We start from the raw sequence: 57,671 nt of genomic DNA, 5'->3' as shown, positions 1-57,671 counted from the left end.
GCGCATCACGTGCGGCACCAAGGCGACCAACGCCTCCGTACCCTCGGCAGTGCTGATGCCACCCAGATCCAGAATCCACTCCGGCGGCCAGCCCAAGCCGGCGAGCAGCGTGCGGACGGTGGCCTTGGCATCGGCGTCGTCACCGGACAGGAACGCCGTTGGCGGCACCGACAAGCGGTGCGGATCGGTCATCACGGAGTGGAACATCGTGTTCAGCGTCTTCACGACCTGAGTGCGGGGAAGGGCTTCCTGCAGCCTCTCCGCGTGGGGCTGGGCGTCCGGCCGGTGCACCGCCGCATTCGACACGTCGACGAGGATCTTGCCGGACAAGGGTTCGCGCAGCGCGGTGAGCCGTTCCAGGGTGCCGTCCCCGGGCGTGGCATTGATGACGATCGCCGCTTGCCGCGCAGTCGTTTCGTGGTCGGCGAAACCGAGCTCCGGCCCGGCCCACTCCCCCGGCCGGGCCCCGGTGCGGGTGCCGACGACGACGTGATGCCCGGCTCCGGCGAGTCCGGCAGCCAGCGTGGTACCGACCCGTCCGGAGCCGAGAATTCCGATGGTGTGCATAGGTTTCCTTGTCATATCAGGGTGGTCAGGCAACAGTGGCAAGGACTTCGACGGCGGCGCGATGCAGAGCCGGTGCGGCGGCGAGGAAATCCCGGCTCGCGACGCTCCACGGGGCACCCTGGATGTCGGTCACGGTCCCGCCCGCCTCGGCCACCAGCAGCGCACCCGCCACCAATCCCGAGCGCACCTCGCTGTACTGCCAGAACGCATCCATCCGCCCGGCCGCGACGTGGATCAGCTGCAGCGTCGCGGGTACTGAAACCCAGGTGACGAGGGCATTGTCCAGCATCGCGGTGAGCGACCGGCCCATCCGGGCGAAGGTCTGCGTGCTCTCGCCGGGCTTCGCCTGCCCGGTGCCGACCAGCGCGCCGTCCAGCCGGGCTTTCGCCGACGGATGCAGCCGGACCCCGTCGAGGTGGGCGCCGCCGCCGCGGACCGCGGTGTAGGTCTCACCGGTCAGCGGCACGTGCACCGCGGTGAGCACCGGCTGGTTGTCCCGGACCAGGGTGGCGCTGACAGCCCAGCCGGGCAAGCCGTGGATGTGGTTGATGTTCCCCTCGACCGGGTCGGTGACCCACCATTCGCCGTCCGGGAGCGCACCGCCTTCCAGTTCGTCCTCGACCCACCCGGCGCCCGGGCGGGCCCGCTCCAGCGCAGGGCGCAGGTACGCCAGCGAGGCCGAGTCGTTGGCGTAGATGGCAGCGACGACCTCGTCGAGGCTGTCCGGCCGGGCACCCGGGCGGAAGCGATCGAGCAGGTGGGTACCGGCGGCTTTCACCGCGGCGACGACCGTCGGTAGCAAGACTTCTGACATGAGGTCCACGCTAGGAACATCGACGCATAACTTCAACTGCATGTCAGGCACGGATAAGATGACTCCCATGCACTTGGATCTGAATCTCCTGACGTCGCTCGACGCCTTACTGGAGGAAGGCAGCGTCGCGGGTGCGGCCGACCGCCTGCACCTCACCGCACCGGCGATGAGCCGGGCACTGAGCCGGATCCGGCGCGTCACCGGGGACCAGATCCTGGTCCGCACCGGCCGGACGATGACCCCCACGCCGCACGCGCTGGCCATCCGCGGCAAGGTCCACGCGCTCGTGCAGCAGGCGCATGCGGTCCTCGCCCCCGACGTCGACCTCGACCTGACCACCCTCGAACGGACCTTCACCCTGCGCTGGCACGACGCCGTCACGGCCGGCGCCGGCCCGGCAGTCCTCGCCGCCGTCCGGGACCAGGCCCCCGGCGTGCGGCTGCGGTTCCTGGCCGAATCCGAAGCGGACGACAACGACCTGCGCCACGGGCGAGTCGACCTCGAACTCGGCGCCGACGAGCCCGCCCTGCCGGATATCCAGGCCGAAACGGCCGCGCAGGACCGGCTCGTGGTCGCACTCCGGCCGCACCACCCGCTGGCCCGCGGCCCGCTCACCCTCAAGCGCTACATCGCAGCCGACCACCTCACGGTCTCCCGCCGCGGCCGCCTACGCGACCCGATCGACGACGCACTCCACGAACGCGGCACCACCCGCCGGGTCATCGCCGCCGTCCCCACCCTCGCCGCCGCACTGCAGTTCGCCCGCCGCAACGACGTTCTCGTTGCCATGCCGGAGCGGATGGGTGCGGCGCTGGTCCGGGAGACCGGCCTCGGAACCCGCGCCCTGCCCCTGCCAGTGCCGCCGGTCCCGCTGATCCTCGCGTGGCATCGGCGTTACGACACCGACCGGGCACACACCTGGCTCCGGACCGTGGTCCGCCACGCACTCACCCCGGACGGCGAGCACTGACCTGCCTCTGCTGCCGCGGTCAGGGCGCCGCTGGCGAGCATCGGCCGTGGCCCGCTGAATGCGCAGCGCCACCCATAGCTGCCCCCGAGAAACAACGCCCAGGCGCCGAACACGCCGAGCATTGCCGCCGCGACTGCGGTTGCCCCACTCACGACGGCGTTGTACCGCTGAATCCGAGCAGACGGCGTCCCGCGGTTGACGCATGCGTCGATGAGGGACGCAGCCACGTCCAGCAAAGGAGGAGAAGACCAGCAGCGCGACGACCGTCGGCACCGCGGCGGAGCCGAATGCCAGTACCCCAGCCCAGACGGTCAAGCGCGCCTGTTCGCCCGTCTCACCGCTGAGACGGCAGGCCACGACCGTCCACTCAGGTCATAACCGGCGGCCGAACATCATTGCCGCACAACATTTCTCCACCGGAATCACCAACGCGGCAACCACCCGGAACACCGCCACCACGGACTTGAGCAGAATCCTTACCGATCCCTGACGAGTCCCGGTAAGCCACTCCACCGAAACTTAGTCGATTGACTAATTCTAACGACCGGTTTAAGGTACCACGAGCCTGTGACCCGAGTCACGTGATGCCGTCCCCATCGAAGGAGGCCGCAGTGAGCACGAGTACCGAGCGGTTGAGTGGCAACCTGAGCACGTTCAAGATCGTCATGATGGTCGTCGCGGCCGCCGCGCCGCTGGGGGCGGTCGTCGGGATCATCCCGATCGCGATGGCGATCGGGAGCGGTTCCTCGATGCCCGCAGTGTTCGTCCTCACCGGGGTTTTGCTGCTGTGCTTCGCCGTCGGTTACGCGGCGATGGCCCGGCGGATGTCGGCCGCCGGTGGTTTCTACACCTACGTCGCACAAGGGCTCGGCCGTCCTGCCGCGCTGGCCGCCGCCGTCGTCGCGATCGGCGCGTACCTGGCGCTGACGCTGCTTCTCGTGGCCAGCGTCGGGAACTTCGGCACCATCGTCGCCACGCTGCTCATCGGGCACGAGATTCCGTGGTGGGTGTTCGCGGGGGTGGCGCTGGCGTGCGTCGCGGTGATGGGGGTCCGGGAGATCACCATTGCCGGCAACGTGCTGGCGGTGATGCTCGGCGTCGAACTGCTGGCGATTCTCGTCCTCGTCGTCGCGATCATCGTGCACCGCGGCGCCGGCGCTTTCCCCGCGCAGGCAATGAATCCGGCGCACTTGTTCACGCCGGGTTCGTTCGGCCTCGGATTCATGTTCGCCCTCACGACGTTCATCGGCTTCGAATCCGCCGCGATCTACTCCGAGGAGTCACAGGATTCGCGGCGGTCGGTCCCGCGGGCGACGTACATCGCCGTCCTCGTCATCGCCGGTTTCTATGCGCTCACGACCTGGGTCGTCGTGGGCGCCGTCGGGACCGGCAACGTCGAAGCCGTCGCGAGCAAGAAGCTGAGCGGCCTGGTTTTCGGGCTGAGCAACGAGTTCGCGACCGGGCTGCTCACCAAGATCATGTACGTCGCCACCCTCACGAGCCTGTTCTCCGCGCTGCTCGCCCTCCACAACGCCACCAGCCGGTACCTCTTCTCGATCAGCCGCGAGGGGGCGCTGCTGCCGGTGTCGCTCGGCCGCACGCATCCCAAGCACGACACCCCCGCGCGGGCGAGTCTCACCGTCACCGCCGTGTGCGTACTGGTTTCGCTGGTGTTCGCCGTGATCGGAGCCGACCCCTACCTGAACATGCTCACGATCATGACCGGCATCGGCACGCTCGGCATCGTGGTCCTGCAAGCGCTCGCCGCCGCGGCGATCATCGCGTACTTCTGGCGGACGGCGAGGTCCGGCGCGGGCGTGCTGATCGGGTCGGCGATCGGCCTGATCGCCTTCGTCGCGGCCGCGGTGCTGATCGTGCAGAACTTCAAAACCCTCTCCGGCGCGACGTCCGACTGGATCAACGTCCTCCCCTACGCCCTGCTCGGCGCGGCGGTAATCGGCGGCCTCCGTGGCTGGTGGCTCCGCTCGCGCCGCCCGGAGAAATACGCGCGAATCGGCACGTACGGCGAATTCGGCGAATGACCGTTCCCCTCAACGAGCAGGAACGGCGAGGGTGGTGAAGTAATCGGCGAGCAGGCCGAGGGACGCCTCGGCCGCTTCCGTGTCGCGATCGGCCAGCCAGCCGAGGACGAGCCCGTCTATCGCCGAGGTCAGCGTGCGGACCAGGACGGCCCGCGGCACCGTCCACCCGACCCCGGCCACCTCCTCCATCACGAGGACGGATCGCTCGGTTTCGGCGTAGTACTGCTCGTACTGCCAGGCCGCGAGCGCCGCGAGTTCGGGATCGCGCAGGACGTGCGTCGTGAACTCGTACGCCACGAGCTGCCGTTCGGGATGCGCCTTCGCCTTGGCCCACGCACTCCGCATGCCGTTGCGGAACGACTCCCCGATGTCCTTGGTCACTTTTCTCGCGTCGATCGAGGCCTCGATCATGTCGCCGATGGTGATCCGGATCAGCTCCTGCAGCAGCTCCTTCTTCGACCCGAACGAGTAGTGGAACACACTCTGGTGGACCCCGGCCTCGGCGCAGATCGCGCGGGTCGTCGCCGCCGCGATGCCGTCGCGGGCCATCACCTGGAACGCGGCCTCGATCAGGTCCCGCCGCCGCTGTTCCACGGGTACTCGTGCCACTTGCTCTCCTCGTTCCGGGCTCCGCCGTCCGGTCCGTCCGGACCGGTCCGGGACAGTCTAGGTCATTCGAATCGGGCGTTTGCCTAAGTCGGCTGACTGTGACAGTGTGGAGGCATCCCGCTCCGCCGGCAAGCGGGCCACCTCATCCGGAAAACCACCCAGGGGGTACCTGCGCATGACAGCCACCACCGAACGCCCCGAGCGGGTCTGCATCGTCGGGGCCGGTCCGTCCGGGCTGGTCGCCGCGCGGCAGCTGCGGGCCGCCGGCATTCCCTTCGACCACTACGAGAAACACTCGGACGTGGGCGGCATCTGGGATCCCGCCAACGAAGGCAGCCCGATCTACCGCACGGCGCACTTCATCAGCTCGCGCCACCGCAGCGGCTTCTACGGGCATCCGATGCCCGGCACCTACCCGGACTACCCGTCGTGGTCCCAGATCTGCGCGTACATCCGGCAGTTCGCCACCGCGGAAAAGCTGTCCGATCACATCACTTTCGGCACCGCCGTCGAACAGGCCGACCTCCAGCCGGACGGCACCTGGCAGGTCACCGCAGGCGGGACGCGGAAGCACTACCGCGCACTCGTGGTCGCACCCGGCGTCACCTGGCACCCCAGCAAGCCCGAACTCGCCGGGCAGGACACGTTCACCGGCGAGATCCGGCATTCGTCGGAGTACTTCGACAGTGCGTCCTTCCGCGGCAAGAAGGTGCTCATCGTCGGGGCCGGGAACTCGGGGGTCGACATCGCCTGCGACGCCGCGACGACCGCGGACAAGGCGTTCCTCAGCGTCCGGCGCGGTTACCGGTTCCTGCCCAAGCACATCTTCGGGGTCCCGCTCGACGTCTTCTCGCGCTCCGGCGGGAAACTGCCCGCCGGGGTCAGCCTCCCCGGCGACCTGAACCAGCTGCTGGACGCGCTCGTCGGCGACGTGACGAGGTTCGGGCTCCCGGCGCCCGACCACGACGCGCTCTCGTCCCACCCGATCGTCAACGACCAGATCATCCATCACTTCAACCACGGCGACATCACCGCGAAACCGGACGTCGACCGGCTCGACGGCTCGGACGTCGTGTTCGCCGACGGCACCCGCGAGGAAATCGACCTGCTGCTCCTCGCGACCGGCTACGACTACAAGATCCCGTTCGTCGACGAAGCCTTGTTCGAGTGGAAAAGCGGGCATCCGCAGCTGTATCTGAACATTTTCAACCGCTCCGTCGATTCGCTGTACGTGCTCGGTTTCATCGAGTTCGCGGACGCGGCGTACCAGCGCTTCGAGGAGATGGCGCAGCTCATCGCGATGGATTTGACGTTGCAGGGCGGGGACAAAGCCACTTTCGCGGAGATGAAACGCAGCCATGACCCGGATCTGACGGGCGGAAAGCAGTACCTCGACTCGCCCCGCCACGCCAGCTACGTGAACACGTTTGCCTATCAAGACGCGTTGCGGGAGATCCGGGAGAAATTCGGCGTACCCGAGCTGACGGAGGTGGCCCGATGACCACGCAGCCACTCGCCGGAAGCGTCGCGCTCGTCACCGGAGCGGGACGGGCACGGGGAATCGGCCGGGCCATCGCCCTGTGCCTGGCCCGCGCCGGTGCCGACGTGGCCGTGTCCGATCTCGCGCGTCCGGCGCCACACCTGGACCTCGCCGGGGTCGGAGTCGGCGACAATCCCGATGAGCTGGAGGCGACGGCCGAACTGGTCCGAAAGATCGGGCGCCGCAGTGTGGCCGTGCCGATGGACATCTCCGACGCGGCCGGCGTGGGCGCAGGCGTTGCCTCCGTCGCCGAAAGTCTGGGCCCGGTCACGATTCTCGTGAACAATGCGGGTACCGCGGTCGGCACCGCTCCCTTCGACGAGGTCGACGACGCCGCTTGGGAAACCTCGTTGCGCGTCAACGTTCTCGGCCCGATCGGCGTGATCCGCGCGGTCCTGCCCGGCATGCGCGCCGCTCGTACCGGCGCGATCGTGAACGTCGCTTCGACCCTCGGCCTCGCCGCACTTCCCGAGTACGGCGCATATGTCGTCTCCAAGCACGCCGTCGTCGGGCTGACCCGGCTGCTCTCGCAGGAGCTGGCGCCGTCGGGGATCCGGGTCAACGCGGTGGCTCCCGGCTACGTCGTCACCGACATGGGCCTGGCCGAACAAGCCATGGTGGCCCAGTCTTCCGGGGTCACGATCGACGAGGCCGCCGAGTCGATCGCCGGGTCGATCCCGATCGGCCGTCTCGGCGTACCCGACGATGTCGCCGAAGCGGTGACGTGGCTGGCCGGTCCCGCCTCGACGTTCATCAACGGTGCGGTGCTGCCGGTGCACGGCGGTCAGGTACCCGGGTTCAGCTGACCCGCTTCCGGAAGGCAGGCAACGAAACATGAGCTGGTTCGAGGTCGCGCAGCGCGAGCCGGGCACGCCCGCGCTCGTCGACGGGACGCAGTCGATCACCTTCGGCGAGCTCCGGTCGGTCGTCGCCCGGATCGCGGCGAGCTGGGACGAGGCCGGGGTGCCCCGCGGCGGCAGCGTCGCCGTGGTGCTGCCGAACTGCTCGGAGCTGCTGGCGATCGAGCTCGCCGCGCTCAGCACCGAGCGCTACTTCGTGCCGGTCAACCGCCATCTCACGGCTCCGGAAATCGCTTACATTCTCGGGAATTGCGGTCCGTCGCTGGTGGTCACGAATGACGAGCTGCTCCCGGTGGTCGAGGCAGCGGCGGCCGGGATCCGGGTCTTCACCACCGGACCTGGCTTCGAGCGGGCGTGGGCGCATCTGCCGGACGCCGATCCGCGGGACCGGCGCGCCGGTTCGGTCACGTACTACAGCTCCGGGACGACCGGCCGTCCCAAAGGCGTCCACCGCGCGCTGAGTGGTGCGACGCCGGAGCAGGACGTCGAGCTGTCGCGCGCGACCTGGCCGTTGCTGGGGCTCACGCCGGGTCCGGGAATCCACGTGGCCGTCGCGCCGCTGTACCACCCGGCTCCGAACAGCATGGTCCTCGGCGCGCTGGCCCGCGGGGTCACCGTCACGTTCGCGCCCGGCGGCCGCTTCGACGCGAGCAGGTTCTTGCGGTTCGCGGGCGAGTCCGGCATGACGGAGTCGTTCCTGGTCCCGACGATGTTCGTGCGGCTGCTGCAGCTGCCCGGCGAGGAGCGGGCCGCGTTCGACCCCGGGCGGTTGCGGGCGGTTGTGCATGCCGGGGCGCCGTGCCCGCCGCCGGTCAAACATCGGATGATCGAGTGGTGGGGCCCGGTGCTCGAAGAGTTCTACGGCTCCACCGAAAGCGCCGTGACCACCACGGTGCACAGCCGGGAGTGGCTCGAGGCGCCGGGAACCGTCGGCCGCGCGCGGCCCGGGTACACGATCGAGATCCGGGACGCGGCCGGCGCGCCGGTGCCGGCCGGGGCGGAAGGGCTGATCCACATCTCGGGCAGCCCGCCGTTCGAGTACCTCGGCGATCCCGGCAAGACCCGGGACAGCCGGTCCGGCGATGCGCTCGTGCTCGGCGACGTCGGGCGCCTGGACGAGCAGGGCCGGTTGTTCGTCCTCGACCGGCGGACCGACCTGATCCTGAGCGGGGGCGTCAACGTGTACCCGGCCGAGGTCGAGTCCGCGTTGCTCGGCCACCCGCTGGTCGTCGACCTCGCGGTGGTCGGGCTGCCGGACGACGAGTGGGGACAGCGGGTGGTCGCCGTCGTGCAACCGGCCGCCGGGGCGGATCGGGCGGCGCTGCCCGGCGAGCTGGCGGCGTACACCGAGGCCCGGCTGGCGAAGTTCAAGCGGCCACGGGAGTACCGCGTGGTGGCCGAGATCCCGCGGATGGCGACCGGGAAGGTCAACCGCTCGGCGCTCCGTGCGCAGGTGCTCCGCGAATTGGCCTAGCGTGCTGGTCATGAGTGCGGAGAAGCTGTTCCCGGTCAACGGTGCCGAGCTGTGCGTCGAGACCTTCGGCGATCCGGCGCACCCGGCGATTCTGTTCATCGACGGCGCGTCCGCGTCGATGCTGTGGTGGGAAACCGGGCTGTGCCGGCGGATTGCGGACGGCGGGCGGTTCGTGATCCGCTACGACAACCGCGACACCGGCCGGTCCACCAGCTATCCGCCGGGCCGCCCCGGTTACGCCTACCCCGACCTCGCCCGCGACGCACTCGGCATCCTCGATGCGCTCGGAGTCGGCCGCGCACACGTCGTGTGCCGGTCGATGGCCGGTGGGATCGGGCTGATCCTCGGCGCCGAGCACCCCGGCCGGGTCGCGTCGCTCACCTTCGTCTCCACCACCACCGGCGAAGCCGGGCTCCCGCCCTCGGCCGACCTCGCCGTGCCCGCCGAGCCGGACTTCACGAACCACGCCGCGGTGGTGGACTACTTCGTCGCGGCGGTACAGGCGTACTCGGGCGGCTCGCCGTACTTCGACGAGGCCGCCACCCGGGCGCTCGTCGAACAGGACGTCGCCCGCGCCCGTGACATCGCGGCCACGCTCACCAACCACTACGCGATGAGCTTCGACGGCCCGTCCCACGACTTCCGCGACCTCACCGCGCCGACCCTCGTCGTGCACGGCGACCACGACCCGGCTCTCCCGCTCCCCCACGGCAAAGCCCTGCGCGACGCGATCCCGGGTGCGGAGCTGCTGGTCCTCGAAGGCGCCGGGCACGATCTGCCGAAGCCGCTGTGGGACGTGTTCGTCCCGGCGCTGCTTCGGCACACCGGGCGCTGATCAGCCGAGCACGCGGCCGAGGAACCCGCGCAGATACCCGGCGACCACGTCCAGGTGGCTCTCCAGGAGAAAATGGCCGCCGTTGATCAGGTGTACCTCGGCGTCTTCGGCGTCCCGTGCGAACGCCTCCGCTCCGGCCGGGCCGAAGATCTCGTCGTTGCGGCCCCACACCGCGAGCACCGGGACCTCCCTGGTGCGCAGGAACTCGTGCAGCTGCGGGTAAAGCGGGCGGTTGGTGCGGTAGTCGCGGAACAGGGCGAGCTGGATCCGGTCGTTGCCCTCGCGGGAGACGAGCGCGAAGTCGTGCTCCCAGGTGTCCGGGCTGACCACGCTCGGGTCGGGCACGCCGTGCAGGTACTGCCAGCGGATGGCGTCGATCCCCAGCGCGGCGCGGACCGCCGGCTCGGTTTCGGGGCCGGGATTGTCGCCGTACGCCCAGACGTCGGTCCAGAACGACTCGACGAAACCGTCCTCGTACCCGTTGCCGTTCTGCGTGACGACGGCGGAAATCCGCTCGGGGTGCTTGAGCGCGAGCCGCCAGCCGATCGGGGCGCCGTAGTCCTGCACGTAGATCGCGTAGCGGTCGAGGCCCAGCTGGTCGAGGAGACCGGCGGTGAGGTCGGCGAGGGCGTCGAAGGTGTAGGTGAAGTCCGCGGGGGCGGCGGACCGGCCGAAGCCGAGGTGGTCGGGCGCGATGACGTGGTAGTCGCCCGCCAGCAGCGGGATGAGCTCGCGGAACATGAACGAGCTGGTCGGGTACCCGTGCAGGAGGACGATGGCGGGCGCGCCGGACGGCCCGGCCTCGCGGTAGAAGATCTCGTGCCCGTCGACCGTCGCGGTCCGGTGGTGCACCGAGCCCATGTCTAACCCCTTTGCGTTGTCGATGCGGTTAGGTGTGCTCGCCATGGAAGCACGGACGAGCTAACCTGTCAAAGAGTTCGATGTGGTTAGGGGATCCGATGGACAAGCTGCTGGCCCTGCTCAACAGCAGGCCGATCGTCGACGGCGAGGAGCAGGACGCACTCGCCATCCCAGCTGACGGACGCCGCTGGGCGCGTGACCGCGGCGGCGACGGCAGCCTCGCGGAACTGACCCTGCTGCGCGAAACGCGGGACGTCCTGCGGGCCGTGGTGTGCGGCGATCGCCCGGCCACCGCGGTACGGCCGCTGCTCGACGGGGTGCAGCAGGTCCCGGAGGTCACTTCGGACGGTCTGCAGTGGACAGTCTGGACGCTGCCACATGCCCGGCTGGCCGTGGAGATCGTGCTGGCGTGGGCCGCGGTCGAGAAGGAGCTACCCGGCCGGTTGCGTCCGTGCGCGAACGACGAGTGCCGGTTGTTCCTGCTCGACCGCAGCCGCGCCAACCGCGCCCGCTGGTGCTCGATGGCGGTGTGCGGTAACCGGGCCAAGGCCCGTCGGCATTACGAGCGGACCCGGTGAGCCGGACGCTCATTCCGGGTGTCCGATGTGGACAGTTCAGGACGGCTCCGGCCGACGGCTGCGGAGGATGCCCCAGCCGACCAGCGCCGCGGACAGCACGGTGAGGGCCACCCCGGCGTAGGTGAAGGCGAGGATCGGCGGTGCGGTCAGGGCGCCGGGGGCGATGGCGGCCAGGATGGTGCCGCTCAGTGCGATGCCGATGCCGGTGGTGACCTCTCCGGCGGTGTCGATGAGGGCGGCACCGATCGTGGTCCGGTTCTCCGGCAGGCCGCGCATCACGTTGTTGCCCGCGACGACCCCGACCACGCGCATCCCCGCGGCGACGAGGGCCAACGCGAGGGCGATCCCGGCGTACCCGAAGGGGCCGAGTGCGGAGTAGACGGCAAGTCCGCACACGACGGCGGTTGCGCTCAGCCATGCGGCTTTCGTCAGGCCGACACGGGTGATCAGCGGGGTGATGACCGCGCCGCCCGCGATCAGGACGACGACCTGCGGCAGCATGCCGAGCGCCGCCTCCGCCGGGCTCCAGCCGAGGCCGAACTGCAGGTGCAGGGTGACGAGGTAGCCGAGCCCGGCGGTCGCGAGCGTGGCGGCGGCCTTGAGCGCGAGTCCGCTGGACACGAGGGGGCGGGCGATGAGGTGCAGGTCCAGCAGCGGGTACCGGGCAGTCCGCTGGCGGACGACGAACCCGGCTCCGGCGATCAGCGCGGCGGCAATGGTGAGCCAGGGCAGAACCGCCGCGGCGCCCGCCTCGACGAAGAACGTGGGAGCAAGCAGGGCGAGGACGATCGTTGCGGTACCGAGCGCTGCGCCGATGCCGTCGATGGGGTCACGGTGGAGGCCGCCGGGGTCGTCAGCGGGGATACCGGCGCGGATCCCGACGAACGCGAGCGCCGCAATCGGCACGTTGACCAGCAGGAGTACCTGCCACGGCGCGATGGCGAGCACGAGACCACCCGCCGTAGGACCGACCGCAAGGCCGACGATCCCGACGGTGGAGATGAGGGTGGTCGCACGGACGCGCAGCCGGTCGCCGGGAAAGAGCCGGAACGCAAGCGCAAGCGACCCAGGAGTGGTCATCGCCGCAGCGACGCCCATCAACGCCCGCACGGCAATGAGCTGCCACGCCGCGGTGACGGCCACCGTGGCCAGGCTCGCAAGCCCGAGCAGCACGAGCCCGGTAAGCATGACCTTGCGGCGGCCGACCCGGTCGGCGAGCGCCCCGAACGCAAGCATGAGCCCACCGAACACGACGGAATACGCACCGGTGACCCATTGGAGGGTGGTCGCGGAGGCCGCGAACTGGCGTCCGATGGTGGGAAGGGCGACGTTGAGGATGGAGTTGTCGAGCATCTCGACGAGAAAGACAGCGGAGAGCCCGGTGAGCGCGGGCCACACGGCGCGGAGGGAGCGCGGGTTGTTGGGGGAATCGCCGCCCGGTGAATGCGGGACGGCGGAATGGCCACCCTCCTGGGGCCAAACGGGAGAGCCGCCACCCGGCGGATGGACGATGACGGAATCGCCACCCGACGGGGGAACCACGGGAGAGTCACCGCCCGGCGGACCCGGGATGGCGGACCCGCCGCCGCGCAGGGGCGGAACGGCGGAACCACCCGCCAGCGGAGCCGGAGAATCGCCGCCGGGTAGAGGTGGGACGGGAGAAGCGTCGTCCGGGCTGGGCGGAACGGGGGAACTCTCACTGGATTTGCGATCGATGCGGGGACCCACAGTGCACTCCTTCGAGGTGAAGGAGTGACGGATCGTGCGATGCCGTGTGTACGCGTGCCCGGGGGGCACGTTTCTACCCCGATACCCCGGACCTTACCCCGCCACCGGGTCAGTCAGCCAGCGGGTTGTGCGCGGGCCCACCTGAAGTTGCACCGTCTTGGTCTCCGTGAACTCGCCGATGGCGTGCCGGCCCAGTTCGCGGCCCAGGCCGCTTGCGCCGAAGCCGCCGAAGGGGAGTTCCGGGTAGCCGTCCATCCAGCGGTTGACCCAGATTGTTCCGGCGCGGAGGGTCCGGGACGCGGTCAGCGCGGCGTTCACGTCCGACGTCCAGATTCCTGCCGACAGGCCGTACACCGTGTCGTTCGCGATGGAGACTGCTTCGTCCAAACTGGAGAAAGTCAGCATCGACAAGACCGGGCCGAAGATTTCCTCTCGGGCGATCGACATTTCCCGGCGTACGTCGGTGAAGACCGTGGGGTGGTAGAACCGGCCGGTGGGGGTCGGGAGGCGGCTGCCGCCAAGGGCCAGGCTCGCGCCGGCGGCGGTGCCTTCCGCGACGTAGCGTTCGATGGTGTCCAGTTGTTCCTGGCTGGTGATCGCGCCGATCCGGGTGGCCGGGTCCAGGGGATCGCCGACGGGGACCTCCTTCGATCGCCGTATCACCGCGGCTTGGAAATCTGCCGCAATGCGCCGGTCGACGAGGACCCGGCTGCCGCTGTTACAGCATTCCCCCGCATTGAAGTAGACGCCGAACACGACTGCATCCAGAGCCGCGTCCAGGTCGGCGTCGGCGCAGACGATTTGCGGGTTTTTGCCGCCCAGTTCCAGTTCGGCCTTCTTGAGCCGCTGCCCGGCTGCACTGGCGACTGCGCGCCCGACCTCGGTCGAGCCGGTGAACGAAACCATGTCGACGGCGTCGTGGCAGGTCATCGCGGAGCCGATGCCACCGGCGCCGGTCACCACGTTCACGACGCCGTCCGGCAGCCCGGCTTCCCGCAGGAGCCCGGCCAGCGCCACGGTGGTTCCGGGCGTCAGCTCGCTCGGCTTCACGATCGCGGTACAGCCGACCGCCAGGGCGAACGGCAGTTTCTGGCTCACGATCAGCAGCGGGAAGTTCCACGGCGTGATCATCGCGACCACCCCGACCGGCTCGCGCAGCACCATCGCGAGCACGTCCTCCCCCAGCGTGTTGTGCGCGTCGCCGTGGGCGTGCCGGGCCAACGCCGCGGCGTAGTCCCACAATTCCGCGGCGGTCGCGACCTCGCCGAGCGCCTGGTCGATCGGCTTCCCGCTCTCCAGCACCTCGAGCCGGGCCAGTGCCGCGGCATCCCGGCGGATCAGCGCGGCGACCCGCAGCAGCACGCGGGAACGGTCGACCGCCGCCAGTTTCGGCCACGGGCCCTCGTCGAAGGCTCGCCGCGCCGCGCGGGCCGCACGGTCGACGTCGTCGGCATCCGCGCGCGGATAACTCGTCACGACCGTGTCGTGCGCCGGGCTCGTGCGCGAGAAGCGATCCCCGGCAAGAGCTTCTACGTCCTCGCCGTCAATGACCATCCGGTGATGGCTGGGAATTGTCATGACAATACCTCTCGATGCTGATCAATGTCCGGTGAAAACGGGATCGCGGCGTTCCCGGAACGCCGCGACTCCCTCGGCGAGATCGCTGGTCGCCGAGCTCAGTGCCCCGGCAAGGGGTTCCAGCACCCGAGCCGGAGCGCCCGCGGCCGCAGCGTCGATGAGCTGTTTCGCCACCTGAACGGCAATGGGCGCGCCACCGGTCAGCCGGGTCACCAGCTCGTCGACAGCGGCATCCAGCGAACCGGAAACCGCAGTGGCCAGGCCCCAGGCGACGGCGGTGTCAGCGTCCACCAGCCTGCGCGAAAGGATGATCTCCTTGGCCCGCGCCGGTCCGACCAGCTGGGTGAGCCGCTCCGTACCACCCCAACCCGGGACCGTACCCAGCCCTACCTCGGGCAGTCCGAGCGTCACTTCCGGGGCGAGCAAACGGAAATCGCACGCCAGCGCCAGCTCCAGCCCTCCCCCGAAGGCATTGCCGTGCACCACCGCTACGGTCGGCTGCGGCAGCGCGGCCAGTGCGTCGAAAACCCGGTGCCCGCGCGCGGTCCAGTCCCGCCACATGAGTTCCGGCGACAACCCGGCGAATCGCGTGATATCCGCCCCGGCACAGAACGCCTTGTCCCCCGCACCGCGAATCACCGCGACCCGAGCGTCCGACGACGCAATTTCCGCCAGCACCAAACCCAATGAGTCGAGCATTTCCGGAGTCAGCGCATTACGTTTCTCCGGACGGTCGAGCAGAATCTCGGCGACCAAACCTGCCCAACGCAGGATAACGGTCATCGCGCAGGCCCCGCAAGCAGGTGGTGCGCACCCTTCTCCCCGATCATGATCGACGTCGCCTGTGTGTTCCCGCTGATCAAGGTAGGCATGATCGAAGCATCGACGACCCGCAGCCCGTCCAATCCGTGCACGCGCAGTTCGCCGTCCACCACCGCCATCTCGTCGGTCCCCATTTTGCAGGAACCGACCGGATGGTAATCGGTCTTGGCCCATTCGCGGATATACGTACGCAGCTCATCATCGGTCTGCACCTGCGCGCCGGGCAGGTGCTCCTGCCTCACATAAGGCGCGAAAGCCTCCGACTGCAACAGTTTCCGGCCCCAGCGGAAGCCGGCCATCGAAACCTGCCAGTCGTACGGATCGGCCAGGTAGTTCGGGTTGATCGCCGGCGCCCGGCCGGGATCGGAAGAATGCAGCCGGACCTCCCCGATGCTGCGGGGCCGGAGATTGCACGTGTTGATGGTGAGGCCGTGCCCCTTCACCCGGCGGCGGCCGTGGTCGATGACGAACGCGGGCAGGCAGTGGATCTGGATGTCCGGCGACACCACCTCGTCACTGCTGCGCACGAACGCCCCGGCCTCGCACACGCAGGCGGTGACCGGACCGGTTTTCGTGAGCAGATACTGAAGACCGTACCGCAATGCACGATCGGGCCGGTCGGATTCGTTGTAGCTCACCGGAACCGTCTCGGCGGTGAGATAAACGTCCATGTGGTCCTGGAAGTTCTTGCCGACCCCGGGCAGATCGTGCACCACGTCGATCCCGAGTGGACGGAGCTCGTCGGCAGGCCCGATCCCGGACAGCAGCAGCAACCGCGGCGAGTTGACCGCGCCGCCGCTCAGCACAACCTCTCGATCGGCATAAGCCACCGCAGGCGTGTTCTTGTGCAGATACCGGACCCCGACCGCTTTCCCCGAGGAAACCAGCACCTTCGTCGCCAGCGCATGCGTGACAATGGTGAGATTCCCGTTGCGCCGCACTGGTTTCAGGTACGCCGTCGCCGAGCTTTCCCGCCGCACATTCCGCTGGGTCACGTCGTAATAGCCGACGCCGTCCTGCCGCGCCCCGTTGAAATCGTGGTTGAACGGCAGCCCGAGCTCCTGCGCGGCACGGACGAAAGCCTTGCTCAGCTCGTTGTGCTGCACCTGCTCGGTGACGTTCATCGGGCCGTCGGTGCCGTGGTAGGCGTCGGCGAGCCGTTCGTTGTGCTCGGCGCGCCGGAAGAACGGCAGGACCTCCTCGTACCCCCAGTCCTTGTTGCCGAGCTTCTTCCACGTCTCGTAGTCCTCGGCGTGCCCGCGGATGTAGATCATCGCATTGATCGACGTGCTCCCGCCGAGCGTGCGGCCCTGCGGGTACCACATCCGGCGGTCGTTCAGCTGCGGCTGCGGCACGGTTTCGAAGCCCCAGTTCACCGCCGGGCTGGTCAGTTTCGTGAACCCGACCGGAAGGTGGATCAGCGGCGACCAGTCGCGCCCGCCCGCCTCCAGCAGCAGCACGCGGGTGCCGGGGTCCTGCGCCAGCCGGTTCGCGACGACGCAGCCCGCCGCGCCCGCGCCCACCACGATGTAGTCGAATCGGTTGTCAGGCATGTACCTCAGTCCTTGCGGAAGATCGTCGGAAGCGGCTCGGGACGGAACAGGTGACTGTCCATTTCGCGCACGTCATCGGCGACGCGCAGCTTGCCCGCGGCCTGGTCCAGGACGTCGCGCTGCAGGTCGGCGCCCGGGGCGACCTCGATCACCGTCATGCCCTCGGGCCGCAGTTCGAGCACGCACCGCTCGGTGACGTACCGGACCTGCTGGCCGTTCGCGAGCGCGCGCGGCCCGGAGAACGTCACTGCACTCACGCGCTCGACCAGCTTCGGCACCGTACCGTCGCGGGCGATCACCAACCGGCCGTCCTCGGCGCTGATTTCCCGGCGCCCGGCGGTGAAATTGCCGCTGAACACAATGCTTTTCGCGTGCGACGTGATGTCGGCGAACCCGCCGACCCCGGCCGTCACGTGCCGTCGCCCCGGCAGGTGATGCACGTTGACACTGCCCTGCTCGTCGATTTCCAGGAACGACAGCAAGGCCTGGTCGAACCCGCCACCCTGCAGGAGGGTGAACTGGTCGATGCTCGGCATCAGCGCCTGCGGGTCGAGCGCGCAGCCGAACGCGAACCCGGTGAGCGGGGTGCCGCCGACCGCGCCCTGTTCGATCACCCAGGTGACCGCGTCCGCGTGGCCTTGTTCCACCAGAATCCGCGGCACCAGCGCGGAAATCCCGAACCCGAGGTTCACGATCTCGTCCGGCGCCAGCTCGGCCGCGGCCCGCCGGGCGATCACCTTCTCGACCCCCCACGGCGCCGGTCCGATCACGTCGAGCGGACGCCGGATCTGGCCGCTGATCGCCGGGTCGTACGCGGTCTGGGTGGTCTGCAGCTGGTCCTCGTGGATCACCAGCGCGTCGACGAGAATACCCGGTACCCGGACCTGCTGCGGCGGCAGCGACCCGCCCGCCGCGAGCCGCTTGACCTGCGCGATCACGATGCCGCCGTGGTTGTGCGCGGCGTAGGCCTGGTCGAGCGCACCCAGCGTCGACCCCTCGTCCTCGAAGGTCAGGTTGCCCCATTCGTCGGCCGTGGTGGCGCGGATGATCGCGACGTCCGGCCGCACCGCCGGGTAGAACAGCCATTCCTTGCCGTCGCGTTCCTCGACCTCGACCAGGTCGCCGGTGGTGCGGTCGTTCATCCGGCCGCCGTCGTGCCGCGGGTCGGCGAAAGTGTCCAGGCCGACCTCGGTCAGCACGCCGGGCTGGCCCGTCGCCCCGGCGCGGTGCATCTGGAAGAGCACGCCGGACGGGAGGTTGTACGCCTCGATCGCGTCCTGCTCGATCAGCTGCCAGATCAGCGGCGGTTCCGCCGAGGACGGCCCGCTCGGGTACGAACCGGCGATGATCCGGCGGAGAAGTCCCGGCACCGCAACGTGATCGACCCCCGCGACGCCGTACATGTCGCCCGCGGCAATGGGATGCACGGTGGTGAGATTGCGGGGTGACCCGGTTTCGGTGAACCGTTCGCCGATGCCCTTCAAGACGAAGTCCGGGCAGCCGAGCGCAGACGACGAGCTGACCGACACGACGGACTCGTCCGGGATCAGCGCTGCGGCGTCCAATGCGGACAGAACAGGTACTTTGCGCATGATGTCTCCTAGGTCAGGTCGACCGTCTGGCCGGTTTCGGCCGACCGCCGCACGGCCAGCGCCACTGACAGCGCGTCGATGCCGTCCGCCGCGGTGACGGAGGGTTCGTCCGCGGCGAAGGCGGTCAGGACGGTCTCGTACAGATCCGGCCGGTCCGGGATCTCGATCTCCCGAACCCCGGCGGAATCGCGGAGCACCACCCGCCCGACCGGATCCTGCGTCATCACGTCGGTGGCGACGATCGACCCTTCGGTGCCGTGGACTTCGAAGCCTGTGCTGGCGTAGCCGACGGTGAACGCGTCGTGCAGCTGCGCCAGAACGTCGCCTTCGTAACGCACCACCGACATCGCGGCGTCGTCGACCACGCTGTCCCACTCGCCCTGCCGCACCGAAAGCGCGGTGACCGCTTGCGGCGATCCCAGCAACGCGTTGACCACCGATGCGCTGTGACAGGTGATGTCGAGGACAACCCCGGCACCCGCGGTCGAATCCTGCAGCCGCCAGCCACGAAGCCGCTCCGGCAACGACACCGCGTGAAACACCCGCACTGCAAGGGGCCGCCCGACCGCTCCCCCGGCAACCAGCCGCCGGATCTCCCGATGCGTTGCCGCGCCGGGAAGATGATGGTTCACCGCGAAGGTCACGCCTGCCTTGACGCAAGCCGCGACCATCGACTCGGCATCCTCGATCGTCAGCGCGAGCGGCTTCTCACAGAGCACGTGTTTACCCGCCGCCGCAGCCGCAATCGCTTGTGGACAGTGCCGTTCATTGGTGGAGCTGAGGTAGACGGCGTCGATGTCGTCCCGGTTCAGGAAGGCGTCGAGATCGGTGGTGTGGTACGGGATTTCGTTGCGGTCGGCGTAATCCGCCGCATGCGCCGCCGACGAGCTGCACACCGCGGTCACCGGATGCCCGAGCCGCCGCATGGCGGGGATCATCCGGGTGGCGGCGATGTCACTCGCGCCGACGAGGCCCCAGCGCAGGGTGCTCATGTCGTACTCCGTTCGTTCGGGCCGAGCGTCGATTCCCGCGCATGCAGCCGCGGGGTGAGCAGGACGCTGCGGGACGGAAGAGCCGGGTCGTCGATCCGCGCCTGCAGCAGCAGGGCGGCGTCGAGGCCGGTCTGGGCAGGGAAAGTGGCGACCGAGGTGAGCGGCGGCTGGTGCTGCGCGGCCGCGGGAAGATCGTCGAAGCTCGCCACCGCGATGGTCCCGGCAGACCGCAACGCCGCCATCGCACCGAACGCGGTGACGTCGCTGTAGCAGACGACCGCGTCCGGTACCTGCCCCGCCGCGAGCAGGTGCTGCACGGCCGCCGCGCCGCCGTCACGGTCGGCGCTGGTGGCGATGGACAACGCCGGGTCCAGCTCGCGGCCGTGCGCCTCCAGCGCTTTCCGCAGCCCGTACTCCCGCTCGGCGCGGGCCGTCGAACCCGCCGGGCCGCCGAGGAAGGCGACGCGCTGGTACCCCTGCTCGGCCAGATGCGCGCCCACGAGCTCGGCCGCGCGGACGTTGTCCACCCCGACGTAATCCGCGTCGAACCCCTCGACATGCCTCGCGACAAGCACGTGCGGCGTCGCGGAAGCGGCCAGCGTGCGTTCGAGGGCGGCACGGTCGGTCTGGTACGCCGGGACGATCAGCAGGCCGTCGACGCGGTGCTCGATCATGCCTTCGAGCAGCCGGGCCTGCTGAGCGGCGTCGTCCCGGCTGTAGCCGAGCAGCAGGGTGTACCCCTGGTCGTACAGCGCGCCTTCGATCGCCATGGACAGCTCGGCGAAGTACGGATTGCGGACGTGGGTGGTCACAAGCCCGACGATCATCGTCCGGCTCGCGCGGAGTGCCGCCCGCCGGTCGTAGACGTATCCCATCCGGTGCATGGCCTCCCGCACGCGCTCCTTCGTCCCGTGCGACACCCGCCCGCTGTCCTGCAGCACCAGCGAGACCGTCGCCCGCGAAACACCGCAAGCCGCCGCGATGTCCTTGAGCCGGACGCGTGCCACTTCCCCTCCTATTGGTAGATCGATCTACCTGCGTAGCGTAGCCGACTCGGCCAGAAACGTCTGCATCCGGTGGACGGCCAGCTCGGGATCGCGCAGCAGCCCGGCCTGGTCAGCCAGCCGGAACACCTCGGTCAGGTGTGCTCGGCTCCGCCCGTGCTGGGCGCCGTTCACCATGCCGAAGTGGTCCTGGTGGCCGTTGAGCCAGGCCAGGAAGACGATTCCGGTCTTGTAGTGATACGTCGGGGCCGCGAACAGCTGCCGGGCGAGCGGCACGGTCGGCGCCAGCACCTTGCGATACGTGGCGGCGTCACCGTTGTCGAGAGCCTGCAAGGCATGCGACGCGGCCGGCGCGATCGCGGCGAACACGCCGAGCAAGGCATCGCTGTACCCGGTGCCGTCGCCCTCGATCAGCTCGCTGTAGTGGAAATCGTCGCCGGTGTACATCCGCACTCCGGCCGGCAGCCGTTGCCGCAGGGACCGTTCGCGGTCGGCGTCGAGGAGCGACAGCTTGATCCCGTCGATCCGCTTCGCGTGGCGGCTGATCAGGGACAACACCGTTTCGGCCGCGTCGTCCAGGTCGGCCGAGCCCCAGTATCCGGCGAGCTGCGGGTCGAACGCGTCGCCCAGCCAGTGCAGGATCACTGGACGGGACACCTCGGCCAGCAGGGAGTCGTACACCTCGGCGTAGTCGTCCGCGGACCGCGCCACTTGGGCGAGCGCCCGGCTGGCCATGAGGATCGGCGTGGCACCCGCGTCTTCCGCCACCGCGAGCTGTTCCCGGTACGCCGCCATCACCTGCGGGAGCGACGGGTCGGTCACCTGGTCGGTGCCGACACCGACAGCAATCCGGGCGCCGGCCGACCTGGCCTCGGCGGCCGAACGGCGGATCAACTCGGCCGCGGTGGGCCAGTCGAGACCCATTCCGCGTTGCGCGGTGTCCATGGCCTCGGCGACGCCGAAACCCCAGCGCCACAGCTCGTGCCGGAACGCGAGCGTGCGGTCCCAGTCCAGTTTCGGCGGAGCGCCGGGCGTGTTGTCCGCCGCCGCGTCCGGGACGACGTGCGCTGCGGCGTAAGCGATCCGCGATCGGAACGGGGCTGCGGGCGGCAAGAAGCAGCCCGGCGAACCGAGCCGGTACTCGCCGATCCCGTCCGGAAGATGGATCACCATACGCTCATCCCTCCGTCGACGGTCACGACCGAACCGGTGGCGAACGACGATTCCGCCGACGCCAGGAACAATGCCGCCGCAGCGACCTCCGCCGGTTGCCCGAGACGGCCGAGCGGCTGCCGCGCGGCGAGCCCGGCCCGGAAGGCTTCGACGTCGTCCACTTCAGCGGCGATTTTCGTGAAATACGGCGTGTCGATGGTTCCGGGGGCCACGCAGTTGAACCGGATACCGTCGGCCGCGTGGTCCACCGACATCGCTTTCGTGAGGCCGACCACCGCTGCTTTCGTTGCGCAGTAAGCCGCACGTTCCGCCATGCCGATCGTCCCGGCCACCGAAGCCATGTTCACCACGCTCCCGCCGCCGTTTTCCCGCATCACCGGAACTGCCGCGCGGGAGCCGAGGAATACGCTCGTGACATTGGTTTGCAGAATTGCCTGCCACTCGTCCAGCGAGGTTTTCTCCGCGGTGGCGCGGATTCCGTACCCCGCATTGTTGACCAGTACATCCCAGCGGCCCCACCGCTCAAGGACCGTTTCCCGGACCTCGTCCCAGGTTTCCGCACGGCCGACATCGCCGATGACCCCGGATTCGCCTGTCCGGTCGACCACCACGACCTGCGCCCCGGCCCGGGTGAACTCCTCGGCGATCGCCCGGCCGATCCCGGACCCGCCGCCGGTCACCACCGCGACCTTCCCCGCGAGCCTCATCCGGCACTCTCCGTCGCCCGGCTGGTTTCCGTCAGGAACTGCTCCTTGATCTCCTTCGGCCCGAACGGCCAGGTGCGTTCGAACCGAGCCCAGATCAGGAACGCGATCCCGCCCGCGGCGACCCACAGCAGCGACAGCAGGATCGCCTGGGTACCGGACTGGGTGTAGATGAAGACCCATCCGGCGAGCGCGACCACGCTGGGCACCGGGTACAGCCACTGCCGGTACGGGCGGTGCAGGCCGGGCTGGCGGCGGCGCAGCACGGTGAGGGCGACGACCTGCGAAATCGACTGCACGAGGACGAAGACCGCGGTGAGCATGGCGATCACGTCGGACAGGTCGAACAGCGAGCCGATCGCCGTGACGACGCCCATCGCGAGCAGGCCGACAGTCGGGAGCTTCAGCCGCGGGTGCAGCCGGCCGAACCAGGGCAGGAAAAGCTTGTCCCGCGCCGCTTCGTAGGGCACTCGCGAACCGCCGAGCAGACCGGCGAAAATGGCGCCGAATGCGGTGATCACGATCGCCACGGTGAGAATCTTCGCCGCGGTGGTCCCCCAGGCCAGCTGCAGGATCTGCGACGCCATCGAGGTCGACTTCGAGAGCTCTTCCCACGGCATCGCGCCGAGCACGCCGATCTGCAGCACCAGGTAGAACGACATGATCCCGACGATCGACGCCACGATGGACCGCGGGATCGTGCGGCCGGGATTGCGGATTTCCGCGCCGAGGTACGCACTCGTGTTGTACCCGAGGTAGTCGTAGATCGCGATCACGAGACCGGCGCCGAGGCCGGTCCAGAACGGGCCGCCGAAAAGCTCGAACGCACCCGGGGTGAAGGCGAACGCGTAGCTCGCGTGGAAGTCGGCGAAGGCCGCCACGATCACCGTGAGAACGGTGAACACCATGATCGCGAACAGCACCGTGGTGAACTTGCTGATCTGCCGGGTCCGGCGATACAGCGCGAAGACCACCAGCGCGACCACGCCGATCCCGACGAGGTGACCCACCGTCGTGGTGTTGCCGTCCGCGTCGACCAGGCCCGGTACCAGGAACCCGAGGTACTGCACGAGCCCGATCACGCCGGTCGCCATGATCAGCGGGATGAACAGCACCGCGCTCCAGGCGAAGAGGAACGGCATCAGCCGCCCGGTGCGGTACTGGAACGCCTCGCGCAGGTACAGGTAGGTGCCGCCGGCGCCGGGCATCGCCGCGCCGAGCTCGGCCCAGATCAGGCCGTCGGCGAGCACGATCAGCGCGCCGACCACCCAGCCGAACATCGCCTGCGGACCGCCCATCGCGGCGACCATCAGCGGGATCGTGAGGAACGGCCCGATGCCGCACATCTGGGTCATGTTGATGGCGGTGGCCTGCATCGGGCCGATCTGCCGCTCGAAACCCGGATGCAGGTCGGTCTTGCCGGTTCTGGAGGAAAATCCCATGACGACCTCTCAGCGGGTTGCAGGGGAGAGCGGGGAATGCATGCGGTCGAGCAGGTCCGTGACGCCGAACCGCTGGTGGGCCATCCGCAACGCGAGCGCGGCGATGGTGAGCGACGGGTTGTTCGCGCCGGACGCCGGGAAGACGGAGGAGTCCGCGACGTACAGGTTCTCCAGGTCGTGTGCCTTGCCGTGGGCGTCGACGACCGAGACCGCCGGGTCGGTGCCCATCCGGGCGGTACCGCAGTGGTGTGAGTTGGTCTCGAGGCCGAACTCCTGGTGGAACGCCACCGGGTACCCGGCCTTGGCCAGCATCTTCTTCACCGCGCGGATCAGCCGGGTGTGCGGCTCGTGGTTGTTCAGGGTCCGCCGGACCGCGATCCGGCCGGACGCATCGAGCGTGACGCGGTTCTCCGGGTCGGGCAGGTCTTCGGTCATCAGCCACCAGTCGACGCTGCGGCGGCCGAGCTGGTCGAGCACCGCGGCCGGGACGGCGCGCCGGGCCTGGTGCAGGATCTCGCCGGTGAGCTTGCCGAACGTGGCCGCGCTGCCCATCGGGTACTGCCAGTGCGCGCCGCCGAGGTAGAAATCGTTGACCCCGATGGTCTTCTGGAACACGGTCTGCCCCGGCCGGGCGGCCACGGCCATCACCGCGGACATGTGGTGCTGCATGTAGTTGCGGCCGAGCTGGTCCGACCCGTTCGCGAGGCCGTTTTCCCCGCTGCGCAACAGAATTGCGGTCGTGTTCGCGGCACCGGCGGCCACCACGAAGGTGTCCGCGCGCAGCTCGAACCGTTCGCCGTCGCGCTCGACCTCCGCGGCCACCACGCGCTTGCCGTCCGGCCCGGTCTTCAGCCGGAGGACCTTGGTGTGCGTGCTGATTTCGACGTTCCCGGACTCCAGCGCCGGCCGGATCGCGCACACCTCGGCGTCGCTCTTCGCCTGGACCAGGCACGGGAATCCGTCGCACGTCGCGCACCAGACGCATTTTCCGCCGGGCCGGTAGTCGATGCCCATCGGCAGGTGGAACGGGTGCAGGCCCTGTGCGCGCAGCCGGTCGCCGAGCCGGGCGACCGCGGCCTCGTGCGGCAGCGGCGGATACGGGAAATCCCGGGAATGCCGGGGTTCGGTGGGATCCTGTCCCACCTCGCCGTGCACGCGGTACAGCGATTCCGCCGCCGTGTAGTACGGCTCGAGCTCGCGGTAGCCGACCGGCCACGCCGGGGATTCGCCGCCGTGGTGGGTGAGCTCCCCGAAGTCCTCCTCGCGGAACCGGGTCAGCGCGGCGCCGTACATTTTCGTGTTGCCGCCGACGAAGTAGTGCATGCCCGGGGTGTACGCGCGCCCGGCACTGTCCACCCAGGACTCGGCAGGTTTGTACCGGCCGGAGAACACGGCTTTCGGTTCCCAGTTCTGCCGTTCGGCAGGCAGGTACCCACCGCGCTCGACCAGCAGCACCTTCGCGCCCGCGTCGCGCAGCGCGTAGGCGAGGGTGCCACCGCCCATCCCGGCCCCGATGACGATGATGTCCGCTTCCCGGGGCGGGCTCCCGCCGCGGGAAGCTGTGCCGTGGTCCGGCAGGCCGTTGCTCGTCATTGACTCAACCCTCGCCTGTCCAGTGATGTGTTTTCCGGATGATCGCGGCCTCGAAGCGGCCCGCCCGTTTTCCTTGGTACTACGTTGGTAGATCGATCTACCTGACGGGGAACCATACGCCCGCGCCACCCGGGTGTCAACGGCGGACGCCCGGCTACACTCGCGGGCAGACAGCGGAGACGGAGGGGCGCATGCCACGGGTGACCATCAACGACGTGGCGGCCGAAAGCAATGTCTCGCGCGCGACGGTTTCCCTGGTTCTCCGTGGCAGCACCAAGATTTCGGAGCCGACGAAGCAGCGGGTGCTGGACACGATGGTCCGGCTCGGTTACGTGTACAACCGGCAGGCCGCCAACCTCCGCACGCAGCGCACGATGACGGTCGGCCTGGTGCTCACCGGGGTGCGCGACCCGTGGTACGCCGACGTCACGATGGCCGTCGAGGAGCACGCGCACCGCGCCGGCTGCACGCTGCTCACCGGGTACAGCCGCGACATGCTGGACCGGCAGGACAAGCTGCTGTCGGCGATGGTCGAGCAGCGGGTCGACGGGGTCGTGCTGCTGCCGGCCACCGAAACCCCGGCCGACTCCCTCGCCCGCAGCCTCTCGGCGATCCCGCATGTGCTCATCGACCGTCGCGTCCCCGGGCTCACCGCCGACTGCGTGCTGGTCGACCACGAGAACGCGGCCCGCCAGGTCGCGGAGCACCTGGCCGGGCTGGGCGTGCGTTCGGTCGCCTTCCTCGGCGGGTTACCCGGCTGCACGGTCCGCGCCGCGCGCGAGGCGGGGCTGCGCGCGCCCGGGCTCACCCTGCGCCCGGACTGGTCGATCGCCACCGACGGCGAACACGCCGGGGGCACCCGGGCCGCCGAGGAACTGCTCGATCTGGGTGCGCTCCCGGACGCGATCGTCGCGTACAGCGATGTGGTCGCGCTCGGGGTGGTCAGCGCGCTGCGCCGCCGGGGCATCGAGCCCGGCCGCGGCGTCGCGCTGGCGAGCTTCGACGACATCAGCGAGGCCGCGCTCCAGCCGACCCCGCTCACCAGTGCCGCCACGTTCCCGGAGCGGCAGGGTGAGCTGGCCGTGGACCTGCTGCTCGAACGCATTGCGCAGCCCTCGGACAAGCCGCGGGAGGTGGTCTACCCGTCGGAGCTGCGCGTCCGGGAGTCCACTTCGGACTGGGCGGGACGCCGTTCGGGCCGCTGAGCCCAGCGGCCACCCCGCTCCCAGTACTCGCGGATTTCCTCCAGCTGGCGGCCTTTCACCTCGGGCGCCAGCTTCGCGATGAAGGCGAGCGCGATCACCGACATCACCAGGAAAAGCCCGAACGTCGCGGTGCCGCCCATCGCGGCCATCGCGTTGGGGAAGAAAATGCCGACGACGATGTTGCCGAAGAGGTCGGCGGCCATCAGCACGGACGCACCCACCGCGCGCAGCTGCGCAGGCAGGCTTTCCGCGGCGTAAACCCACACCAGCGCGCCGTAGCCGAACTGGAACCCGATGAGGAACAACGCCACGCCCACCGCACCGAGGAATTTCGCGTCACCGATGGTGAACGCGATCATCAGGACCGCGTTCGCCACGATCATCACGGTGATGCCGCTCATCAGCACCGGACGGCGGCCCCACCGGTCCACGACCAGGAACGCCACGCAGACCGCGGCCAGGCCGATCATCTGCAGCACGGCCGAACCGAGGAGCGCGCCTTGGGCGCTGCCGAAGCCGATGTCGGTGAGGATTGCCGGGCTGTAGTACACGATTGCGTTGATACCGGTCACCTGCACGAGCAGACCGAGGCCCACGGCAAAGATCCCGGCGCGCCGCATCGGCGGCTTGAGCAGCTGCTTGTACGTATCGGAGCCGACCGATTTCAGGTCTTCCTCGATCCGTCCGAGGTGGGTTTCGGGGTCATCGCCCGGTTCGACGGCACGCAGCACGCGGGCAGCGTCGCTCCGGCGGCCCTTCGCCAGGTACCAGTGCGGGGTGTCGGGCAGCGGCCGGAGCACGAAGACCGCGAGCACGCCGGGGATGGCCGCGAGGCCGAGGATCAGCCGCCAGTTCTCGCCCGGGGCGAGCGCGACGGACACCAGGTACGACACGACCAGACCGACCGCCCCGGCGATCTGGAAGCTGACCAGCGCGGACCCGCGGACGCGGGTGGTGGTGGACTCGGCGATGAACTGCGGTGCGGCGACCAGGGAAATGCCCACCACGAGGCCGAGCCCCATCCGGACCGCGGCAAGGGTCCACATGTCCACCGCAAACCCTTGCAGCGCGGAGAAAACCGCGAAGCCCACCGCAATGGCCATGATCGAACGCTTCCGCCCGATCCGGTTGGTCACCTTCCCGGCCACGATCGCGCCGGCGAACGTGCCGACCGGAACGGCGGTGACGATCACCGAGATGTCGAACGGCGTGAGGCCGAACTGCGCGGTGAGGAAGAGCGCCGCTCCGGCAATCGAGCCTTGGTCGTAGCCGTAGACGAAGCCGACCATCAGCGCACCGGCGACGATGCGCAGGGTGACCCGGGACAACCCGGACCGCGTTACGGCCGACGTCGTTGCAGGGACCCGTAACTGCTCGTTCATGTTCACTTCCCGTTGCTAGGAAACCGGTGTCCGGCCGGGCAGCGTGCCGAGGCGCAGGACTTCGAAAGCCTCGGCGGAGCGGCCTGCGCCGAGCGTGGCGCCGCGGTAGGAGCCGAGGCCGCGGATGAAGGCGTCGTACGGCATGGTGTCGAGCTGGGAACCGTGGTGGGACAAGGCTTCCAGCTGCAGGTCGAGGGCGTCGGTGGTGTCTTCGAGGTGCGTCGGGCGTTGAATGGGGGTCCAGACCTCGTACGCGAGCTGCAGGTCGATCGCCCACGGGGCGCCGGTCGACTCGGGCCACCACGGTCCCGCGGCGATCCCGGCGGCCTTCGTGACGAGCTGGTGCGTGACGATGTGGTCCGGATGGCCGTCGGTCGCGTGCGGGAGGTACGCGACGTCCGGCCGTTTCTCGCGGATGAGGTCGATGAGCGTGGTCAGGAGCGTGCGGGTCTCGGCGAGGCAGCCGTCGGTCTGGTCGAGGAAGACGAGATCGGTGACGCCGAGGTGCGCGGCCCCGGCGGTGGCTTCGGCTTTCCGCACCGCACCGAGTTCCGCGCGGCTCATCGCCTGTGAGCCCGCGTCGCCGTTGCACAAGTACACAAAGGACACTTCGGCGCCGGAACGCAGCCAGTTGACCACACTGCCGCCGCAGCCGATGATCTCGTCGTCGGGATGCGGCGCGAACACGGTAACCTGCATGGATTTCTCCCTCATTTCACGTGCCGGGCCAGGAATCGCAGCGTCTCGGCGAGTTCGCTGCGCCAGTACGTCCAGTCGTGCTCGCCGGGCGCTTCGTCGTACTCATGCGCTACCCCGGCGTCGCTGAGCTGCTGGTGGAGCGCGCGGACGGGGGTGATCAGGTCGTCCCCGGTCCCGCAGGCGATGCGGAACGGCGGGATTCCCTTCCTCGTCAGGATTTCGGCCAGAGGTTCGGCGGCCGGGGTGTGGCGGGCGTGGTCGCCGATGGGGGCGAAATCGGTGATCTGCCCCAGTTCGGTGAGCGGCGACATCCCCGACGCGGCAACGAACGTGCCGGGGTGGCGTCCGGCGAGGCGGAGGGCGCCCCAGCCACCCATGGACAACCCGGCGATCGCGATCCGGGAGCGGTCCACCGACGGGCACACCTCGGCGGCGAGGGCCGGGAGCTCGTCGACCACCCAGCTTTCGACGTCTTCGCCGGGTCGCGTGAGGTACCCGCTGCCGATGCCGAACCCGCCGTCCGACGGCATGGCGAAGGTCATCGGCGGGACTTCGCCGCTGGCCTGGAGCCGGTCGAGGATGCGGTGCGCGCTGCCGTTCCCGGTCCACGCCCAGTGGCTGCCGTAGACCCCGTGCAGCAGGATGACGAGCGGTCCCGGACCGGTGTGGTACAGGGTGACGTCCGTTCTCCGCTGCAACGCAGCGCTGTACCCGGTCGCGACTGTGAGGCCGTCGGCGAAATCCGCGGTTTCGAGGCTGAAGAACTTCACAGGACGACCACTCCCTTGGCAGTGCGGCGCCCGGCCAGGTCGGCCAGTGCTGCCGGTAACTCGATCAAGGAATACCGGTGCGTGACGAGTTCGTCCAGCAGCAGGAGGCCGCGGCGGTAAAGCTCGAACAGGCGCGGGAAATCCCGGCCCGGACGGCATTGGCCGTACAGCGGGGTGAGGTAGGTCTTGTCCCATTCGAAAAGCGACAGATCCGCCTCGACCACGCTTTCCACCCCGCTCACCGGTACCGCAGTCCCGCCGTTGCGCACGAAGCGGAGCGGTGACAGCCCGAGGTCGGGTACGCCCGAGCATTCGAAGGCGTAATCCGCGCCGCCGCCCAGCATTCGGGTGACTTCTTCGGCGGTGGCCGCGAGAAACCGGTCATCCTCCGGGGCAAGGACCGGGTCGGTCGCCCCCATCCGCACCGCCATTTCGAGCCGGGACGGCTCGATGTCCACCGCGACAATCCGGGCCGCACCCACGATTCGCGCGGCTTGCACCACATTCAGCCCGACCCCGCCGCACCCGAGCACGACCACCGTCGACCCGGCGCCGACCTTCGCGGCATTCACCACCGAACCGAACCCGGTCATCACCGCGCAGCCGAGCAGGCAGGCCGACGCTAACGGGATGTCCTCCGGCAGCTTCACCACGGCTTCCCGGCGCACGATCGCCACTTCGGCCATCGTGCCGAGCGAGAACGACCGGCCCACCGAGGCGCCCCGTTCGTCGCGGGTGGACCCGGGCCGCGCGTGCCCGGCCTGGTAGCCATACCGTTCGCACAGCGTCGCGGCTCCCCGCGAGCATTGCCTGCAGGTTCCGCATGCGATGGCCCAGGTCAGCAGCACCCGGTCCCCCACCGCGACATGCTCGACCGCCGCGCCCACCTCCCGGACGACACCGGCGCCTTCGTGCCCCATGACGTACGGGGTGTCGGCTACCGCCAACTCGTCGGCATCGGTGTGACACACCCCCGCCGCTCGCATTTCGACCACGATTTCGTCCGGCGCCGGGGATTCCACCTGCAGCTGCACGATGTCGAACTTGTCCGGGGCGAGTGCCACGGCCGAAAGTGCCCGCACGGCACGACCTCCTCAAAGATCCAGTACCAGCGTGTCGGTCTTGGCCCGGGAAACGCAGATCATCATGCAGTCCCCCGTTTCCCGTTCGATTTCGTCCAGGACGGAGTCGCGGTGCTCGGGGATTCCCTTGAGCACCGCCGTTTCGCAAGTACCGCACGTTCCCTCGCCGCAGGAGGAAAGCGCGCTGATTCCCGCGTCCCGGACTGCTTGCAGAATGGACGTTCCCGGCGGCACCTGAATGGTCTGACCGCTTTGGTCGAGCTGCACGGTGATCGGCCGGTCCGCCTCGGTCCGTTCCTCGGCCCGCGGGGTGAACCGCTCGACGTGCAGGTCTTTCTTGCCGAGCCGCCCGCACACTTCGGCCACGGCGTCGAGCATCGGCGCCGGACCACAGCAATAGATGCCGCATTCGACCGGGCTGAGAATTGCTTCGAGGTCCGGGAGGCCGTAAATGTCCTGCGGCAGATAGGTGACGTTTTCGCCGTACCGCGCCAACTCGTCGCGGAATGCCATCGCCGCCAAAGTGCGACCGCCGTAATACAGGTGCCATTTCGCGCCACTGTTCGCCGCGTAATGCACCATCGGCAGAATCGGCGTGATCCCGATTCCTCCGGCCAGGAAGACGTACTCGGGTGCCTGGTGCAGCCGGAAGTTGTTGCGTGGCCCCCGGATCCGGACGACATCCCCCGCGTTGAGTCGCTTGTGGACATACGCCGACCCGCCGCGCCCGGCCTCCTCCAGCAGGACCGCGAGCCGCCCGTCCCCACACAGGGAATACTGGCGGACGAGGTCGTTCTCCAGGATCAGGTCCACGTGCGCGCCCGGTTCCCACGGCGGCAGCGGCGCTCCGTCCAGCGGAGCCAGCGTCAGCTCCACGACGCCGTCCGCGATGGCGCGTTTGGCCGCGATCGACACGGCCAGGTCGGTGGTCATTGCGCACTCCGCGTGGTCAGCCGGACGGATTCGAACTCGTCGAGCACGCGGACCGGGCGTCCCGCGCCGGTGGTGATCTCGTCCCAGATCAGCACCGGTTCCTCCGCGAACTCCCAGCCCGGCCAGGCGCCGAGCAGGACGTCGAGGAAGACCTGCGATTCGTGCTCGGTGATTTTGGTACCCAGGCAGGAATGCCTGCCGAAGCCGAAGGCGAGGTTCGCTTTCGGCGCGCGCCGGATATCGATCCGCTCCGGCTCGTCCCACACCTCGTCGTCGAAGTTGGCGGACACGAAGCTCAGCAGCACGCGATGCGCGCCGTCGAGCTCGGGCGGCGGGATTTTCCCATCCGTGGTCCGCGACCGTTCCATCCTCGGCAACGGGCTCAGGTAACGTGCGAGCTCGGTCACCGCGGCCGCGCGCGCGTCGGGGTTTTCGGTGAGGTACGCGCGGTCCTCGGGGCTGTTCACGAGGTGCCAGACGAGGCCGGTGATCAGCTTCATCACCGTGTCTCGGCCGCCGGCGAGCAGGACCCCGGCAATGCCCATGAGGTCGTGCCTCGGCAGCCGCCGTCCGTCGATCCGCAGTGCCGCAAGGAAGTCCCAGGCATCGCGCGGTTCGGCCTCGGCGCCTTGGCGGCGGTCCGCTTCGTCGAGGACCCGGTGCAGGTAATCGTCCATGACGCGCGGCGAACGCTGGGTGTGCATGGTGTAGTCGCGGTTGCGTTCGGCTTCTTTCGTGGACTCCCACAGCGGGTCCCCGGCCAGGTACGCCCCGGCCATCCACACCGAAGGTCCCCACGAGATCCATTCGTCGAGGTCCTGCTGACGCCCGAAAAGCTCGGCGAGACAGCCCTGTACGAACGGAAACGCGAGATCCCGCCCCACTTCGATGCTGCCCTTCGCGACGGCGTCCGCCAGCAACCCGGTTGCCACCGCGCGGAAGTTGGGTCGTTTGGCACCGACCTGCTCGTCGGAGACCAGCGGCTGGATCGCCATCCGGAGGTCGGTGTGCCGCGGCGGATCGGCTTCGAGAGGCAGATGCCGGTACGTCCGGACGTCGGTGTCGCCGAGGAAGTCGCTGGAGTACGTGCGGTGGTCGCGGGCGGCGGCGCGGACCGCGTGGTACCCGCAGATTTCTTCCTTGCCGCGCCGTGCGGTTTCGGTCATTTCGGCTGCCTCCTCGACAGAGAGCCGGTCGGATTGAGGAAACTCAACCAGCCCCGGGGCCGCGCCACTACGTCGCTCAGCACCCGTTCTGGTACTCAGAGGGCCGAATTGTGGTGATCGTGGGGAAAATCGCGGATTCGGAGTACCATCGGGGGATGCAAGCGCTGCTGGAGGTGGTCCCGGAGCCGCCCACGTCGTCCTGGGCGTGCTACGTCCGGTCGCAGCCGAGCTTCGCGTTCGAATGGCATTACCACGAGGAACTGGAGCTCGTCCTCATCGAAGAGGGCTCCGGGCAGCGGTACGTCGGCAGCTCGGTGGAACGGTACGCACCGGGCGACCTGGTACTGGTCGGCTCCGACGTGCCACACACATGGCGGTCGGACTCCCCCGGCCCGCACCGCGCGATCGTGTGCCAGTTCAAGCGGGAGTTCCTGGGCACGTCGTTCTTCGAGACCGTCGAGTTCGCCCAGGTCAAAGCCATGCTCGACCGGTCAGCAGGCGGCCTGCGGTTCTGCGCGCAGGAGAACGCGGACGTCGCGGAACTGGTCGCCGCCCTGCCCGGCCACCCCCCGGTGCGGCGCACACTCGACCTGCTCACCGCACTCAGCCTGCTCGCGCCCCGCCCGGCCACCCGCCTCAGCACAGTCGTCGACCACCGCCGGCACGAGAAATCACGACACCGCATCCACGACGCGATCGACATCATCCATTGCAGGTACGGCGATTCCCTGTCCCTCGACGACGTCGCAGCCGAGACGGCAATGACGCCGGGCGCGCTCAGCCGATCGTTCCGCCGAACCACCGGACAGAGCTTCACCGCCTACGTAAACTTCAACCGGCGCTTCCGGGAACGCTTCGCCGCCAGCCCCCGCGAATACCGCGCTGCCTTCACCCGAGGAGCAACGGCTCACACAACCCCGTGAGCGCGGGAACAATCCCGACAGCCCAACACAGACACGGCGCACGCACAAACTTCAACCGGCGCTTCCGGGAACGCTAAACTTCAACCGGCGCTTCCGGGAACGCTTCGCCGCCAGCCCCCGCGAATACCGCGCTGCCTTCACCCGAGGAGCAACGGCTCACACAACCCCGTGAGCACCGGAACAATCCCGACAGCCCGACACAAATGCGGCGTCCGCGCGATGTTGTTCATCACACTCAAAGTCGCCTGCACCCGGATCCGCGCGGTGGTGGCGTCGAGGCCGGGATGGACTTCGCGGAGCAGGTGCACCCATTCGCTGATGTAGTCGTGCTGGGCCTGGCGGGTGGAGTGGCGGTGCGCATCGTCGAGGTGTCTCAGTTCCGTGATCATCAGGCCCACCAAGTGGTGGTGGTCCAGGGCGAAGGTGAGGTACGCGCGGATCAGCGCGCGCAAGGCGTCGGCCGGAGTTGGTGCGGTGTCGCAGATCGTGGCGATTCCGGCGAACAGCACTGCGACGCCCCGGTCGAATGCGGTGGTGAGGAGGTCTCGTTTGGCCGGGAAGTGCTTGTAGATGCTCTGGCCGCTGAGGCCCAGCGCGGCGCCGACGTCCTCCATGCTCACACCCGGGTAACCGTGGGTGGCGAACCTGCGCGTGGCTTCGGCGAGGAAGGCTTCGCGGCGGGAATGCGGGATCAGCCGAGGCCGTTCCTCGCGCGCGGCCGGCGTGATCGTGCCGGGGAGCGGTACACCGACCACGGTGGCGACCAGACCGGCCAGTTCCTCGTCGTACTGCGGGCGGGGCAGGTCGAGGCGGTGGAACGAGATGCTGGTGAGCACGGCGAGTGCGGAGGACGCCAGCAGGTCCGCAGTCGGCGCGGACAGGCCGGGGCGGACCGCCAGGACGTACCCGGTGAACAGGCGGCCGATCTCGCGGACCTCGTTGCGCAGGGTGGCCAGGTCGGCGGGCGCGAGGTTACGGGCTTCGCGTTGCCAGCACACGCCCACGTGGCGGTGTTCCAGGGCGAGGGAAGCCATCGCCCGGACTGCCGAGGGATCGTGGGGGTCCAGCCCGGCGAGCAGGTCGCGGACCGGGGCCAGGCTCGTGGCGATGACCTCGCGCAGCAGGTCCTGCTTGCCGGTGAAATGGCGGTACAGCGCGGACGGGCCGATCTCGACAGCCTTGGCGAAATCACTCATCCCGAGGTCGTCGTACCCGTGGCGGTACATCAGATCGGTGGCCGCGGCAACGATCAGCGCCCGCCGGTTACGCGGCCGGGCCCGCGTTGCGTGGTCCACGCCAACTCCCTTCGCCAGTGCACGAAGGTTACCCGACATTCACTTCGTGCACCTACACCCTTGACACTGTAGTTTTCGACGCCCACCCTGGTGGCCATCTCGTTTCCTGCTGTTCACAACATAGGGAGCCGACGTCGTGTGGCTGACTCAGGGACTGCATCGCGCCGTACAACAGACCCCCGGCACCGTGATGACCATCTGCGGGAAACGGACACGCACGGCCGCCGAGGTGGCCGACCGGGTCGCCCGGCTCGCCGGAGCCCTGCGTGACCTGGGCGTGCAGGACGGCGACCGGGTGGCCATGCTGGCCCTCAACTCGGACCGCTACCACGAGTACCTGCTCGCCGTGCCGTGGGCGGGCGGGGTGCTCAATCTGGTCAACATCCGCTGGAGCGCGGCCGAAATCGCGTACTCACTGGAGGATTCGGGCACCACGGTCCTGCTGGTCGACGACACCTTCGCCGCCATGGTCCCCACCTTGCGCGCGGCATACCCGAAGCTGACCACGGTGATCCACACCGGCGAGGGCCCGGCCCCCGAGGGCGCACTGTCCTATGAGGACTTGATCGCGGACGCGAGCCCGGCCGCCGACGCTCGCCGCGGCGGGGACGACCTCGTCGGCGTGTTCTACACCGGCGGCACCACCGGGTTCCCCAAGGGCGTGAAACTGAGTCACACCAACCTGATCGCGTCCACCCTGGGTACGGCAGCGAGCGGGTACGCGTGCGGCCCCGGCACCCGGCTGCTGCACGTGGCCCCGATGTTCCACCTCGCCGACCTGGCGATGTGGACGATGGTCACCACCCTCGGCGGCACCCACGTCTTCCTGCCCGCGTTCACCCCCGCCGGTACCGCCGCCGCGATCGCCGAGCACCGGATCACCAGCACGCTGCTGGTACCCACCATGATCCAGCTGCTGATCGACCAGCCCGGCCTGGCCGACTACGACCTGACCAGCCTCACGTCCGTGGTGTACGGCGCTTCGGGTATCCCGCAGCCCGTGCTCGAGCGCGCGATGGCCGCGCTGCCCGACACCAGCTTCACCCAGGCGTACGGCATGACCGAGCTCTCCCCCGTCGCCACACTGCTCAGCCCGGACGACCATCAGACACCGGAGCTGCTGCGCTCGGCAGGCCGTGCCGCCCCGCACGCCGAGGTCCGCATCGTCGACGTCGACGACACCGAACTACCGCGGGGCGAGGTCGGCGAAATCGCCGTGCGCGGAGCCCATGTGATGCTCGGCTATTGGGAAAAGCCCGAGGAGACCGCGGCCGCGATCCGCGACGGCTGGATGCACACGGGCGACGCCGGGTACATGGACGCTGCGGGTTACGTGTTCGTGGTCGACCGGATCAAGGACATGATCATCACCGGCGGCGAGAACGTGTACTCCGCCGAGGTCGAGAACGCACTCGCCCGCCATCCGGCAGTGGCGTCGTGTACGGTGATCGGCGTCCCGGACCCGGACTGGGGCGAGCGGGTGCACGCGGTCGTGGTGCTCACGCCGGACGCGCAGGTCACCGCCGACGAGCTGCGGGCCTACTGCAAGGAGTTCATCGCGGGCTACAAATCCCCGCGCAGCGTGGAGTTCGTCGACGCACTGCCGGTGTCGGGAGCCGGGAAGATCCTCAAACGCGAACTACGCCGGACCCGGCGAGCCCAGTAGGATCATCGCGCTTTCTGACCCGGCGGTGCATTGTCGGACGCCGCCCATCCGGCCAGCAAATGCATGGCTTCCCGCGACGGCGAGCCCGGTTCGGTGGTGTAGACGTACAGCGTGGTGTCCGGATCTCCGGGCAGGGTCAGGCTTTCGTAGTCCACCGTCAGTGGTCCGACCAGCGGGTGGCGCAGCCGTTTCGAACCGTGGGTGCGCTGGTGGACCCGGTGCTCCTCCCACCACTCGGCGAACTCCGGGCTGTGCGCACGCAGTTCGGCGACCAGCGCGACGGTCGCGCGGTCGTCCGGATCGCGGCCCACTTCGAACCGCAGGCTTTCGACGGCCGCCCGCGCCTGGTCTGGCCAGTCGGTGAACAGGGCGCGGGCGTCGTCGTCCAGGAACATCCAGCGGGCGTAGTTGCGCCGCGGCGCGGGGATCCGGTCGAAGTCGGCGAAGAGGGCCTTCGCCATCCGGTTGGCCGCGAGGATGTCGGTGCGGCGGCCGAGGATGAGCGCGGGCTCGCCGTCGAGGGCGTCGAGCAGCTGGTACAGCCCGGGCCGCACCCGCTGCACCCCGCGGGCCGGCCGTCGGGCCGGAGCTGCGGTGAGGCCGACGAGGTCTTCGAGGTGCACGCGACCCGCGGCGTCGAGGCCGAGCGCGCGGCCGATCGCCTCGACCACCGCCGCCGACGGCACGATGCGGCGGCCCTGTTCGAGACGCGCGTAGTAGTCCGTGGACACGCCCGCCAGCCGGGCGACCTCCTCCCGGCGCAGACCGGGTACCCGGCGGACCCGACCGTCCGGCGGCAGCCCGGCGCGCGCCGGATCGACCTGCGCCCGGGCACGCCGCAGGAAGTCGGCGAGTTCACGATTCAGACCGGTCACGGACCCCATCCTCCCCCAAGTCCCCCATCCGTGCCTGGGTCTGCGCGTCCTAGGTTGCGCAGGGCGCGAGATCCGGCCCGGGAACGGCTTCCCGTCGGGCAGGCTCACTGGGGTAATCACCGATTCCGGCAAAGGATCCGAGAAATGCGCAAAGTCCTGATCGTCATGTCCGCCGCGAGCGTCTGGGAGCGCACCGACGGTTCGGCTTACCCGACCGGGTACTGGGCCGAGGAGCTCGCCGCGCCGTACGAGAGGTTCGTCGCGGCCGGGTACACCGTGGACTTCGCCTCCCCCGGCGGCGTGCTGCAGCCGCTCGACCGGCACAGCGCCGACCCGGCCGTCGCGGGCGAGGACTGTGCCCGGCACGTCGCGAACGCCGAGAAGGCACTGCGGGAGTTCGGGCCGCTGCTCAAGCTCGGCGAGGTCGACATCGACGGCTACGCCGCCGTCGTCCTGCCCGGCGGGCACGGTCCGGTCGTCGACCTGCACGAGGACGCCGACCTCGGCCGCCTGCTCGCCAAGGCGGACGCGGCGGACAAGATCATCGGTGCCGTGTGCCACGGCCCGGCCGCTCTGCTGTCCACTGTGGACGAAGACGGGAAATGGCTGTTCGCCGGACGGAAGATGACGGCGTTCACCGACGAGGAGGAACAGCTTTTCGGTACCGCGGAAGGTGCGCCGTGGCTGCTCGCGTCCCGGCTGCGCGAGCTGGGCGCGAAGCATTCCGGCGGACCGGCGTACCAGGCCTACACCGTGCGCGACGGAAACCTGTTCACCGGCCAGAATCCGGCGTCGAGCGCCCCGATGGCCGACGCGATGATCGCCGCCCTCAGCTGACGGCCGGAAAGGAAGGCACCCCGTGGACAAGGGCCTGTTCATCGACGGGAAATGGCGGGCCGCGACCGGCGGCGCGACGTTCCCCGTGGAGAACCCGGCGACCGGCGAGCCGCTGGCCGAGGTGGCGTCCGCGACCCCGGCGGACGCGATGGCCGCCCTCGACACCGCCTCCCGGGCACAGGCGAGCTGGGCCGCCACTCCCCCGCGGCGCCGGGGCGAGATCCTGCGCCGGGCGCACGACCTGCTGATCGAGCGCGAGGACGAGTTCGCCCTGCTGATCACGCGGGAAATGGGCAAATCGCTCGCCGAATCCCGGGCCGAGGTCGGCTACGGCGCCGGGTACCTGCGGTGGTTCGGCGAGGAGGCGGTGCGGATCGACGGCAGCTGGAAGGTGAGCGAGGACGGAACGGCCCGCGTGCTGGTCACCCGGCAGCCCGTGGGGCCGTGCCTGCTCATCACGCCGTGGAACGCACCGCTGGCCATGCCGGCGCGCAAGATCGGCCCGGCCGTCGCGGCGGGCTGCACCATGGTCGTCAAACCGGCTCCGCAGGCGCCGCTGACCACCGCCGCGCTGGCCGGGGTGCTGGCCGAGGCGGGCCTGCCGGACGGGGTCCTCAACGTCATCCCGACGGCCGACGCGGCCGCGTGCACCGAGCCGCTGCTGCGAGACGGGCGGTTGCGCAAGTTGTGGTTCACCGGGTCGACCGCCGTCGGGCGGCTGCTGCTGGCGCAGGCGGCGGGCACCGTCCTGCGCACGTCGATGGAACTGGGCGGGAACGCGCCCTTCATCGTCTTTCCGGACGCCGACCTCGACGCCGCCGTCGAAGGCGCGATGACCGCGAAGCTCCGCAACATCGGCGAGGCCTGCATTGCGGCGAACCGCTTTCACGTCCACGCCGACGTCGCCGGGGAATTCAGCGCGAGGCTGTCCGCGCGGATGAGCGCGCTCACGGTCGGGCCGGGCACCGACCCCGCCACCGACCTGGGGCCGCTGATCGACGAACGCCAGCGCAGCAAGGTCGCCGGGCTGGTCGACGACGCGGTGGCCGCCGGGGCGCAGGTCCGCACCGGCGGCCGGGTCCCGGCGGGTCCGGGGTACTTCTACCCGCCGACGGTGCTCACCGGCGTCCCGGCGGGCGCGCGGATCGGCCGGGAGGAGATTTTCGGCCCGGTGGCGGCGATCCGGACGTTCGAGACCGAGGCCGAGGTGCTGCGCGAGGCCAACGACACCGAGTTCGGCCTGGTCGGCTACCTCTTCACGGGTGACCTCGGGCGCGCGCTGCGGATGAGCGAGCGGCTCGAAACCGGGATGGTCGGCCTGAACCGCGGGTACGTGTCCGACCCCAGTGCGCCGTTCGGCGGGATGAAGCAGTCCGGCATCGGCCGCGAGGGCGGCGACAGCGGGATCGACGAGTACCTGGAGCAGAAGTACATCGCCATCGACTTCGCCGAGGAATCCCGGTGAGCAGCACGGTTTTCGACTCGTTCCTGTTCCGCGATCTCTTCGGTACGCACGAGATGCGGGCGGTCTTCAGCGACGAGTCCTATGTGGACACCGTGGTGCGGGTGGAGGTCGCCCTCGCGCGGGCGGAGGCGCGGACCGGCGTCATCCCGCGCGAGGCGGCCGACGCCATCGCCAGGACGGGCGATCCCGCGCGGCTGGATCGTGAACGGCTCCGGCGGGACACCGGGAACGTCGGCTACCCGATCCTGCCGATCATCACCCAGCTCGCCGAGCACTGCGGCGACGCGGGCGGGTACCTGCACTGGGGCGCGACGACCCAGGACATCATGGACACGGCGACCATGCTGCAGGTCGCCGAGGGCCTCACCCTCATCGACGCTGCGCTCGACCGGCTCCGGGACCACCTGCGGACCTTGGCGCAGGAGCACGCCGGCACCGTCACCGCCGGGCGGACGCATCTCCAGCACGCCCTGCCGATCACCTTCGGCTACCGGGTCGCGGTGTGGCTGTCGGCGCTGGACCGGCACGCCGACCGGCTGGCGTCCGTCCGCGAGCGCAACCTGATGGTGCAGTTCGGCGGCGCGGCGGGGACCCTGGCGTCGCTCGGCGAGGACGGCCTGCGGGTGCGAGCCGCACTGGCCGCGGAGCTCGGCCTGCGCGATCCCGGGATCACCTGGCACGTGACCCGCGACGGGTTCACCGAGATCGTCGCGCTGCTGGCCGCGATCGGTGCGTCGGTGGGCAAGATCGGCCTCGACATCGCGGCGATGTCCTCGACCGAAACCGGCGAGCTGGCCGAGCCGTTCGTCCCCGGCCGCGGTGCCAGTTCCACCATGCCGCAGAAACGCAACCCGATCTCCAGCGAGCTGATGATTGCGGCGGCAAACCTGTTGCGGGACAAGGTATCCGCGATGCTGGGTGCGATGCTGCAGGACTTCGAACGCGCCACCGGGCCGTGGCACGTCGAATGGGCGGTGCTCCCGGAGGCGTTCCTGCTGCTGTCGTCGTCGCTCGCGCAGGCCGGGGACACCATTGCCGGGCTGCAGGTCGACGCCGGGCGGATGCGCGCCAACCTCGACCTCACCGGCGGGCTGATCTCCGCGGAGGCCGTGATGATGGCGCTCGCCCCGGCGCTCGGTCACCGGCAGGCGCACGAACTCGTGTACGCCGCCTGCGCGCGGGTCCGCGAATCCGGTGCCGACCTGGCGGCGGAACTGTGCCGCAACCCGGACGTCACGGCCCTGCTCGGCGCGGACCAGGTCCGCCGGTTGTGCGATCCGGGCGGGTACCTGGGCAGCAGTGCCGAGATGGTCCGGTCGGTCACCGGCAGGTACTGACGACACCAGTACAACTGCCGCCTCGCCCCTTCGCCGCGAAAGCCGGAACCTGAAAACACCGGTTATCGCGCGTAAGGAGCAGAATGCCAGGACAACCACCGCTGCGGGAATTCCTCGAATCGTTCCACCGGGCGGCGTTCAGCGGCCATCCCGGCGGGATCACGCCGGTCATCGACGAAATCTCCGCGGCGTTCGCGGATTTCCGGATCGAGGTGCACGACATCGTGGACGGACGCTCCGCGGGCGGCAACGGCCTGGTCGCCGTCCACGGGGCAATGTGCGGGAAACACGTCGGCGATTTCTGGCTCGGCGAAGCGACAGAACGACAGGAGCGCACCTCGTGAAAGCACTGCAGATCACCGGATACGGCGCGGAACCCGCGCTCGCCGAGGTCGCGGCGGTGTCCCCTGGGCCGCGCCAGGTGGTCGTCGACATCGCGGCGGCATCGCTGAACCCACTGGACCTCAAGATCGTGGCCGGATATGTGACCGATTTCTTCCCGGTGACCTTCCCCTATTCGCTCGGCACCGATTTCTCCGGGCGGGTCGGCGCAGTCGGCGACGAGGTGACCGGCTGGCAAGTCGGGGACGCGGTGATCGGCCGCCTCGACCCGGTTGCCGGGGGCGCCTGTGCCGAGCAGGCCGTGATCGACGCGGATCAGCTGGTCCCCGCGCCGGGGAGCGTTTCGCTCGAAGCCGCGGCCGGGATTCCGACGTCGGCCGCGACCGCGTGGCAGGTGCTGACCGAGATCGCGGACGTCCGATCCGGACAGACCGTGCTCGTGCATGCCGCGGCCGGTGGCGTGGGCAGCTTCGCGGTGCAGTTCGCGAAGCGGCTCGGCGCGCAGGTGGTGGCGACGGCGTCGGGTTCGGGGGTCGCCATCGCGAGAAAGCTCGGCGCCGACACGGTTCTCGACTACCGGCAGGTCGCCTTCGAGGAGGAAATCAGCGGGGTCGACGTCGTGGTGGACACCGTCGGCGGCGAGAACGAGGCCCGGTCGCTGGAGGTGCTGAAGCCGGGCGGGCTGCTGGTCGCGGTGCCGATGCCGCCGGACGAGGCGCGAGCCGAAGCTGCCGGACGGCGCGCGGCGTTCGTGTTCCACAGCTCGGACGGGCCGCGGCTGGCCAAGGTCGCGAAGCAGATCGACGACGGGGTCGAACTCCTGGTGGACCGCACCCTGCCGCTCGCCGAGGGCAAGTGGGCGCTGGCGTACCTGAGTCAGCGGCACGCGCGGGGCAAGGTCCTGCTGAGCGTGGTGCAGGTGGCACCTGGCTCGGGCCTGTCGGCGCGGCCATAGTGGAGGGATGGATCTGCGTGAACTCGGCCGTTACCTGAATTCGCGGCGCGCCCGGATCAGCCCGGCGGAGGTCGGGCTGACCGCCGGGGTGCGCCGCCGGGTGCCGGGGCTGCGGCGGGACGAGGTCGCGACGCTGGCCGGTGCTTCGGTGGACTACTACGGGCAGCTCGAACAGGGCCGGGGGGTGCAGCCGTCGGAGCAGATGCTGGCCGCGCTGGCCCGGGCGTTGCGGCTGACTGTCGACGAGCGCAACCATCTCTACCATCTGGCCGGGCGCCCGCTGCCGCCTGCATCCGGGAGCAGTGCGCACGTTCATCCGGCAATGCTCGATCTGCTGGAGCGGTTGCCGAACACTCCGGCGCAGGTGATGACGGACCTCAGTGTGACGCTGGTGCAGAATCGTCTTGCCGAGGCGCTGCTGGGTACTCCGGCGGCGGCGCGCGGGGTCCGGGCGAGCTTTGTGTATCAGTGGTTCACCGATCCGGCTGCGCGGGAGCGGTATCACCCGGATGAGCATCGGCATCAGTCCGAGGTGTTCGTCGCGGATCTGCGGGCAGCGATCGGGCGCCGTGGGGACGATCCGCTGGCTGTCGAGCTGCTCTCGGTGCTCAGGAGTGGTAGCGCGGAGTTCGCGGAGTTGTGGGAGCGGCAGGAGGTGGCGGTCCGGCGGACCGATCGGAAGCGGCTGGTGCATCCGGTGCTGGGGGTGGTGGAGCTGAACTGCCTGAATCTGCTGAGCGAGGACGGTACTCAGCGGTTGCTGTGGTTCACGGCACCGCCGGGGAGTGATGCGGTGGAGCAGCTGGACTTGCTGGCGGTCGTCGGGGTCGAGGAATTCGGTTCAGCTCCCCGCCCCGCTCCCGGGTGAAGTCCGTGAAGGGAACCATCACGGAATCAGATTCCCTCATGGTTCCCTTCACGGACTTCTGGCATCGTGCTGCGTCACCGGCCCGGTGACGTTCAGGCCGCTCGCGGGTGGAACGCGATGATCGGCAGCTGCGCGACCAGCCGGCGGCGGGCTTCCACCGAACCGTCGTAACGCCAGCCCAGCAGTTTGGTCAGCACCGGGCGCAACACCGGCCGCAGCAGGATGTTCCGCCGTTCGTAGTCGGTGATCGCGGCCAGCGCTTCCGGCTGGTCGAGCACCCGGTGCTCCGGCACGAACGTCCGGCGGCCGATGGCGACCTCGGCGGCGGGCGCGGCCTGGATGTTGCGGTACCAGTCCGACGACGCACCGAGCCCGGCGATCACCAAGACCTCGTCGGCGGCGGGCCGCAGGCCGATCACCTCCAGCACCGTCCGGTACTGCCGCCCGGACTTGCGGCCGACGTGGGTCACGCACAGGAAGCGCTTACCCAGCAGCCAGCCCAGGTTGCGGTCGTACAGTTTCGCCGGTGCGCGGAAAACCGCACGCAGCACAGGATTCATCGGTTCGCTCCTTCGAATTCCCGGTGCAGGCCGGTGATGTTCCCGGCCGCGTAACGGTCGCTTCCGGGCAGCCGGGCCAGTTCCAGCTCGGTCCGCAAGCACGCGCGCACCGCCGATGCCGAGCGACACGCCCCCGCCCGGCAATTCCCACTCATCGTTTCCCGCCCTCCGTGACCAGCCTTCGCAGCACCGCCGCGAGGTCCCCGCCCGGTACGAGACCGCGGTGCAGCAGCAACCCGTCGACGGTTGCCGCCAGCACCTCGGCGGTCGCGTCCGGTTCGGCGACGCCGCGCTCGGCGAGCCAATGGCTCAGCCGCGTCCGGAAATCCGTGAGCAGCCCGGCCAGCTGCTCCCGCAGCTCTTCGTCCCGGGTGGCCGCCAGATACGCCTCGACGAACAGCAACGACAACGGGTCCTCACCGGGGTACGGCGCAACCGAGCCGAGCATCGCGTCGACCACGGCACCCGGCGTGCGAGCCTCCTCCAGCGCCGGACCCGCTGCCTCCAGCGCCTGCCGCATCGCCCCGGTGACCGCCTCACGCAGCAGCGCCGGGAGCGACGGGAAGTGGTAGTGCACCACGCTCGGCGTGACCCCGGCCCGGTCCGCCAGCACGCGGGTGCTCACCGCCGCCCATCCCCGTTCCGGCACCAGCTCGACCGCCGCCGCCAGCAACCGCTGCCGTACCTCACGTCCGCGCTCCGCCGCCGGGGATCCCACGCTCGCCCTCCTGTCGGTCAGTCGTACAGGTCGATCGTCCTGTACAACTGCCCTAACAGTACCGCAGCCGCGGCCCGGGCGATACTGGGGCCATGAGCTCACCGGAACTCGCCGCGGCAGGAAGCCCGCTCCCCGTCCAGTTCGAGGTGTTCCTCGACCGGCACCGCGCCGCCTTGCACGACTGTCTCGACGGGCTAACCGAGGAGCAGGCCCGCGCGTCACTGGTGCCGTCGCGCACGACGCTGCTCGGCCTCGTGAAGCACGCGACGTTCGTCGAGAAGGTGTGGTTCGAGGAGGCGGTGACCGGCCGTCCGCGAACCGAGCTCGGGTTACCCGCCGACGCCGCGGATTCGTTCCTGCTCACCGAAAACGACACGATCGGCACCCTGCAAGCGGCCCACCGGGAAGCGTGCGCCGCCTCGCGCCGCGCCACCGCGGCCCTCCGGCTGGACGACCTGCTGCCCGGCAATCGCCGCGGACCGCTCCCGCTGCAATGGGTATATCTGCACGTGCTCCGGGAATTGGCTCAGCATTGCGGGCACGCCGACATTCTTCGCGAGCAAATCCTCGCCCGCGAAAATACGCCGCACCATTCCTGATCCGCCCGGGCGCGCAGAAATACGCACCTCCGTTCCCCTTTCACGGGATCGATGGACAGTCGGCATCCCTCCGTTGTGACGAGCCGGGCGAAGTGAGTGATACTGTCCGCGTCCGGCCGCCATGACCTCACGCTTTGCAGCATTCTCGGCCAATCCGGAGATCAACTGCAGGATCCTGCCACTGCCCGACCGGGACAGCGAGGTCGCCGACCCCCGCGAAGCACGAGGTGACGGCGCATTTTCGCCGACCTCGGAATACCACCGATCCCGACGCTTTTTCGTGTTTCCGGTGACGCATTCTCGTGTCTTGACGGTCGTCATGTCTGCGCTATAGATTCTGCGGATTCTCCCGCACCGTGAATCGGAGGAATCCTGTGCGCGAACGTTTTTCCCCCGCTGCGACGGGGACCCGGGGATGGGTCCGCACGACCGCCCTGGTCTTCCTGGCGATCGTCGCGGACGGGTTCGACACGGCCGCGATGAGCCTCGTGGTCCCCACCCTCAGCCGCGAATGGCACCTCGCCCCGGCCGCGTTCACCCTGCCGCTGGTCGCGACGAACCTCGGCGCCGTCCTCGGGTACGTCCTCAGTGGACGGTTGGCCGCGCGCTTCGGGCGGGCGGCGGTCGTCGGGACGTCGGTCGTGGTGTTTTCCGTGGCCACGGCGGCGATCGCGGTGGTCGGTTCGATCCCGGCGATGACCGTGCTGCGGGTGATCGCCGGAGCCGGGTTCGGCTGCGTGCTGCCCGCGGCGGTCGCACTGGCCGCGGACGTGGCACCGGCCAGGGCACGGGACGGGATCGGCATCGTGGTGACGCTCGGCCTTCCGGTCGGCTCGACGCTGGGCGGATTCCTCGGCGGGCAGCTGCTCACCGGCTGGGGCTGGCCGTCGATCTTCTGGCTGCCCGGTCTCGCCGCGCTGCTGCTGGCGGTTGCGCTGTTCCTGCTGCTGCCGCGGACCACCGTCACCGCGTCGGGCCCGCTGCCCGAAGGCGCCGTCCGGCGGCTGTTCGCCCCCGGAGTGCGCGGCTCGACGATTTTGCTGTGGAGCTACGCATTCCTGGTGTTCATCGTGACCTACGTGGTGCTGTCGTGGCTGCCGACGTTCCTGCTCGAATACGGCTTCACCCCGGCCGATGCTCCGCTCGGCGCAGGACTCATCGCCCTCGGCGGGCTGGCCGGTGGCGTGGTGCTCGCGCTCGGCGCGGCGGCGGTGGGCGCGCCGCGGATGATGGTCGCCGGGTGCGCGGCCGGTGCCCTGCTGCTCGGTGTGCTCGGACTGGTGCCGATGAGCACCGGGCTCCTGCTGGCGGTTCTCGCGGTGCTGGGCGCGGCGCTCGCCGCCGGTCCGATCGGACAGGCCGGGCTGGCGGTGGCGCTGTACGACTCGGCGAGCCGCGCCACCGGCGTCGGCTTCGCGGCGGCGGCCGGGCGGATCGGTTCGGTGATCGGCCCGGGGGTGGGCGGCCTGCTGCTCGCCGCCGGGGTCGGCGCCCGGTCCATTCTCATCGGCGTCGCGGTGCCGACCCTGCTCGCCGGCGGGCTGGCCGCCCTGCTCGCCAGCCGCACCAAGTCCACAAAGGACGAAATGACGGACGAAACCCCTGGCGGAGAACAGGTTTCCGCCGACCCTCTCCCCCGACTCCCCGCCGACCGACAGGAGTGACCCGGTGAAACGCACCCCCCGATCCGCACTGGTGATGACCGCGCTGGCGGCGATGGCCGCCGTCGTGACCGGCTGTTCGAGCAGCCGAGGCGGGACCGATCCCGCGGCGAAACTGACCGGCCCGCCGCTCACCGTCGGGTTCGTCAACACCGATTCCGGCGCCCTGCCCTACCCCGAGATCAGCAGTGCCGCGCAGATCGCGGCCGACCAGGTGAACGCGACCGGCGGGATCGGCGGCCGTCCGCTGAAGCTCGACGTCTGCAGCACCGACGGCAGCCCGGCCCGCGCGGTCCAGTGTGCCAACAAGTTCGTGGCCGACAGGGTCCCGGCCGTCCTCAGCGGCATCGAGGTCTCGCTTTCGGCCGCGCTGCCGATCCTCGACCAGGCGGGGATCACGGTGTTCGGCCACCAGGCCGTGCCCGACGTGTACCGCGATCCGAAAGCGGTGATGCTGTCCGCGCCGCTCGCGCTCAGCCTCAAAATCATCATGTACACCTTGAAGAACGCGAACGTGCACCATCTGGTGGCGATGCTGCCGAACGCGGGTGCGGCCTTCAAGCAGCAGTTCGACGAGGGCATCAAACCGCTGGCGGAGCAGTTCGGCATCACCTCCACGCTCACCAGCACCGCACCGGTGAACCCGGACGTCACCTCGGCGTTCACCGCGGCGAAGGCGGCCAACGCAGACGGCGTTTTCCTGCTGTACGCGGAAAACGACTGTACGAACGCCATCCGCGCGGCACGCAGCACCGGGTTCACCGGGGTCGTGTACGCGGTCGCCTGCCAGAAGTTCCTGCCGACACTCGGGTCGCAGGCGGCCGGTGTGTACACCACTTCGCTGGTCTACCCGTACAACGGCCTCGCGTCGGTCTCCGACCCGAAGGCGAAGGCACAGCTCGCGGAATACAACGACGTGATGACCGCGGCGAAGCAAGCCAAGAACGTCAACACCAACGCCCCGGCCGGGTTCTCCATCGTGATGACGCTCGCCGCCATCGCGAAGGACCTCAAGGGCGAGGTGACCGCGACGAGTCTCGGTGACGCGATCGCGAAGTTCCGCGGGGAGTACTACATGGGCGGCACCGTCGACTGCGCACAGCGGCCGATGCCGGGTGCGACCTGCGGAACCGGCATCGCCGTGCTGAAGGCCAACAGCGACGGTACGCAGCAGGTCGTCGGCGGCAAGTTCACCTACGCCGCGGACATCAAGTAACGCCATGGACCAGTTCCTCGTTTTCGCGATGCTCGGCCTCGGCGCCGGCGCGGTCAGCGCCGGTCTCGGAGTCGGTCTCGTGATGACCTACCAGGGCGCCGGGATCATCAACTTCGCGCATGCGGCGCTGGCGATGTGGGGTGCGTTCGCGTTCGCCGAACTGCACACCACCGGCGACCTCGTGCTGCCGCTCGTGGTGATCCCGGCGCGGGTGCCGCTCGGTGACCCGCTGCCGGGGTGGGCCGCCGCGGTGGTGGCAGTCGTGCTCGCCGCGGTGCTCGGAATGCTCGTGCAGCTGCTGATCTTCCGGTCGCTGCGGCACGCGCCGCTGGTCGCGAAGCTCATTGCGTCGCTGGGGCTGATGACATACCTGCAGAACGGCATCTTCGACCACTTCGGCCACGACGCCCGCTCCGAACAGCCATTGTTCCCGGACGGCCCGGTGGACATCGCCGGGCTCAGCGTCCCGCAGGACCGGTTCTGGCTGGCCGGTACGGTGCTCGCGCTGGCGGTGGCGATCTCGTGGGCGTACCGGCGGACCCTGCTCGGCGCGGCGACGCGGGCGGCGCTGGAGGACGAGGCGGCGCTCACACTGAGCCGGTGGTCGCCGACCCGGCTGGCGGTGGTGAACGTCGCGGGCGGGATCACCGTGACGACCGTGGTGATGATCCTGGCTTCGTCGATCAGCCCGCTGAACCCGGAATCGGTGCCGCAGCTGGTGGTTCCGGGGCTCACCGCGATGCTGGTCGGCAGGCTGGCCAGCGTCACCGGGGCGGCCGCAGCCGGGCTGGGGCTCGGCGTGCTGCAGTCCGAGCTCACCTTCATGCAGACCACGTCCCTGGTGGCCGCCCGCGCTGTCCGGCGGCGGGCTCACCGACGCGATCCCGCTGGTCGTGATCGTCGCGGTGCTCGCGCTCGGCGGCCGGGCGCTGCCGACGCGGGCCGGGGTCGTGCTCGAACCATTGCCGCGGGTGCCGCGGCCGATGCGGCCCGCGACGATCGCGGGGCTGGCACTCGCCGCCGCCGGGCTGGCCGCGCTCGTGAGCCCGACGATCCGGCTCGGGCTCAACCTCAGCATCGTCTTCGCGATCCTCGCGCTGTCGCTGGTGGTGCTCGTCGGGCTGGTGGGCCAGATCTCGCTCGGCCAGCTCGCGATCGCCGGGCTGGCCGCGTTCGCCCTGGCGCGGTACCTCGGCGGCTGGCCGTTCCCGCTGGGACTGCTGGTGGCCGGGTTCGTGAGCACGGCGATCGCGGTGCTGGTGGGACTTCCGGCGCTGCGAGTGCGGGGTGCGCAGCTGGCGGTGGTGACGCTGGCCGGGGCGGCAGCGGTCCAGGCGGTCGTGTTCACCACGGCCAGCACTCCGGCCGTGGCACCACCGCGCCTCGCGGGCCTCGACCTCGCGGCGCAGCAGGGCGACACCATCGCGCGGCTTCCGTTCACGATCACGCTGCTGGTGGTGCTGGTGCTCGTCGCGGTGACGACGTCACGCACCATCGGTGGCTCGCTCGGCCGGCGTTTTCTCGCGGTACGCAACAACGAACAGGCTGCGGCGAGCGTGGGAATCAACGTCGCCGCCACGAAGGTCGCCGCGCTCGCGGTGGCGGGCCTGATCGCCGGGATCGGCGGAGGCCTGCTCGCCTACAACAACCAGGCGGTGTCCGGGAGCTCGTTCGACGTGTTCTCCAGCATCGGGCTGCTGGTGTTCGCCTACATCGGCGGCATCACCGGGATCGGCGGCGCGCTGTACGCCGGGATCCTCGCTCCGGCCGGGATCGTGTACGTGCTGATCAGCCAGCACTGGAATGTGGCGTCGACGACGTACGGGACCATTGCGGCAATCGTGCTGATCCTGGTGGCGCTGTTCAACCCGCAGGGCGTCAGCGATGCGGTGCGGGTGACGCTGGAACGGTTGCGGCTCAAGGTGTTCCGCCGGGCGCCGGAACGTCCCGTGGTGCTGCCCGAGCCGCCGGATCTCCCGGTTTCGCGCGCCGCGCTCCAGGCCGGGCCGCTGACTGTCCGCTATGGCGGGGTGACCGCCGTCGAGGACGTGCGGATCGAGGTCGCGCCGGGTGAGATCGCCGGTCTGATCGGCCCGAACGGAGCCGGGAAGACGTCGCTGCTCGACGCGCTCACCGGGTTCAGCGCGGCACAGGGCCCGGTGGTGCTGGGTGGCCGGGAGCTGGCCGGGCTGAAGCCGCACGCCCGGTGCCGCGCCGGGCTTGCCCGCACGTGGCAGGCCGGGCAGCTCTTCGAGGATCTGCCGGTGGTGGACAACGTCCGGGTCGCCGCGGCCGACGACGCCGCGGTCGCGTGGGCCCTGCACCTGGCCGGGATCACCGGGCTGGCCGCGCGCCGCCCGGCGGAACTCAGTGGCGGGCAACGGAAACTGGTCAGCCTGGCGCGGGCGCTGGCGAGCCGGCCGAGCGTGCTGCTCGCCGACGAACCGGCGGCCGGGCTGGACAGCTTCGAGAGCAGGCAGCTCGGCACGCGGCTGAAGGCGATTGCCGGCGCCGGGGTCGGGGTGCTGCTCATCGAACACGACCTCGCGCTCGTGCTCGCCGTGTGCGACCGGATCCATGTGCTGGACCAGGGCAGGCTGATCGCGTCCGGGCCGCCGGAGGCGATCCGGACCGAACCTGCCGTGCTCAGCGCTTACCTCGGCCAGGAGACCGCGTGATGCCTGCCCTCGAAATCCGCGGCCTGACCGCGGGCCACCAGAGCGTCCCGGTCGTCCGCGACCTCGATCTCACCGTGTCGCCCGGCGAAATCGTGGCCCTGCTGGGACCGAACGGAGCCGGGAAAACGACGACGCTCGACACGGTGTGCGGCGCGTTACCCGCGCTCGGCGGTGCGGTGCAGGTTTTCGGGCGCCCGGTGAAGTCCCTGCGTGAAGCCGCGCGGCGGCGGCTGGCGTACGTACCGGAGAACCGCGGGTTGTTCCGCAGCCTGACGGTGGACGAGAACTTGCGCCTGCGCAGCCGGACCCGCGCCGCGGCCGGGGAGCTGTACGAACGGTTTCCCACCATCGGCCGCCTGCGGAACCGGCAGACGGCCCTGCTTTCCGGCGGTGAGCAGCCGTTGCTGGCGCTCATGTGCGCGCTGAGCCTGAACGCGGAACTGCTGCTCGTGGACGAAATGACCATGGGCCTGTCCCCGGCCGTGGTCCTCGACCTGGCGGAGGTGATCAAACAGGTCGCGGCGGACGGGGTCGCGGTGCTGTTCGTGGAGCAGCACGTGCACCTGGCGCTGGAACTGTGTGACCGGGCTTACGTGCTGAACCACGGTTCGTGCGTGCTGGAGGGCGCAGGTGACGAACTGCTGGGGGAGCTCAGCGCGACGTACTTCGCGCACGATCCCTCGGTGAACGGCTGAGCCAGGATATTCCGAAACGGTTGCGGTGATCGTTTCGCCGTAACGACCGTCTCCCATTGCCGATTCCGGTGCAGGATCGACGAACCAGGACGGTACATTGTGGACGACCACGGCATTGAGGATCATCCGGACCTGATGGACCCGGAGTGGCAGCGGCACGCCGAGAAGGAGGCCTGGGTCGGGCTGCGCGCAACCCGGCGGCGGGCGCGGGTGCGGACCTGGGTCACCCTGTCGGTGGCCGGGCTGGTCGCTCTCGCGGCGGCCGGGATCGCGGTGTACCTGGCGAGGCGGCCGGACTCCTCGTCCGGCGTCCCCGCGGCGCCTGCCGCCACCACGGCAACGACGACCACCACGACCGGGTCCGCTCCGACCGAGCTGCCGGACTACGCGCACGTCGACCTCACCCGGCCGTTCGACAAGACTCCCGCGCAGAACTGGGCCGAAGGCATCGCGGGCCTGAAAACCGCACCCGCGGCGAAGGTCGGCTCGTTCTCCGCGGCGCAGGTCGCGCAGGCCGAGGACCAGGTCAAGAAGGCGATCACGGCCGCTCACCTCGATCACGGCACCCTCGACGGGCACCACCCCGATGCCTACCTGGCCCTCTTCGCCCCGGACGCCAGGACGGACCTGCAATCCGGCGTCCAGGGCTACGTCACCTACCTCGCCGACGGCTACCACCTCCTGCCCGTCGCCCCCCGCCTCAACGGGACGCTGACCGTCCAGCCGGGCAAAACCGGTGAGCTGGTGCTGCACGTGTCGTACGTGGTCGCCTACGCCTTCGACCCGGGTACGCAGTCGATCGAGGGCCCGTCGGACATCGAACCGTTCGTCCGCGTCGAGGCCGACTACATCGAGCGCATCGGGAACTCCTGGGCACCGGCGAGCCGCGGCCTGTGGCTGGAGGCGTACCACGCGTTCGACACCAACATCGCGTGCTCGGCCAGCAAGAGCGGGTTTCTCATGCCGGAATTCGGGGAACCGTCCTTCGACGGCCCGTCGGTCTCGCCGGACCCTGGACGGTACGACCCCGCGAAACCCGTTCCCACGAAAGGGAACTGCGGCGAATAGGAGCCGTCATGAAATCACTCGGAACCTGGATCAGGGCGGCGATCACCTTGGTACTGCTGGTGATCGCCGCGCTGTGGCTGCTGGTGGTGTACACCCGGCTGGGGACGCCAAGCACCGATGGCACTGCCTTCGACGAGTTCCAGCGGGCCAAGGACATCTTGCTCGTCGTGCTCCCCTTGCTGACCACCGCGCTCGGGTACTGGTTCGGCTCGGCCGGGCGGCAGCAGGCCGAACGCAAAGCCGACCAGGCCAAGCACGACGCGGACAAGGCCCAGCGCAAACTCGCGGGCGTCCTCGACAGCTCGGCGGTGCCCGATCTCCTGGAGAAGGCCAAGAACAAGGACCCCGAGGCGTTCGGGCTGCCGGTCACCCACTGAGGCAGGCTGCTAGCGTGCGATGGTGAGGTACGAACAGGATCTGGTCCGCGCGTTACTGCACGAGCAACACCCCGACCTCGCCGCTCTCGAACTCCGCGACGTCGAAGGCGGCTGGGACAACCAGCAATGGCGCCTCGGCCCGGATCTCGCGGTCCGCCTCCCCCGCAGCGACCGGGCCCCCGGTCTCCTGCGCACGGAACAGGCCTGGCTGCCGGTGCTGGCCGAGCGGCTGCCGCTGCCGGTCCCCACTCCGGTACGCGTCGGCGAACCGTCCCCGCGGTTCGCCCACCCGTGGACGATCGCGCACTGGGTCGCGGGCGAACCGGCCGACCGTGCCCCGATCACCCGCCCCGACGCCGCCGACACGCTCGCCGGTTTCCTGCGCGCCCTGCATCATCCTGCTCCGTTTGACGCCCCGGCCAGCTCGACCCGTGGTGTCCCCCTGGCCCAGCTGGACCCGGAGTTCCCGAGCTGGCTCGAAGCCATCAGCACCAACGCCGACGCGGCACGGGAAGTGTGGGACGAGGCCGTCGCCGCACCTGCCTGGACGGGTTCGCCGCTCTGGCTGCACGGTGACCTCCATCCGGCCAACGTGGTCACGCAGGACGGCGCTCTGACCGGAGTGATCGACTTCGGCGACCTGAGCTCCGGCGACCCCGCAACCGACCTGTCCGCCGCCTGGATCCTCCTCCCGGCCGACGCCGCACCGCGGTTCTTCGCCGCGTATGCACAGGCCGACGAAGCCACGATCACGCGCGCCCGCGGCTGGGCGGTGATGCGCGCACTGAACCTGATCTGGATCGGACAGCGCGGCAGAAACGGCCTGCCGGGCGGCAAACCGACGTGGGAACCGGCGGGATACGCGACATTGGAACGCGTTCTGGCCGGGTGAGGTCGTCCCTAGTGAGTTCGCAGCCCGTTCAGGAACACCACCGCCTCCCCCGCCGCGACGCGGCGCCGATCTCCTCGCAATCGCCGAGGCGTCGCACAGCCAGTCTTGTGGGGCCGGGTCGAGGTCCCGCGTCAGGGCGGTCAGTGCCGGTCTTGCCGAGAGCCAGGAACGCATTCTGGCCAGCTGATCACACCCTAGCGAGTTCGCAGCCCGTTCAGGAACACCACCGCTTCCCCCGCCGCGAGCCGGGTTTCCGGGAGCACCACCGCGATCTCCTCATAATCGTCGACGACATCCTGCACCAGCCAATCCGGCGTGCCCGGGCCGAGATCCCGTGCCAGGGCGGCCACCGGATCGGTCCCGACCAGGGCCAGGTGGAACAGCGGGAGGTTCGGGTCCCCGGCGCGCCGGTGTGGCCCGGCGGTACGGATCGGTTCCCCGCCCAGGTCAAGGGCGTCGCGGAAGAATTCCGTCGCCTCGGGGCGGCGTCCGGTGGCGGCCAGCGACAGGCCGTACTGATAGCGGAGCCAGGACGAGCCCGAATGTACGGCGCCGAGGGCCTCCAGCACCGCCAGGGAACGCTCGCTGTCAGAACTGCGGAGGAGCCGGGAGTACTGGATCGTCGCGGTTTCGTAGGCCGGGTCCAGGCGTAGGGCGTGAGACAGCGCGGCCACGGCGCCGTCAGGGTCGCCGGATTTGCGCAGGGCTTCGGCGCGGAGGAAGTGCGCGTACGCGTTGTCGGGTTCTTGCTGGAGCGCCTCGTCCAGGACCCGGATTGCCTCGGGTAGTTCCCGGCCCTCCAGGAGGGTGCGGCCGAGGACCCGGCGGGCCTGTGCCGACTCCGGGTCCATCTGCACGGCCAGGCGGGCGGCGGGCACCGCGCGGCGACCTGCTTCGGCGAGCGTCGATGCCAGGCGCATTTGTACCGCGGCAGCAAGGAAATCCGGCTGACCAGGCAGCTGGGTCAGCGCTTCGCACAGCTGCAGGGCGGCTGCGGGCTGGTGCAGGAAGCGGACCGCGCGCTCCCAGAGCAGGACCTGGTCGGTGACCCATCCGGCGCCGTTGCGCAGCCCGGTCACGACCAAGTGTTTTCCCGCCCGGACAAGGAGATCCACGGCCGTCGCCGGGTCGACGGCGGTGTCCCGGGCGACCGCGTGGGTCAGCTCGGCCAGGAGGCGCGGGTGGTCGAACTCGCCGGACAGGACCTGCTCCAGCAACTTCGAGAGGTCGGGATCGGGGCGGTACCGAGCGGCGGCCAGCCGGGTTTCCACAACGCCGGCGAGGTCCGGGGCCATCGCGATGGCGTCGAGAAACACCGGCGTACCCGAGCCCGGCGAAAGTCGTTCCCGGGCGATTGCCCATGATGTCAACGTGCGGGCGTCCCGCGTCAGTTCGGCGCGGAACGCGGCCAGCTGTTCGACAACCCCGGCCTGGTTGTGCAGCTGCGCTTCGTGTTCGACGCGGTCGATCGCGCTGCTGCCGAACGTCGTCGCGGTCCGGACGGCTTCGTCCCACCAGCCATGTTCGACCAGGTCGTCGATCCGCCGTTCGACGTTCCGGGTCACCTCCCCGGTGTTCTCGGCCAGCAGGAGGGCGCGCGCTTCGACGTCGTCGGCCAAGGCGGCGCGCGGCGATCCGGCGTGGTGCCGATGCCGCGCGCGCAGGACGAGGGCGCGGGCCAGCAGGTTCGGCGGGTACCCGGCGGCGAAGTCCTCGCGGAGCAGCCCGACCAGCTGGTCGATGAGCGGTCCACCGGCGCCGTGCTTGTCGAGCCGCTCGGCCGCTTCGCCGAGCATGCCGACGTAGGACGCGCGCAGGGTGTCGTCGCCCACCAGGAAAAGCGGGCGGATGCGGGCGGCGGAGTGCGAGAACTGTGCGTCGTCGGGCGGGCTACCCAGCCAGTCGTACTCGGGCGACACCGTCCGCCACTCCCGCGCGGCGGCCGCGCCGAGCTCGAAGAACCGCGTCTCCGGGTGCCGGACGGCCGCGTCCGTAGTGGCCGCCCACCGCGGATGCCCGGCGACCGCGAAAAACCGTGCGGCGACCGGCACCCGCTCGGCCAGCCAGGCGCTGTCCGGCCCGAGCTGCGCGAGACCGGAGACGGCGCGTGCCCAGGCCCACGCGTCGAACGCGCCGGCAATCGTGCGGGTGAGCCCGTCCGGACGGCCTCCCGCACGCTCCGCCTGCTCCGCCACCGCGGTGAGCCAGCGGCGTCCGGTCTCGGCGTCGTCCTTCTCGATCAGCGCGAGCCCCAGACCCGCCGCGGCAGAACGCGCGCGGTGGGTACGCAGCCGAACGCCGGGACGCGGGGCCTGCCGCGGCGTGAGCCCGGCGCGAACCTCCACTTCGGACCTCCGCAGCCGGAAATCCAGCGGACGCGGCGGAACTCCGGGCACGCCACGGAGATCGGCGCGGACGTCGTCCTCGTCACCGGTCCGGACCTCGGTCAGGATCACCGCCAGCATCCCGTGCGTGCGGACGCGGTACGGCAGGTACTGGACGTCGTCATCCGCCGCGGCGACCATCAGCAACGCGTTGGTGAGCTGGTCCTGTCCCAGGATCACGGACAGCTCGACCAGGTCCGCCGCGAACACGCTGCGGCACATCATCCCCGGCCGGTGCGCGGTGAGGAATTCGGCGCCCGCTTCGAGGGCTTCGGCGAACCGGCCCTGCGCAGCCGCGTTCCGCACGACCTCCGCCGCCGACGTCAGGTGTGCACACTTCAGCACGCGAGATCCTCCCGGAGGTCGGCCACCGTCACCACGTCGCGGGTACTCGCACGGGCGATCAGGTTCTTGAGCGACGGCGTGAACACCAGCCACTCCCCCGGTTCCGGGTCCGGCTGTGTCCGCAGGCTCTCGGCGAGATGCTCCGGCCCGACGTAACCCAGTCCGTCGGCCCGGGCAAGCGTTCCGGCGCCGAGCAGCGCCCGTCTCAGCAGTGGGTCCGGGACACCGCCGGGCACCGGCGGGTCGACGAGGTCTTCCAGGTCGATCCCGCGAGTCCACTGTGTACAGAGCGCGGCCCAGGGAAAGGTGACGGACGCGCCGTTCGGCGGGCATTTCGCCGCCCGGTCCCGGACGGTCGGCGGCGTGGCCAGGCTGGCCGACAGCGCACTGATCAGATCGCCGTGGGTGATCGTCCGGCCGTCCGAGGCAGCCATCAGCACCGCGCGGGCCGGTGCACTGAACGGACCCGCAATCGGCAGCCGTGGCCCCGGATCCCGCCACCTGGCCGTCGCTCCACAGGTGACCCGCACCGCGATTTCGTCCGGCGAAGCAAGCACGGTATGGCTCAGCACCGACAGCAAGACATGCGACGGCCGTACCAGCGGCACCCCGTCCTGCCACGCCCGGACAGCGCTTTCCTCCAGAGCCGACCGTGCCGCTTCGGTGAGCCCGCCGGGAGTTCCCTGCGCATTCATGGTCTTACGCAGCATTTCGTCAATCGTGGCGACCGTGATTCCCGCTGCTGCAGCGGCATTCCGGCACTCGCCGTCGGCAAGGGCGGCCAGCAGCAGGTGTTCCGGACCCAGCAGGTGGTGCCCTCGGTCGCGGCTGATCTCCCACGCCCGCCGAAGCGTGAGGCACGGCCCAGCCTCCTCAGCGGCAGTGACCCACCCCGGTACGGCTGGGACCAACTCCGGCGCCGCGGCAACCCGAGCCACCTCCGGAAGCACCACACCGGAAATCCGGGCCGTCACCTTCTCGAACGCCCCCGGAACCGCCTTCGCCAGCACCTCGAACTGCTCGCGGGCCCGCTCCCGGTCGACCTCAGCCTCGGGGTCTTCGGCCAGCATCCACCACGGCCGTGGCTGCTCGACGAGGGCGGTGAGATCCGGATGCGCCCGGTAACCGGCAAGCCGCGTAGCCAGGTACTGGTCGCCCAAACGGACGGCGAGCTCCACGACAGTCGCGAAGTCGTCGTCCGACCCGCCCTCGCATTCGAGCACCCCGCACTGCGCGGTCAGGAGCATCGTGGCCATCCGGCGGTACTTCGCCGCAATCGTCCCGGACCAGGTGACCCGGATGCCGTCGACGTGCGAGATCGCCGCCGAGTACTGCACGCTCGCCTGC

At 69.9% G+C, this 57,671-nt stretch carries 51 protein-coding genes and 1 pseudogene (2 of these 52 cut by a window edge); 25 read left to right on the top strand and 27 right to left on the bottom strand.

Annotated elements, in window-relative coordinates:
- Both OO71_RS09285 and OO71_RS09280 read right to left on the bottom strand, forming a co-directional pair.
- On the bottom strand, positions 1-582 hold the 5' portion of the coding sequence (locus tag OO71_RS09285; RefSeq protein ID WP_425388661.1) for an NADPH-dependent F420 reductase. Its footprint begins 42 nt before the window's first position; the window shows 582 of its 624 coding nt (coding positions 1-582); its start codon is at positions 580-582; its stop codon lies off the left edge, out of view.
- 10 nt (positions 583-592) lie between these two features.
- Entirely contained in the window at positions 593-1,381 is a 789-nt protein-coding gene (locus OO71_RS09280; RefSeq protein ID WP_033289393.1) for an inositol monophosphatase family protein, read from the bottom strand.
- A gap of 67 nt (positions 1,382-1,448) precedes the next feature.
- Here OO71_RS09280 and OO71_RS09275 point away from each other — a divergent pair, with 67 nt between their 5' ends.
- Positions 1,449-2,351, top strand: coding sequence for a LysR family transcriptional regulator (locus OO71_RS09275; protein ID WP_033289283.1), 903 nt, complete (start codon positions 1,449-1,451; stop codon positions 2,349-2,351).
- A 611-nt stretch (positions 2,352-2,962) separates the two neighbouring features.
- On the top strand, positions 2,963-4,393 hold the full coding sequence (locus OO71_RS09270; protein ID WP_162186053.1) for an APC family permease: 1,431 nt from the start codon (positions 2,963-2,965) through the stop codon (positions 4,391-4,393).
- Positions 4,394-4,402: 9 nt separating this feature from the next.
- Here OO71_RS09270 and OO71_RS09265 read toward each other — a convergent pair whose 3' ends face one another.
- Entirely contained in the window at positions 4,403-5,002 is a 600-nt protein-coding gene (locus OO71_RS09265) for a TetR/AcrR family transcriptional regulator (RefSeq protein ID WP_033289281.1), read from the bottom strand.
- Between the two features lie 175 nt (positions 5,003-5,177).
- Here OO71_RS09265 and OO71_RS09260 point away from each other — a divergent pair, with 175 nt between their 5' ends.
- The 4 genes from OO71_RS09260 to OO71_RS09245 are packed head-to-tail and all read left to right on the top strand — an operon-like array spanning position 5,178 to position 9,711.
- Entirely contained in the window at positions 5,178-6,503 is a 1,326-nt protein-coding gene (locus OO71_RS09260; protein WP_051791360.1) for a flavin-containing monooxygenase, read from the top strand.
- Complete coding sequence (locus tag OO71_RS09255) at positions 6,500-7,348, top strand: SDR family NAD(P)-dependent oxidoreductase (RefSeq protein ID WP_033289280.1); 849 nt, start codon at positions 6,500-6,502, stop codon at positions 7,346-7,348. Before OO71_RS09260 ends, OO71_RS09255 begins: the two co-directional genes overlap by 4 nt.
- Before the next feature lie 28 nt (positions 7,349-7,376).
- Positions 7,377-8,876: an AMP-binding protein gene (locus OO71_RS09250; RefSeq protein ID WP_033289279.1), complete on the top strand. Its 1,500-nt coding sequence runs from the start codon at positions 7,377-7,379 to the stop codon at positions 8,874-8,876.
- Between the two features lie 10 nt (positions 8,877-8,886).
- The gene (locus OO71_RS09245; protein ID WP_033289391.1) at positions 8,887-9,711 is read left to right on the top strand and encodes an alpha/beta fold hydrolase; all 825 of its coding nucleotides are present in this window, start codon (positions 8,887-8,889) and stop codon (positions 9,709-9,711) included.
- Here OO71_RS09245 and OO71_RS09240 read toward each other — a convergent pair whose 3' ends face one another.
- Positions 9,712-10,572 carry an alpha/beta fold hydrolase gene (locus tag OO71_RS09240; RefSeq protein ID WP_033289278.1) on the bottom strand — a complete coding sequence of 287 codons (861 nt, stop codon included), beginning with the start codon at positions 10,570-10,572 and terminating at the stop codon, positions 9,712-9,714.
- A gap of 98 nt (positions 10,573-10,670) precedes the next feature.
- Here OO71_RS09240 and OO71_RS09235 point away from each other — a divergent pair, with 98 nt between their 5' ends.
- Complete coding sequence (locus OO71_RS09235; RefSeq protein ID WP_033289277.1) at positions 10,671-11,150, top strand: CGNR zinc finger domain-containing protein; 480 nt, start codon at positions 10,671-10,673, stop codon at positions 11,148-11,150.
- 36 nt (positions 11,151-11,186) lie between these two features.
- Here OO71_RS09235 and OO71_RS09230 read toward each other — a convergent pair whose 3' ends face one another.
- The 11 genes from OO71_RS09230 to OO71_RS09180 form a co-directional block, all read right to left on the bottom strand.
- Entirely contained in the window at positions 11,187-12,548 is a 1,362-nt protein-coding gene (locus tag OO71_RS09230; RefSeq protein ID WP_033289276.1) for an MFS transporter, read from the bottom strand.
- 423 nt (positions 12,549-12,971) lie between these two features.
- Positions 12,972-14,456: an aldehyde dehydrogenase family protein gene (locus tag OO71_RS09225; RefSeq protein ID WP_033289275.1), complete on the bottom strand. Its 1,485-nt coding sequence runs from the start codon at positions 14,454-14,456 to the stop codon at positions 12,972-12,974.
- A gap of 21 nt (positions 14,457-14,477) precedes the next feature.
- Positions 14,478-15,239: an enoyl-CoA hydratase/isomerase family protein gene (locus tag OO71_RS09220; protein ID WP_033289274.1), complete on the bottom strand. Its 762-nt coding sequence runs from the start codon at positions 15,237-15,239 to the stop codon at positions 14,478-14,480.
- Positions 15,236-16,831 (bottom strand): GMC family oxidoreductase, encoded by a 1,596-nt coding sequence (locus OO71_RS09215; protein WP_033289273.1) that lies wholly within the window; start codon positions 16,829-16,831, stop codon positions 15,236-15,238. The genes OO71_RS09220 and OO71_RS09215 overlap by 4 nt, the downstream gene beginning before the upstream one ends.
- Positions 16,832-16,836: 5 nt before the next feature.
- Positions 16,837-18,423 carry an acyl CoA:acetate/3-ketoacid CoA transferase gene (locus tag OO71_RS09210; protein WP_033289272.1) on the bottom strand — a complete coding sequence of 529 codons (1,587 nt, stop codon included), beginning with the start codon at positions 18,421-18,423 and terminating at the stop codon, positions 16,837-16,839.
- A gap of 8 nt (positions 18,424-18,431) precedes the next feature.
- A complete protein-coding gene (locus tag OO71_RS09205) occupies positions 18,432-19,415 on the bottom strand; it encodes a Gfo/Idh/MocA family protein (RefSeq protein WP_033289271.1) in 984 nt (327 codons plus the stop codon).
- Positions 19,412-20,422 (bottom strand): LacI family DNA-binding transcriptional regulator, encoded by a 1,011-nt coding sequence (locus tag OO71_RS09200; RefSeq protein ID WP_033289270.1) that lies wholly within the window; start codon positions 20,420-20,422, stop codon positions 19,412-19,414. Before OO71_RS09200 ends, OO71_RS09205 begins: the two co-directional genes overlap by 4 nt.
- Before the next feature lie 24 nt (positions 20,423-20,446).
- The gene (locus tag OO71_RS09195; RefSeq protein ID WP_033289269.1) at positions 20,447-21,592 is read right to left on the bottom strand and encodes a dihydrodipicolinate synthase family protein; all 1,146 of its coding nucleotides are present in this window, start codon (positions 21,590-21,592) and stop codon (positions 20,447-20,449) included.
- Positions 21,586-22,299, bottom strand: a complete 714-nt coding sequence (locus OO71_RS09190) for an SDR family oxidoreductase (protein WP_033289268.1) — start codon at positions 22,297-22,299, stop codon at positions 21,586-21,588. Before OO71_RS09190 ends, OO71_RS09195 begins: the two co-directional genes overlap by 7 nt.
- Positions 22,296-23,738: an APC family permease gene (locus tag OO71_RS09185; RefSeq protein ID WP_033289267.1), complete on the bottom strand. Its 1,443-nt coding sequence runs from the start codon at positions 23,736-23,738 to the stop codon at positions 22,296-22,298. Before OO71_RS09185 ends, OO71_RS09190 begins: the two co-directional genes overlap by 4 nt.
- A 9-nt stretch (positions 23,739-23,747) precedes the next feature.
- Positions 23,748-25,331, bottom strand: coding sequence for a GMC family oxidoreductase (locus tag OO71_RS09180; RefSeq protein WP_051791359.1), 1,584 nt, complete (start codon positions 25,329-25,331; stop codon positions 23,748-23,750).
- Between the two features lie 191 nt (positions 25,332-25,522).
- On the opposite strand from OO71_RS09180, the gene OO71_RS09175 reads away from it, so the two are divergent.
- Positions 25,523-26,536: a LacI family DNA-binding transcriptional regulator gene (locus OO71_RS09175; RefSeq protein WP_033289266.1), complete on the top strand. Its 1,014-nt coding sequence runs from the start codon at positions 25,523-25,525 to the stop codon at positions 26,534-26,536.
- Here the strand turns inward: OO71_RS09175 and OO71_RS09170 are convergent.
- From OO71_RS09170 to OO71_RS09145, 6 genes are read right to left on the bottom strand one after another with little or no spacing between them, the layout of a single operon-like run.
- Entirely contained in the window at positions 26,470-27,918 is a 1,449-nt protein-coding gene (locus OO71_RS09170; protein ID WP_051791358.1) for a sugar porter family MFS transporter, read from the bottom strand. The two genes, OO71_RS09175 and OO71_RS09170, sit on opposite strands and share 67 nt — an antisense overlap.
- Before the next feature lie 15 nt (positions 27,919-27,933).
- Positions 27,934-28,617, bottom strand: coding sequence for a PIG-L deacetylase family protein (locus tag OO71_RS09165; RefSeq protein WP_033289265.1), 684 nt, complete (start codon positions 28,615-28,617; stop codon positions 27,934-27,936).
- Between the two features lie 11 nt (positions 28,618-28,628).
- The gene (locus OO71_RS09160) at positions 28,629-29,387 is read right to left on the bottom strand and encodes an alpha/beta hydrolase (protein ID WP_033289264.1); all 759 of its coding nucleotides are present in this window, start codon (positions 29,385-29,387) and stop codon (positions 28,629-28,631) included.
- Positions 29,384-30,469, bottom strand: a complete 1,086-nt coding sequence (locus tag OO71_RS09155; RefSeq protein ID WP_033289263.1) for an alcohol dehydrogenase catalytic domain-containing protein — start codon at positions 30,467-30,469, stop codon at positions 29,384-29,386. Before OO71_RS09155 ends, OO71_RS09160 begins: the two co-directional genes overlap by 4 nt.
- A gap of 12 nt (positions 30,470-30,481) precedes the next feature.
- Complete coding sequence (locus tag OO71_RS09150) at positions 30,482-31,402, bottom strand: PDR/VanB family oxidoreductase (RefSeq protein WP_033289262.1); 921 nt, start codon at positions 31,400-31,402, stop codon at positions 30,482-30,484.
- Positions 31,399-32,568: a cytochrome P450 gene (locus tag OO71_RS09145; protein ID WP_033289261.1), complete on the bottom strand. Its 1,170-nt coding sequence runs from the start codon at positions 32,566-32,568 to the stop codon at positions 31,399-31,401. The genes OO71_RS09150 and OO71_RS09145 overlap by 4 nt, the downstream gene beginning before the upstream one ends.
- 155 nt (positions 32,569-32,723) lie before the next feature.
- On the opposite strand from OO71_RS09145, the gene OO71_RS09140 reads away from it, so the two are divergent.
- A complete protein-coding gene (locus OO71_RS09140) occupies positions 32,724-33,491 on the top strand; it encodes a cupin domain-containing protein (RefSeq protein ID WP_156096232.1) in 768 nt (255 codons plus the stop codon).
- A gap of 137 nt (positions 33,492-33,628) precedes the next feature.
- Here OO71_RS09140 and OO71_RS09135 read toward each other — a convergent pair whose 3' ends face one another.
- Positions 33,629-34,786 carry a TetR/AcrR family transcriptional regulator gene (locus OO71_RS09135; protein ID WP_033289259.1) on the bottom strand — a complete coding sequence of 386 codons (1,158 nt, stop codon included), beginning with the start codon at positions 34,784-34,786 and terminating at the stop codon, positions 33,629-33,631.
- Positions 34,787-34,922: 136 nt separating this feature from the next.
- Here OO71_RS09135 and OO71_RS09130 point away from each other — a divergent pair, with 136 nt between their 5' ends.
- Complete coding sequence (locus OO71_RS09130) at positions 34,923-36,452, top strand: acyl-CoA synthetase (protein ID WP_033289258.1); 1,530 nt, start codon at positions 34,923-34,925, stop codon at positions 36,450-36,452.
- Between the two features lie 2 nt (positions 36,453-36,454).
- Here the strand turns inward: OO71_RS09130 and OO71_RS09125 are convergent, their stop codons facing one another.
- Positions 36,455-37,336 carry a helix-turn-helix transcriptional regulator gene (locus tag OO71_RS09125; protein WP_033289257.1) on the bottom strand — a complete coding sequence of 294 codons (882 nt, stop codon included), beginning with the start codon at positions 37,334-37,336 and terminating at the stop codon, positions 36,455-36,457.
- A 135-nt stretch (positions 37,337-37,471) separates the two neighbouring features.
- Between OO71_RS09125 and OO71_RS09120 the strand changes: the two genes are divergently transcribed.
- From OO71_RS09120 to OO71_RS09095, 6 genes are all read left to right on the top strand, one after another.
- Positions 37,472-38,164: a type 1 glutamine amidotransferase domain-containing protein gene (locus OO71_RS09120; RefSeq protein WP_033289256.1), complete on the top strand. Its 693-nt coding sequence runs from the start codon at positions 37,472-37,474 to the stop codon at positions 38,162-38,164.
- 22 nt (positions 38,165-38,186) lie between these two features.
- Positions 38,187-39,629, top strand: a complete 1,443-nt coding sequence (locus tag OO71_RS09115; RefSeq protein ID WP_033289255.1) for an NAD-dependent succinate-semialdehyde dehydrogenase — start codon at positions 38,187-38,189, stop codon at positions 39,627-39,629.
- Positions 39,626-40,966 (top strand): class-II fumarase/aspartase family protein, encoded by a 1,341-nt coding sequence (locus tag OO71_RS09110; protein ID WP_033289254.1) that lies wholly within the window; start codon positions 39,626-39,628, stop codon positions 40,964-40,966. The genes OO71_RS09115 and OO71_RS09110 overlap by 4 nt, the downstream gene beginning before the upstream one ends.
- An 83-nt stretch (positions 40,967-41,049) precedes the next feature.
- Complete coding sequence (locus OO71_RS09105) at positions 41,050-41,310, top strand: hypothetical protein (RefSeq protein ID WP_033289253.1); 261 nt, start codon at positions 41,050-41,052, stop codon at positions 41,308-41,310.
- Entirely contained in the window at positions 41,307-42,263 is a 957-nt protein-coding gene (locus OO71_RS09100) for an NADP-dependent oxidoreductase (RefSeq protein WP_051791357.1), read from the top strand. Before OO71_RS09105 ends, OO71_RS09100 begins: the two co-directional genes overlap by 4 nt.
- A 7-nt stretch (positions 42,264-42,270) precedes the next feature.
- Positions 42,271-43,131, top strand: a complete 861-nt coding sequence (locus tag OO71_RS09095) for an MmyB family transcriptional regulator (protein WP_033289252.1) — start codon at positions 42,271-42,273, stop codon at positions 43,129-43,131.
- 92 nt (positions 43,132-43,223) lie between these two features.
- Here OO71_RS09095 and OO71_RS09090 read toward each other — a convergent pair whose 3' ends face one another.
- Positions 43,224-43,691: a nitroreductase family deazaflavin-dependent oxidoreductase gene (locus OO71_RS09090; RefSeq protein WP_084144819.1), complete on the bottom strand. Its 468-nt coding sequence runs from the start codon at positions 43,689-43,691 to the stop codon at positions 43,224-43,226.
- Between the two features lie 151 nt (positions 43,692-43,842).
- On the bottom strand, positions 43,843-44,409 hold the full coding sequence (locus tag OO71_RS09085; RefSeq protein ID WP_033289251.1) for a TetR/AcrR family transcriptional regulator: 567 nt from the start codon (positions 44,407-44,409) through the stop codon (positions 43,843-43,845).
- Between the two features lie 92 nt (positions 44,410-44,501).
- Between OO71_RS09085 and OO71_RS09080 the strand changes: the two genes are divergently transcribed.
- The 9 genes and pseudogenes from OO71_RS09080 to OO71_RS09045 all read left to right on the top strand — a co-directional run bounded on the left by OO71_RS09080 (position 44,502) and on the right by OO71_RS09045 (position 53,595).
- Positions 44,502-45,008, top strand: a complete 507-nt coding sequence (locus tag OO71_RS09080; RefSeq protein WP_033289250.1) for a DinB family protein — start codon at positions 44,502-44,504, stop codon at positions 45,006-45,008.
- Between the two features lie 374 nt (positions 45,009-45,382).
- Positions 45,383-46,672 (top strand): MFS transporter, encoded by a 1,290-nt coding sequence (locus OO71_RS09075; RefSeq protein ID WP_051791356.1) that lies wholly within the window; start codon positions 45,383-45,385, stop codon positions 46,670-46,672.
- Between the two features lie 4 nt (positions 46,673-46,676).
- A complete protein-coding gene (locus tag OO71_RS09070; protein ID WP_033289249.1) occupies positions 46,677-47,885 on the top strand; it encodes an ABC transporter substrate-binding protein in 1,209 nt (402 codons plus the stop codon).
- Positions 47,886-47,889: 4 nt separating this feature from the next.
- A pseudogene (locus tag OO71_RS53305) lies at positions 47,890-48,654 on the top strand (branched-chain amino acid ABC transporter permease); the annotation flags it as partial.
- A 124-nt stretch (positions 48,655-48,778) separates the two neighbouring features.
- Entirely contained in the window at positions 48,779-50,563 is a 1,785-nt protein-coding gene (locus tag OO71_RS46235) for an ATP-binding cassette domain-containing protein (protein ID WP_051791354.1), read from the top strand.
- Positions 50,563-51,258 (top strand): ABC transporter ATP-binding protein, encoded by a 696-nt coding sequence (locus tag OO71_RS09060; RefSeq protein WP_033289248.1) that lies wholly within the window; start codon positions 50,563-50,565, stop codon positions 51,256-51,258. Before OO71_RS46235 ends, OO71_RS09060 begins: the two co-directional genes overlap by 1 nt.
- 99 nt (positions 51,259-51,357) lie before the next feature.
- A complete protein-coding gene (locus OO71_RS09055; protein WP_033289247.1) occupies positions 51,358-52,326 on the top strand; it encodes a hypothetical protein in 969 nt (322 codons plus the stop codon).
- A gap of 8 nt (positions 52,327-52,334) precedes the next feature.
- Complete coding sequence (locus OO71_RS09050) at positions 52,335-52,703, top strand: hypothetical protein (RefSeq protein ID WP_033289246.1); 369 nt, start codon at positions 52,335-52,337, stop codon at positions 52,701-52,703.
- A 22-nt stretch (positions 52,704-52,725) separates the two neighbouring features.
- Entirely contained in the window at positions 52,726-53,595 is an 870-nt protein-coding gene (locus tag OO71_RS09045; RefSeq protein ID WP_245633608.1) for an aminoglycoside phosphotransferase family protein, read from the top strand.
- A gap of 194 nt (positions 53,596-53,789) precedes the next feature.
- Here OO71_RS09045 and OO71_RS09040 read toward each other — a convergent pair whose 3' ends face one another.
- Positions 53,790-56,324, bottom strand: coding sequence for a tetratricopeptide repeat protein (locus tag OO71_RS09040; RefSeq protein ID WP_033289244.1), 2,535 nt, complete (start codon positions 56,322-56,324; stop codon positions 53,790-53,792).
- Positions 56,318-57,671: the 3' portion of a Clp protease N-terminal domain-containing protein gene (locus OO71_RS09035; RefSeq protein ID WP_033289243.1), read on the bottom strand. Its footprint extends 593 nt past the window's final position; 1,354 of the gene's 1,947 nt are visible here — the last part of the coding sequence; the start codon falls outside the window, past its right edge; the stop codon is at positions 56,318-56,320. Before OO71_RS09035 ends, OO71_RS09040 begins: the two co-directional genes overlap by 7 nt.

The sequence above is a fragment of the Amycolatopsis jejuensis genome (assembly GCF_000717335.1).
In the GTDB taxonomy this organism is placed as follows: domain Bacteria; phylum Actinomycetota; class Actinomycetes; order Mycobacteriales; family Pseudonocardiaceae; genus Amycolatopsis; species Amycolatopsis jejuensis.
Note: the sequence above shows the minus strand (reverse complement) of the source record. Positions and strands in the feature narration are given on the sequence as shown.

Bases quoted from the DNA above. Each gene is read 5' to 3' on its own strand.
- OO71_RS09280 (WP_033289393.1), bottom strand. From the start codon at position 1,381: ATGTCAGAAGTCTTGCTACCGACGGTCGTCGCCGCGGTGAAAGCCGCC.
- OO71_RS09275 (WP_033289283.1), top strand. From the start codon at position 1,449: ATGCACTTGGATCTGAATCTCCTGACGTCGCTCGACGCCTTACTGGAG.
- OO71_RS09260 (WP_051791360.1), top strand. From the start codon at position 5,178: ATGACAGCCACCACCGAACGCCCCGAGCGGGTCTGCATCGTCGGGGCC.
- OO71_RS09255 (WP_033289280.1), top strand. From the start codon at position 6,500: ATGACCACGCAGCCACTCGCCGGAAGCGTCGCGCTCGTCACCGGAGCG.
- OO71_RS09250 (WP_033289279.1), top strand. From the start codon at position 7,377: ATGAGCTGGTTCGAGGTCGCGCAGCGCGAGCCGGGCACGCCCGCGCTC.
- OO71_RS09245 (WP_033289391.1), top strand. From the start codon at position 8,887: ATGAGTGCGGAGAAGCTGTTCCCGGTCAACGGTGCCGAGCTGTGCGTC.
- OO71_RS09240 (WP_033289278.1), bottom strand. From the start codon at position 10,572: ATGGGCTCGGTGCACCACCGGACCGCGACGGTCGACGGGCACGAGATC.
- OO71_RS09235 (WP_033289277.1), top strand. From the start codon at position 10,671: ATGGACAAGCTGCTGGCCCTGCTCAACAGCAGGCCGATCGTCGACGGC.
- OO71_RS09225 (WP_033289275.1), bottom strand. From the start codon at position 14,456: ATGACAATTCCCAGCCATCACCGGATGGTCATTGACGGCGAGGACGTA.
- OO71_RS09220 (WP_033289274.1), bottom strand. From the start codon at position 15,239: ATGACCGTTATCCTGCGTTGGGCAGGTTTGGTCGCCGAGATTCTGCTC.
- OO71_RS09215 (WP_033289273.1), bottom strand. From the start codon at position 16,831: ATGCCTGACAACCGATTCGACTACATCGTGGTGGGCGCGGGCGCGGCG.
- OO71_RS09210 (WP_033289272.1), bottom strand. From the start codon at position 18,423: ATGCGCAAAGTACCTGTTCTGTCCGCATTGGACGCCGCAGCGCTGATC.
- OO71_RS09205 (WP_033289271.1), bottom strand. From the start codon at position 19,415: ATGAGCACCCTGCGCTGGGGCCTCGTCGGCGCGAGTGACATCGCCGCC.
- OO71_RS09195 (WP_033289269.1), bottom strand. From the start codon at position 21,592: ATGGTGATCCATCTTCCGGACGGGATCGGCGAGTACCGGCTCGGTTCG.
- OO71_RS09190 (WP_033289268.1), bottom strand. From the start codon at position 22,299: ATGAGGCTCGCGGGGAAGGTCGCGGTGGTGACCGGCGGCGGGTCCGGG.
- OO71_RS09185 (WP_033289267.1), bottom strand. From the start codon at position 23,738: ATGGGATTTTCCTCCAGAACCGGCAAGACCGACCTGCATCCGGGTTTC.
- OO71_RS09180 (WP_051791359.1), bottom strand. From the start codon at position 25,331: ATGACGAGCAACGGCCTGCCGGACCACGGCACAGCTTCCCGCGGCGGG.
- OO71_RS09175 (WP_033289266.1), top strand. From the start codon at position 25,523: ATGCCACGGGTGACCATCAACGACGTGGCGGCCGAAAGCAATGTCTCG.
- OO71_RS09170 (WP_051791358.1), bottom strand. From the start codon at position 27,918: ATGAACGAGCAGTTACGGGTCCCTGCAACGACGTCGGCCGTAACGCGG.
- OO71_RS09165 (WP_033289265.1), bottom strand. From the start codon at position 28,617: ATGCAGGTTACCGTGTTCGCGCCGCATCCCGACGACGAGATCATCGGC.
- OO71_RS09150 (WP_033289262.1), bottom strand. From the start codon at position 31,402: ATGACCACCGACCTGGCCGTGTCGATCGCGGCCAAACGCGCCATCGCG.
- OO71_RS09145 (WP_033289261.1), bottom strand. From the start codon at position 32,568: ATGACCGAAACCGCACGGCGCGGCAAGGAAGAAATCTGCGGGTACCAC.
- OO71_RS09140 (WP_156096232.1), top strand. From the start codon at position 32,724: ATGCAAGCGCTGCTGGAGGTGGTCCCGGAGCCGCCCACGTCGTCCTGG.
- OO71_RS09125 (WP_033289257.1), bottom strand. From the start codon at position 37,336: ATGGGGTCCGTGACCGGTCTGAATCGTGAACTCGCCGACTTCCTGCGG.
- OO71_RS09120 (WP_033289256.1), top strand. From the start codon at position 37,472: ATGCGCAAAGTCCTGATCGTCATGTCCGCCGCGAGCGTCTGGGAGCGC.
- OO71_RS09105 (WP_033289253.1), top strand. From the start codon at position 41,050: ATGCCAGGACAACCACCGCTGCGGGAATTCCTCGAATCGTTCCACCGG.
- OO71_RS09095 (WP_033289252.1), top strand. From the start codon at position 42,271: ATGGATCTGCGTGAACTCGGCCGTTACCTGAATTCGCGGCGCGCCCGG.
- OO71_RS09090 (WP_084144819.1), bottom strand. From the start codon at position 43,691: ATGAATCCTGTGCTGCGTGCGGTTTTCCGCGCACCGGCGAAACTGTAC.
- OO71_RS09080 (WP_033289250.1), top strand. From the start codon at position 44,502: ATGAGCTCACCGGAACTCGCCGCGGCAGGAAGCCCGCTCCCCGTCCAG.
- OO71_RS09060 (WP_033289248.1), top strand. From the start codon at position 50,563: ATGCCTGCCCTCGAAATCCGCGGCCTGACCGCGGGCCACCAGAGCGTC.
- OO71_RS09050 (WP_033289246.1), top strand. From the start codon at position 52,335: ATGAAATCACTCGGAACCTGGATCAGGGCGGCGATCACCTTGGTACTG.